Genomic DNA, 57,671 nt, shown 5'->3' with positions numbered 1-57,671 from the left:
GGCAAGTGGGGCAGGCGGTACGACATCGCCTGCCCCACTTGCCTGTGTAGTGCTACTTCGCCATGTCCTGGGCTGCTCGGTAGGAGAAGACCATGGCCGTACCCAGCGGGACGCCGGGGCCGGGGTAGAAGCGGCCGCTGAGCGACGCGCTCGTGTTGCCTGCTGCGTAGAGGCCGTCGATCACGGTACCGTCGGCGCGCAGAACGTGTCCGTCGATGTCGGTGACCAAGCCGCCCTTGGTGCCGAGGTCACTGAGAACGATGCGTGCCGCGTAGAACGGGCCGGTCTCGATTGCGGTGAGTGCTGCGTTGGCGCCGCCGTTGGGCGGGCAGAAGAACGCATCGTAGGGATCTTCGCCGCGGTGGAACTGCTCGTCGACACCCAATTTTGCTGCGTCGTTGAACTTTTCGACGGTGCTACGCAGCGCGTCAGCCGGGATGCCGGTCTTTTCTGCGAGCTCTTCGAGAGTGTCTGCAGCAACCCAGGTTCCAGCCTCGAGGTGCTTGGCGGGAGGGGTGTTGGGGATGCTGATCGCGGGCAATCCGCCGCGTTCACGGGAATCGAAGATCATGAACGACGGTACGGCAGAACCATTGTCGTTGTGCGCGTCCATCGCGCGGCCGAACTGGTCGTACGGCAGCGACTCGTTGAGGTAGCGCTCGCCGGCCTTGTCGACGACCAGGCCGCCGCGGACACCGACCATGAATGCGGCGCTGCCGTCGGGCTGCTCGACGCCGGGGCAGAACCAGGCCTGATCCAGCAGCGCTGTTGCGCCGCCGACAGCAACGCCGGCACTGATCGCGTCGCCGGTATTCGCGCCGAACGGGCCCATGCTCCAGATGGCCTTGCCCGGGGTGCCTGACTGCTCGCGCAACGTGTCGTTGCCTTCGATTCCACCGGCTGCCATGAGCACGCCACGGTTTGCCTTGATGCGCTGGGTTTCGCCACCGGATTCGACCTCGGCGCCGACAACGCGGCCGTCTTCGACGATCAAGGAGGTGAGAGTGGTTTCGGTGCGCAGATCGGCCTTGCCGGTGCTCTGAACGGCTGCGAGTAGACGGCCGATCAGTGCACGTCCGCCGATCATCTTGCCGGGCGCATGGCCCTGGCCGGTTCGGTCCTGATCGAGCTCGGGACGAACCAGTTCTGCGAGGTCGCCGATGTCAGCCGGGTCGAGATCGAGCGGGTTGATGGAGCGTCCCGTGTCCATCCGGCCTTCAGCCTTGTAGTAGTCGGGGAAAGCCCGGAACTCGAATTCGATGTTCGGGTTCTTCTCCAGTAGCGCGACGACAGCGGGGGCTGTGTCGACGTACGCGTCCTGGCGATCGGACTCGGAATCACCGAGCAGCGAGCGCAGGTAGGTGCGCGCGTTCTCGGTGGAATCGGGCAGGCCGGCACGTTCCTGGACCTGAGTTCCCGGCAGCCAGATGGAAGCTCCGGAGTACGACGACGTTCCGCCGAAGCGGTTGGTCTTTTCGATCACGATGGTGCTCAATCCGGCAGCTGCGGCGGTATAAGCACCGGTCAGCGCGCCGCCGCCGGAACCGACGACCAATACGTCGCACTCCGTGGTCCAGTCCTGCATCATTGCGTCCTAACTCGAAGAGGGTGGGGCCTATACGCAATACCCAGTGGCCCGCGTTGGCTATGTCAGGTCTCACTCAGCGGGCAATATGCCGACATGCGGGGATTGGGTGCGAGAATTGACTCGGTCGTCCGCGGCCGCTACACACTCACAGGATGATTAGGGGCGACGGTGCCGAGAATTGCCGAGGTCAGAGACGCGGCCGAGCCCAGTTCGGACGAGCAGCGGGCACGCCATGTCCGGATGTTGCAAGCTGCAGAAGAGCTGGCGACGGAGAAGGAACTTGCTCGCGTCCAGATGCACGAGGTCGCGAAGCGTGCCGGAGTCGCTATCGGGACGCTGTACCGCTACTTCCCGTCGAAAACTCACTTGTTCGTTGCCGTGATGGTCGAGCAGATCGATCAGATCGGCGACACCTTCACCAAGCATCAGGTGCAGTCGGCAAATCCGCAGGATGCCGTCTACGAAGTGTTGGTGCGCGCCACCCGTGGATTACTGCGTCGGCCGGCCCTCTCGACAGCGATGCTGCAATCAACCAGCACCGCCAACGTCGCAACAGTTCCCGATGCAGGCAAGATCGATCGGGGTTTTCGTCAGATCGTGTTGGATGCGGCGGGAATCGACAATCCCACCGAAGACGACAACACCGCATTGCGACTGCTGATGCAGCTGTGGTTCGGCGTGATTCAGTCCTGCCTCAACGGCAGGATCTCGATTCCCGACGCGGAGTACGACATCCGCAAGGGCTGCGATTTGCTTCTGGTCAATCTTTCGCGGCACTGACAGCGATTCGCCTCCGGGCGTTGAGCTTGTCTTATTCTCAAAATTGAAATGAATTCTAATTCAAGAAGCGTACTGAACGTGGACCGCCGCGTTGCTCTACTTAAATAAATAGAATACATTGCAGAAAAGTGATAGGTGAGCCAGCTCACCAACCGATATCTCTACGAAGGAGCGCTCATCATGGGCCATGCAGTCATCGTCGAAGCCGCCCGCACACCGATCGGCCGTCGTCGCGGCGCGCTGGCGGGACTGCACCCCGCCGAGATTCTGGGAGCAGCGCAGCTCGGAGTTCTCGAACGGGCAGGCGTCGCCCCGGAAGACATCGGACAGATCATCGGCGGCTGTGTCACTCAGGCGGGCGAGCAGTCCAACAACGTCACGCGTCAGGCATGGCTGCACGCCGGACTGCCGTACAGCACCGCGGCAACCACCATCGACTGCGCCTGTGGATCTGCCCAGCAGGCAGTGCATTTGATTTCCGGCCTCATTTCCTCGGGTCAGATCTCAGCCGGTATCGGCTGTGGCGTCGAGGCTATGAGTCGTGTGTTCCTGGGCCAGGCAAATGCGCCCGGAACGGGAAACCCGTACCCGGACGACTGGACGATCGACATGGGCGACCAGTTCACCTCTGCGCAGCGAATTGCCGAGAAGCGTGGCATCACGCGCGCCGACGTCGACGCATTCGGTCTCGAGTCGCAGCGCCGCGCAGCCCAGGCGTGGGCCGAAGGTCGCTTCGACCGTGAAATCGTGCCCGTCAAGGCTCCGGTCGTCACCAAGGAAGGTACGCCGACCGGCGAGATCGCTACGGTGACCCGTGACGGCGGCCTTCGCGAGACCACTGCGGAAGCGCTCGCCGGACTCAAGCCGGTCATCGAGGGTCATATCCACACCGCCGGCAACTCGTCGCAGATCAGCGACGGAGCCGCAGCAGTGCTGCTGATGAGTGAAGAGCGCGCACAGGAACTGGGCCTCAAGCCCCGCGCGCGGATCATCGCATCCGGCATGGTCGGATCCGATCCCTTCTACCACCTGGACGGCCCGATCGAGTCCACCCAGATGGTGCTCGACAAGGCCGGAATGACCCTGAACGACATCGATCTCGTCGAAATCAACGAGGCTTTTGCTTCCGTCGTCCTCTCCTGGGCACAGGTCCACGGGGCAGACCTGTCCAAGGTCAACGTCAACGGCGGCGCAATCGCTCTGGGACACCCCGTCGGTTCCACCGGTGCTCGCCTGATCACGACGGCGCTGCACGAACTCGAGCGTTCCGACAAGTCCACGGCTCTGATCACGATGTGCGCCGGTGGAGCTCTCTCGACCGCCACCATCATCGAACGCATCTGACCCGTACTCACACTTTCGAATTGACGAGGTAGACATGACTATTGGATTGAGTGAAGAAGATCGCGACCTCCGCGATTCCGTACGGGGCTGGGCCGCGCGCCACGCAACGCCGGCCGTCATCCGCGAAGCTGTCGAGGCCAAGGTCGAGACCCGCCCGCAACTCTGGGACGGGCTTGCCGAGCAGGGCCTTCTGGGTCTGCACGTAGCCGAGGAATTCGGTGGCGCCGGATACGGACTCGTCGAACTCGCGATCGTCGTCGAGGAACTGGGACGCTCCATGGTTCCCGGCCCGTTCCTGCCGACCGTGCTGGTCAGCGCAGTCCTCAGCGACGCCGGAGTCACCGCGCCGCTTGCCGGCCTGGTCGACGGCAGCTCACTCGGAGCTGTTGCCGTGCAGCCCGGTTCGCTGAAGATCACCCGTGACGGTGACACCGCTACCCTCAGCGGAACGTCGAGCCACATCCTCGGCGGACACGTCGGCGACCAGTTCCTACTCGCCACGGACAGCGGTTTCGTTCTGCTCGGACGCGACCGGCTCGAGGTCACCGACTTGGCCAGCTACGACGTCGTGCGTCGTAATTCCGAGGTCACCGTCGACGGACTGGTGCTCACCGCCGCCGAGATCCTCGACATCGACAGCCAGCGTGTACTCGACATCGCCGCAACCCTGTTCGCGGCCGAGGCGTCGGGTCTGGCCGACTGGGCGGTGACCACTTCTGCCGACTATGCGAAGGTGCGTCAGCAGTTCGGGCGCCCGATCGGTCAGTTTCAGGGTGTCAAGCACAAGGCTGCCCGGATGCTTGCTCTTGCCGAGCAGGCCCGTGTCTGTGCTTGGGACGCAGCGCGTGCGCTGACGCCCGCAAACGGAGTCGGTGCCGAAGAGGCTTCTCTCGCAGCAGCAGTCGCCGGAGCCACGGCCCTCGAAGCCGGTTTCTCCGTCACCCGTGACTGCATCCAGGTGCTCGGCGGAATCGGCTACACGTGGGAGCACGACGCGCACCTGTACCTGCGCCGCGCGCAGTCCCTGCGGATTCTGTTGGGCTCCACCGCTTCTTGGCGCCGCCGCGTCGCCGCGCTGACCATTGCCGGCACCCGCCGCGTGCTCAGTATCGAATTGCCGCCGGAGGCCGAGGCGATCCGCGCCGATGTTCGCGCTGAACTCGCTCCGGCTCTCGAACTCGAAGGCGCCGCGCAGAAGACGTACCTCGCGGAAAAGGGCTACACCGCACCGCACTTCACGGCTCCGTGGGGCAAGTCCGCCGACGCCGTCAGCCAGCTCGTGATCGCCGAGGAACTGCGCGCGGCGAAGATCAAGCCGCACGACATGATCATCGGCAACTGGGTCATCCCGACGCTCATCGCGCACGGCAACCAAGAGCAGCTTGCCAAGTTCGTGCCACCGTCACTGCGCGGTGACATCGTATGGTGCCAGCTCTTCTCCGAGCCGGGCGCAGGTTCCGACCTCGCAGCTCTGAGCACGAAGGCCACCAAGGTCGACGGTGGCTGGAAGTTGCAGGGCCAGAAGGTATGGACGTCGATGGCACGCGACGCGCACTGGGGCATCTGCCTCGCCCGCACCGACGCCGACGCCCCCAAGCACAAGGGCCTGTCCTACTTCCTCATCGACATCAAGAACAGCGGCCTCGACATTCGCCCGCTGCGCGAGATCACCGGTGAAGCACTGTTCAACGAAGTCTTCTTCGACGACGTCTTCGTTCCCGACGAGTGCCTCGTCGGCGGGCCGGGCGACGGCTGGAAGCTCGCTCGAACCACGCTGGCCAACGAGCGTGTCTCGCTGTCGAACGACTCCTCCCTGGGATCGGGCGGCGAGGCACTGCTGAGCCTGGTCGACGGACTGCCAGGCGGTATCGACGACGAGCAGCTGACGGTACTCGGAAAGGTGCTGTGTGACGCGCAGTCCGGCGGTTTGCTGGGTCTGCGGACCACGCTGCGCTCGCTGTCCGGTGCGCAGCCTGGTGCGGAGTCCTCCGTTGCGAAGCTCATCGGTGTCGAGCACATCCAGCAGGTGTGGGACGTGGCCATGGAGTGGGCCGGACCGAGTTCGCTACTGGGCGACCAGCATCGGATGTCTGCAACTCAGATGTTCCTGAACTCGCAGTGCATGTCCATCGCGGGTGGTACAACGAATGTTCAGCTCAACATCATCGGTGAGCGAATCCTGGGTCTACCTCGTGACCCCGAACCGGGAAAGTGATCTGCACATGAGCAATCGCACATTCGTCATCGGCGTGGGTATGACCAAGTTCGAGAAGATCGAGACCCGTGACTGGGAATACCCGGACATGGTGACCGAAGCTGTCACGAACGCACTCACCGATGCAGGGATCAGCTACGACCAGATCCAGCGCGCTGCAGTCGGTTACGTGTTCAACGCGTCGACAGCGGGCCAGCGTGCCCTGTACGAAACAGGTCTGTCCGGTATCCCGATTTTCAACGTCAACAACAACTGCGCCACCGGTTCGACGGCGCTGATGATGGCTCGCGAATGGGTCCAGGCCGGACAAGCCGACTGTGCACTGGCCGTCGGGTTCGAGAAGATGACCAAGACGGCACTGACCGGCAACGGTGAGATGCCCAAGGTCACCACCTTGGACTCGCAGTTGAAGATCATGGTCGAGGATTACGGGTTCGCCCGCTCGCCGATGACAGCTCAGCTGTTCGGTAACGCTGCCGTCGAGCACATGCAGAAGTACGGCACCACGGTCGAACAGATCGCTGCCGTCGCGGTCAAGAATCACAAGCATTCGGTCAACAACCCGTATGCGCAGTTCCGTGACGAGTACACCCTCGAACAGGTGCTCGAGGACAAGATGATCCATGCGCCGCTGACACGTTCGCAGTGCTCGCCGACCTCGGACGGCGCCGGTGCTGCCGTCGTCGTGAGTGAGAAGTTCGTCCGTGAACACGGACTCGAGGACCGTGCGATCGAGATCGTCGCTCAGGCCATGACTACCGACACCGAGGCAGCGTTTGCCGAGAAGTCGATGATCGACGTGGTCGGCGCTCCGATGACGGCTGCGGCCGCCGAGCAGGTCTTTGCCGAAGCCGGCATCAGCATCGACGACGTCGATGTCATCGAACTGCACGACTGCTTTGCAATCAACGAGATCATCACCTACGAAGGTCTCGGAATGTGCGGCGCCGGTGAAGGCGGCAAGCTCGTCGAATCCGGTGCCACGACGTACGGCGGCCAGTGGGTCGTCAATCCGTCTGGCGGCCTGATCTCGAAGGGCCACCCGCTAGGTGCCACCGGGTTGGCGCAGTGCGCCGAACTGACGTGGCAGCTCCGCGGTACCGCAGACGCCCGTCAGGTCGAGGGCGCTCGAATCGGATTGCAGCACAACCTCGGACTGGGCGGCGCGTGCGTCGTGACGGTCTACCGAGCCGGAACTTTGGAGAACTGATGGCTATCGATCTCGAGGTGGCATTGGCCGCCGAACCGACTGTGCGCGAAGCGTCATGGACTGACCGCGACGTCATGCTCTACCAGCTGGGCCTCGGAGCGGGAGTAAATGCTCTGGATCCTGCCGAGCTCACCTGGGTGTACGAAAAGGGTCTGAAGGTTCTTCCGACCTTCGCGATGGTTGCGGGTCAGGGCATTTCGGCAGGCGTACTGCCGCCCGCGGCGATGAACATGCCCGGCATCGACATCGATCTGCGCAAGATCCTGCACGGCGGACAGTCGCTGACCCTGCACGCGCCGATCCCGTCGACGGGTACTGCGCGCATCTCCACTCGCATTGCCGATGTGTGGGACAAGGGCAAGGCTGCCGTCATCGTGCTCGAGACTGCGGCCGCGGACTCCGACGGTAATCCGTTGTGGACCACCGGAATGCAAATCTGGGCCCGCGGTGAAGGTGGATTCGGTGGAGGCGCCGGTCCCGAAGTTGTTGCCGGAGTTCCCGATCGTGCGCCCGACGCCGTGCTCACCTCCACAACCAGCTCGTCGCAGGCGTTGCTCTACCGGCTCAGTGCAGACATGAACCCGCTGCACGCTGATCCGGCATTCGCGAAGATGGCCGGCTTCGACGCACCGATCCTGCACGGCCTCGCGTCGTACGGCATCGTCTGCAAGGCCGTCGTGGACGGTGTGCTCGGCGGCGACCCCTCTCGGGTGAAGAACTACTCGGTGCGCTTTGCCGGTTCGTTGTTCCCGGGCGAATCCATCACCACGTCGGTGTGGCAGGACGGCAACACCTTGACGCTGGCTGCAACCTGCCCTGAGCGCGAGAACTCCCCGGTTCTCACGCACGCCACAATGGAGATCAACTGATGACCGTCGGAACCCACCCCACTGCCGCAACACATCCGGGCGGAACGGTTCTGACGTCGCCGCCGCAGGATGCACCCATCGATCGGGCGACCGAGGCAGCGCGCAGGCTCATCGACGCGTTACAGCGCACTGACCGCGACAACGCAAACCTCGATCGAGTTGCCGAGGAACTCAACAGCATCGTCGCTCACCTCGAGCAGCATGCGCCCGAGGTCGAAGAGCGATTGATCGACATGTGGAACGGTGAAGGCGTCACTCGTCACGACCCGGTGACCGGTCGAGAAAACGCCATCGCACCGCCGGTGGTTCTCGAAGGACTCGAAGACGGTTCTGTGCAGGGCGTTGTCACGTTGACATTGCCGTACCAGGGCCCTCCCGGCCACGTGCATGGTGGCGTGTCGGCGATGCTGCTCGATCACGTCCTCGGTGTCGCCAACGCTTGGGGTGGAACAGCCGGTATGACAGCACAATTGAGCACGCGCTACCACCGTCCGACCCCGTTGTTCGTGCCCTTGACCATCAGCGGCAAGTTCATCTCCAAAGAAGGCCGCAAGGTTCACACGGTGGGCGAGATCAGGACGCCCGACGGTGAAGTGTGCGTTTCGGTCGAGGGTCTGTTCATCGACAAGACAATTCCGCGCCCCAGGTAGGGGTTCTGACGAAGGAGGAACCCCAGTGGGGAAGCTCGACGGACGCGTAGCTGTTGTGACCGGCGCCGGCATGGGCATCGGACGTGGTGTGGCAGGTGCCTTCGCGCGTGAAGGCGCGTCGGTGCTGGTTGCCGAGATCGACGAGGCGGCCGGCCTCGAAACCGCCCAGTGGTTGCGCGACGAGTGGGGCGCGGAAGCAGAATTCATCCGCACCGACGTCACCGACAAAGCTCAGGTTCTTGCCATGGTCGACAAGGCCGTCGAGCGGTTCGGACGCCTCGACATCCTGGTCAACAATGCTTGGCGGACTTTCGGTTTCGCTCGGCTGGAGAAGATGACGGACGAGCAGTTGCGCGGCGGTTTCGACATGGCAGTGATGGCCGCTTTCTGGGCCATGCAAGCCGCGTTGCCTGAACTCGAGCGTCACGGCACCGGCCGCGTGATCAACATGTGCAGCCTCAACGGCGTGAATGCTCACATGTACTCGGTGCAGTACAACGCGGCCAAGGAAGCGCTGCGGACACTGACTCGCACTGCTGCCCGCGAGTGGGCTCCCAAGCACGTGAACTGCAACGTCATCTGCCCCGGTGCGCAGAGCGCGGCGTATAAGCGTGTTGCCGAAGCTAATCCGGAGAACGTGGCCGTCATGGCCGCGCAGAATCCGATGGGGCGGATCGGCGATCCCCTCGACGATATCGGCCCCGTTGCAGCCTTCCTGGCAAGTGACGACAGTCGTTATGTCACCGGCAATACCCTCTTCGTCGACGGTGGTGGGCACATCAACGGTGTGCAGTGGGCGCCTACCGTGGACTGACTTTCGCCTGCATAGACACATGTGGCTCGACGCTGATTCAGCGTCGAGCCACTGTGCGTTTGTAGGCCTTGTCCCGTTCCTGCCTCGAGTACCCGAAACAAACCACGTCCTTGACAGCGCCTCGTGGCTCACCGATAGTAGTCAAACGAACGATCGCTAACCTGTCGATTGCAGGTTGAGGCTTCACGGCGTTGCAGTGGCGTCTGCGATCGATCGCTCAGGCTATTCTTCCGAGCTGAAAGTACCGAGGCAGACATGGAAATCGAGCATTCGACTCTGTTCATCGACGGTGAGTGGGCAAAGCCGGCAACTGGTGGTGCGATTCAGGTATTCTCGCCAACTACCGAACAGTTGTTTGGCATTTTTCCGGAATCCTCGACGGCAGATGTCGACTCGGCCGTCGCTGCCGCAGGCCGAGCACTGCGCTCCTCGGAGTGGGCAAACCTGGACGGATCCGATCGCGCCGCGATTCTCGACAGGTTCGCGGATGCCGTCGAACGGCGATCGGAGGAGCGGGCTTCGCTGGTCAGCCGGCAGAACGGTATGCCGATCACTCTCGCCCGGTTTGCTGAGGGGGACGCCCCGGTGCAGCTGCTGCGCTACTACTCCGATCTGATTCGTTCGTCGTCGGTCGAAGAAGTGCGTCAGAGTCTCTCCAGTGCCGGTACGACGATCGTTCGCAAGGAACCGGTCGGCGTCGTGGCTGCGATCGCACCGTGGAATTACCCGGCGATCCTGTCGATGTTCAAGATCGCTCCTGCACTGGCCGCCGGTTGCACGGTGGTGCTCAAGCCTTCTCCCGAAACGACACTCGACTCCTACCTCCTGGCGGAAGCAGCCGTCGAAGCCGGCTTGCCTGCCGGCGTTCTCAACATCGTGACAGGCGGCCCCGATGTCGGTCAGTATTTGGTGGCCCATCCAGGCGTCGACAAGGTTGCGTTCACCGGTTCGACGCCTGCCGGTAGGCACATCGGTCGAGTCTGTGGTGAACTTCTGCGTCCCGTCACCCTCGAACTCGGCGGAAAGTCAGCCGCGTTGATCCTCGACGATGCCGACATCGAAACTACCGTGGCAGGACTGGCCACGGCGTCGCTGCTGAACAGTGGTCAGACGTGCTACATGTCGACGCGAATTCTTGCACCGGCCAATCGGTATTCCGAATTCCTCGATGCGGTGACTGCAATGGCGGCGTCGCTGCCGATCGGTGACCCCGCTGATGCCGGTACCTTTGTCGGCCCCTTGGTCAGCGAGCGTCAGTACAAGCGAGTTCTGTCGATGATCGACGCGGGAAGTGCCGAGGGCGCAACGGTCACGACAGGTGGCAAGCGTCCTGCACACCTCGATCGTGGATGGTTCGTCGAGCCGACAGTATTCGGCAATCTCGGCAACGACGCGAACATCGCGAAGGAAGAAGTGTTCGGGCCGGTTCTGACCGTGATCCCCTACAGCGACGAAGCCGACGCCATCGCGTTGGCGAATGATTCCGAGTACGGCCTCGGCGGCACGGTGTGGACTGCCGACCGCGATCGAGGGATCGACGTGGCCCGGAAGGTGGAAACAGGTTCCTTCGGTGTGAATACCTATGGCCTGGACTGGGGTTCGCCCTTCGGCGGGGTCAAGGCGAGTGGGGTAGGCCGTGAATTGGGGCCGGAAGGGCTCGCGTCGTACTACAGCCTCAAATCGATCTTCCTGCCGGAGTAGCACTGCTCGAATGCCCCGGAGTGCGGAACTCCGGGGCTGCGGTTGTCTATCGGCCGGCCGCCGAGATACCGGCTCTGCGGCCGAAGAAGGTGCCGTCTCCCAACGAGGTTCCGCTGATGTATCCCCAAGAATGCAGGCCTGATGTTGCTCGGCCGGCCGCGAACAGTCCAGGGATAGCTTCCCCGTCCAGATTGAGGACCCTGCCGTCGACAGTGGTCCACAGACCGCCGGTGGTAAACACCTCGGCACCGCCCCCATTCGATGCGCCAAGCTCGGGAGGCGCCATCCCGCGTCGAACATCAATTGCCGCGTAAGGAGATTGGAGCGGACGCAACCATCGCGCAGATTTGTGGAAGTACGGGTCGACTCCATCTGCTGCATGCTTGTTGTACTCACCGATCGTGGTGACCAACGCGCCTGCGGGCATCCCGATTTCTTCCTCGAGTTCTTCGAGGGTTTCGGCCACATAGTGAGGCTGCACCCCCCAACGTTCTACTTCGGGGACTTCTTCGTACGCCTGCTCATCGAGGATTACCCATACATCGAGACCGTGTCGGTACAACGCGGCCTGACCGACCAAGCCGGGATATACATCCTCGTTGATGAAGCGTTGCCCCACGTTGTTGACGATCATGCCGCGCACCATCATTGCGGGAACCAGCGTGATTCCCACCTGGCCGGCAGACATGTGTTTGACGGCAGCTCCGACTGCCTGGGCGATAACGATGCCCCGACCGTCGTCGCCACCATCACTATTCACGCCCAATCCCACAAGCTGTGGTGCGTGTTGAGCCACCATCTCGGCATTGTCGGCGAAGCCACCTGTGGTGAGAACAACCCCGCGTCGCGCGCGGTATGTGACCGTCTTGCCGAAACTACGTGCACTGACCCCAACGACGCGAATGCCGTCCATGATGAGGCGTGTGGCGTATGTATCGGTGTGTACGCCGATATTGTGTGCAGTCACCTCTTCGGAGAGCTTTGCCATCAATACCTTGCCGCCGAAGCCGTCAGCGGTGACGCGGTGACCACGCGGAGCTGGTTTGGCGAGTTCGTCGTAAGGCCAGCTGTTTTCGCCCAGCCACATCAAACCGTCATCAGTAGGTGGCACCCACGTAGGAGAATCCCACAACGACGGTTTGAACGGCACACCGTGATCGACCAGCCACTGGTAGTGCTCCAAACTGCCATGGGCGTAGGCATCGATTTTCTCTTTGTCTGCGTCCGGCCCGAGCGCAGCCATGAGGTACGCCGCCATATCTTCGGGAGTATCGGAGAATCCGCATGCACGCTGAGTTTCGGTGCCGCCGCCGAGATAGATTTCGCCACCGGACAGTGCGGACGACCCGCCTCCACCGCTTGCCCGTTCGAGCAGAATCACGTCACTGCCACGAGCGCAGGCCTCCAACGCTGCCGCTGCACCCGCGCAGCCGTATCCGACGACGAGGACTTCGGTTTCGTGGTCGAAATTCTCTACATCGTGGATATTCAGTGGGGCTACGGGATGGCGCGCACTCATAGAAGATCTCCAGTTCAGTTGTGTTTTCCGCACGCTACGGTCGCTCGTAGTGCTGGTGAAGTGCTTGTGCCATCCAGCGGGAGATGTCGGGTCTGAGTAGATAGCTCGGCAGCCAGTCGGCTGACTCGCAGAGGCCCGGCGACGTATCCTGAATCCAGAAATCGAGAACTCCGTATTGAAGAGACGAGGCTCGGGATGTCCGATTGGGTGAAGAAGATCGAGGCCGAGGCCAAAGGTCTGCTAGCCGAGGCAGAAGAAGAGCTGACGGTGTTGGAGGGCGTCGACACCATCGATCCTCTTGCCGAGCAAGGTGAAGACACGCCCACATCGGATTGAGCCTCGAGTACGCCAGGGTCCGTCAGAACGGTGGCGGGTCGTTGCCCTGGTTGGTGCGCTTTTTGGGGGGAGATCGGAAAGGCTGCCCAGAAAGTCCAGAACTGTTACATCCGGCTTACTCGCGCCCACGCAGCCCGCCAGTCCACTGAGAGCGATCACTCGTGCAGTGTCGACGACACTGAATCTGACTGACGTCGAGTGGGGCTCTGTGAATTGCGTGTTCGCTCCAGCCCAACGCTGCGCAATGTCTTCGTCGGTTGTCTCAATATCGTTATCTCATGCGCCGGAGTTGGCGCAGAGGTTGCCGTCTTGGCCGACGCCCGTCCACACCCTGCGTACTCGTGCGGGACCCATCGCCTCGACGAAGAAGACTTGAGCTTGCGATTGTCGTGTCTCGATCTCGATCGGGTTCCGTCGGGACAGTTCCTTCACTTGTATTAATTAGTTATAGTGTTTTTGTCATTGGGGTACGTCATATCCGCGCTTTGTTGGCTAGCGGCTGGAACGAGTAGGGGTGAAGACAATGGGCGATGGCACGACAGCATTGGTGGGAAGGCTGGTTATCGACTTACCCACGTCCACGGTGACTGTCTGTAGCGCTGCGGCGAGCATTCTCGGGGAAACGTTCGTCGAATCGGTGGAACGTCAGGTCAACCAACCCCGGCGTGGTCTGCGTGATGTGCGTCCAGAGGTCGCCGCCGCGCTCAGTGCGAAGCACTGCAATCACGTAGTCCTGCGGCGGCGCGATGGAATACTGCGAGAGCCGGTAGTGATGGCTGTTGAACCAGCCAACGGCCAATCTGCCCTGATCGTCGCTCACATAGTGGATCACAGCAGGGACGAAGACTTGGCCGCCGCGGACCAGGCGGTCCTCGTGGATCTTTTGGCGGATGGTGGTGCAGATGGAGCCGCCAGACTCGTCGGTGCGGTCGCCGAGCGGTATGGCGTAGACGATTACACTGCGTCGGCGATCCTGCGATACAACGCAGAGCGGTCTCTGGAGAAGTCGAATATGACGGTTTGATCTTGCGCGACTGGGCTTGGTTTGCCGCCTAGTTGGGCATTCCCCTTGCTTTTGATCGCGAAGGTCTCCTCGAGAGCTTCGTCATTGGCTCGATACGCCACCTACCCGCTGTCGATTGCTCCTAATTCTCAGTTGCGGCTTCGCCGGACGTGGTGAACCTTGACTCGCCTCGGGTCTGAGCGAGGATGTTCGAAAGACTCCGGACTTCCTCTTCCAGTATCCCAACAGCGGAAACAAGCGACGACAGTACGGATACAACCGCTCCGTCGGCCAAACCTTCGTAGACGTAATTGTCCACAGCTCGGTCGAACTCGCGAGCGATGGCAACACTCATGCTGGAGCCCGACGTGAGCTCGTCACGTAGATCAGCTGCAATCACGAGGAATTCCTTTCGTTGAAAATTAATCCTTGTATTTTAAGTTTAGCGTTTCGAGTGTCGGGATGTTGGCATTCCACGACAGTGAAGGCAGAGCGATGGCCAGGGCTCGTTCGTTAGGTTGTATCTAGCCTTGGCCTTTCGCGTGATTCGGCGGTCGGGTGGAATGTCGTACCGGCCACCGGAATCCGTGAAGGAACCGGGTGAGAGATTTGGGTAGGCTAAGACGAGTTTCTCACTTTACATCTAGCGGGAAGAGTGCTCACCGTGGTTTCAACCGAATCGAACGTCATCGCCGAGTTGGCGGCCAGACAGCAGATCGCCGAATCGCTGTACTCGTACTGCCGTGGGCTCGATCGAATGGATCGACCGCTGGCCGACAGTGTCTGGCACCCAGACGGTACGGCTGACTACGGTCCAGGATATCGAGGCAGTGCAGCGGGGTTTCTCGATTTCGTGTGGGCTTACCACCTCAGGTTAGAGTCGCATTCCCATATGGTGAGCAACACCATCATCTCGGTCGATCTGAATTCGGGCACGGCGAAGAGCGAATCGTATGTCGCCGTGTGGTTGCGGTCGGCACCGTCGGGAGGAACGGTCACCGATGTGTTTCACCGCGGCCGATACGTCGATCGATGGTCTCTGCGCGAAGACTTGTGGGCAATCGATCATCGGATCTACGTTGCAGACCTCATGCATGAGACGTCGAATCAAGCGGGACCTGAAACCTGGGGGCGAAGGGACACCACAGACCCGAGCTACCAGGTTCTGGGCTGACGCAGCTATATCTCCGACGGTGACTAGGAGGATCAGATCTGTGCGACAGCAACGTCGGTCCGACATGACGGGCTACCTTGGTGACGACTCGGTTCACAATTGGTGTGTCCCGCCAGCGGACAGCGCTCTGCGGACAGTGCTGCGGGAAACTTCACTTCACGCGAGCGACTGCTCGAGCTCACTTCGATGCAGGCGCCGGCCTCGTGCCCAATCCTTGACGAAAAGGCTTCCTTAATCCCTCCCGGCTCGCCTGGAGCTAGGAGGGACAAGGGGGAGTTGCGTGAACTGTCGTAACTTGATCAGTTTTTCATCACATCGAGCCGGATCACTACTCACATCCCCAGCCCAGTCCATTGGTGTAATGCGGCAGGGAGATACTCGGAACAAGACTCCCTACCGCAACACCGCACGTTCTCAGTCGCCGACCTTCGCCGCTTCTCTCCGTGACACCACAGGTTCTGCCAAGCTCTGCTCGATGACTATCTTCTGCACTCGATCGATGGTCTCGGCGAAGCCGGGACCGAGCCGTTTGCCGGGTGTGAACGTTGCGGGCATGTTCACCAGTCCGTTGATCTGCCCTACGGACTCGTAATGCACAACTTTCTCCGAGTCGACGACGAAGTCGGGCATGCGTTCGAGCACCGCGGTCAACATCCGCTTGAAGAGGACGCGAGCGACGTTCGAGCCGATGCAGCGGTGGATACCGAGTCCGAACGCAGCATGACGGTTCGCACCGCGGTCGAAGTCCACTTCATCCGGGTTCGGGAACACATTAGGCGATCGGTTTGCCATCGCCCATGAGATCCAAAGGCGCTCGCCCTCTTTGAACTCGACGCCGTTGATCTCGATATCCTGGCTGAAGGTCCGCGCGTCGCCCTGTGCAGGGGTGAAATAGCGGAGGAATTCTTCAGTCGCCGGGTCGAGAAGAGTGTCGATCTCGTCGATGAGACGAGTTCGCTCTGCCGGATGCTGAGACAACCACAGGATGGACTGACCGGTCAGTGCGGTTGTGGTGTCGAACCCGCCGCCCACCAGCAGCATCGCTGTGCCCGTGACCTCCTGGTCGGTGAGGGGCTTGCCTACGACGGTTGTCTTCACGAGAGCGTCCATCAGGCCTGGTCGGGGATTCGCGCGCACCTCGGGCACCGCCGCGGTCAGGGCGGCACGGCTGTCCATGGCCATCTGCGTCACCCGTTCGTGGTCGGGCGAACCTGGCGGGGTGTACATCAGCGCGTGAGCGGGTTCGTTGTGAATTTCCCAGTCGGTGAGCGGCAGGCCCAACATGCCCATGGTCACGACCGCCGGAACGACGTTCGCGAGGTCGTGGACGAAATCGATACTGCCGCTTTCTATCTTGTCGTCGATGCACGCACGAACGAGGTCGTCGATGACCGGAATCCACCGTACGACGGCGGCTGGTGACAAGTAGGGGTTGAGCGTCTTCCGGAAGTCGGTCTGTTCCGGCGGATCCAGCTCGAGGAATGACGGAGTGTCGTACGGGCCATAGTCATACGCCGGGATGGAGATGCCCTTGTACCCGTTCTTGCTGCCGTCGGCGTCCCGGAAGTTGGTTACCGCGTCGGATCGGCGAGCGAGTGCGAAAACCTCGTCCATTCCGCTGGCAACCCAGTGGTCTTCGTATGAATCAGTCCACGCGATCGGACACTTCGCATGAAGCTCGTGTGTCTTCTCCGCGAACTCGATACGAAAGTTCGGCCCGTGGCGTTGATAGTCGATCGGGCACTTCTTCAGGTTTTCGACATTGCGAACATCGTCTGCTGTCATGATTGCTCCGGGTGCGATCGAGGCGCTCTTACGCAGCGCCAGAGGATATTACGGTTCAGGCTTCCTGAATTGCATGCTCGGAGATCTCGACGATCGCGCGCTCCGGGCACGAGAGCATGGCCTCGCGCGCGACGCCCTCGAGTTCGGCGGGGACGTCACCGTCGATCGCGTAGGCGTGCCCGTCCTCGTCCCTGAGTTGGAAGAGGTCGGGTGCGACCATCGAGCAGATTGTGTGTCCCTGACAGATGTCCTGGTCGACATGAATTCTCATGGTGCATCTCCTTCGGAGCTGTCGGTGGGTGTTTACGGGTGGAAGGAATGCATCTTCAGGTAACCGCCCGCATCGACCCGCATCTGAGTGCCGGTGACGTAGCGTGCTTCATCGGAGGCAAGGTAGAGGACGGCGTTGCTGATGTCGACAGGCTCGACCCACGGAATCGGCATCGCCTGCTGAACATGGAAAGGGCCGACAGCATCGTCGAGAGTCGGGCTCTCGAGATCCGGACGGAAAATCTTGTACATCGCCTCGCTCTGCAGCATGCCGGTGTTGCAGTTCGTCGGATGGACGATGTTCGCACGAATCATCTGAGGTGCGAGAGCGCGCGCGATTTCGTGAATGTACTGCGAGAGCATCATTTTCGCGACTGTGTAACCGGATCCGCCCGGATCCGCTCCCGGATTTTCCACCACATCGTTGGGCATGAACGCCGCCGTCGATCCGGTCGCGATGATCGACGCACCCGCCTTCAGGTGCGGCAGGGCCTCGTGGATCGCATTCTGCGCACCCATCAGGTTGACGCCGATGACATCGAGCCAGCCTTGCATGTTCGGGCCCCCCAACATCGGGGCGATACCGGCGTTGGCGACGACGATGTCGAGCTTGCCGAATTCCGAGATCCCCTGATCGAGTGCCGAACGCAACTGCGAAGCCTCACGCACGTCGGCTTCCACGGCGACGATACGACGGCCCTGCGCCTCGACCAGACGGACGGTCTCCTTCAGGTCCTCGGGTGTCCCGAGTGGATAGGAGTTGGTCTCGATGTTGCGGCACAGGTCGACCGCGATGATGTCCGCGCCCTCCTCCGCAAGCCGCACCGCGTGACTGCGTCCCTGTCCACGGGCTGCGCCCGTGATGAATGCGACCTTACCTTCAACTCTGCCCATCGAAGTTTCCTCTCGAGTGAATCTGAATGTTGTTCAAAGCCTGGCTATCTGAAATATCGAGCACGAATCAGGCCGGGCGGGCGATGGTCTTGACCTCGAGGAGATCCTCGAGACCTTCGACGCCCCACCCGGCCACATCCAGTCCGTCAGCGCCGACACCTGAATGCATTCCTGGCACCTACCGACTCCCGACGGTTACATCTTTTACTTCGTTTACTCAGTGATCTCGACCACATGAACTCTAGGTCGTGTTGCGGGGTGGCGCAAGTCCCACTTCGTCCATCCACGTTTTTGCTCGCAGGCGGCTTTGGATTCTCTGCACACAAGAGATTTGGACACGCATCATTCCTCTTTGTGCTGCTGGTGGTCCCGCTATTAGTAGATCGACTCCTCGCATCGGGGTCGAGATCTGGCGCGTCGGACCAACGTCGCGACACCACGTCGTACGCGCTGGTGGTCAACGACGACGGGGCCGCTGATTTGGTGCGGGAAATAGCAGCGTGATGACGTCACCGGGGCCGAAGTCCTAGTCGCAATGTTGCGGTTGCGCTATGGGACGTGGCGTTACGTCTACAACTGGGTACCGAGCACGGTAACCAACCTCGACGGACGGACTGCCGGAATGGGGCTACACGTTTCTCGGGTAGAAGATCCCGATGAGATTGCAGCGCGTGAATTGAAAGTTATGGCCCCGTTGCCGGAGCGCTAGGTATGCAGCTGAACAAACCTCGGCAAGGGATTCGCTCTGTATCGGTGATATTCGTTCGACGATGGCAGCGAGTTTTACGTCGAGGGCCGAAACGACCATGATCGTCACGGGTGACGATACTCTCGCCGCCCCTGACGATCGACAAGGATCTGGAAGGAACACCCAAGTGTCGGTTCACGTCTCGGTGAATGGTCCGAATGGGGTGTCGGAATCGAATTCGCTGCGCTCGCACAGTGTGATGTTGGCAAGACATCCGCAGGAGCGATTCTCCAGGGCGCCAGCGCCCACAGACTCAGTGGAGTATGTCTCGAACCTGGGCGCTCAGGTGATCCGCCGGCATTATCGAACGTGCGACACCCATGTGTTTCTTCCAATGGGCTATCGCACCGGCTTCGTCACGTGCACGTAGAAGCTTGATCAGTCGCCGTTGTGACCGTACGAACAACTTGTAGTTTGCCTGATATGTCTCGACGTCATTGCGACTGCGCTCGAGCGCGACGGAAACAGTGTGGCGTTCTACGATCTCGTGAAGCATGCCAGCGGTCAGGGCAAGGGTGGCATTTCCCGATAGTTGAACCATGAGGAGGTGGAAACGTGCAGCAGCACTGCCGAAGTCGTCGGCCGCATATCCAGCGGGGATATCCTCGTCGACGAATCGCTCGAGTTCGTCGAACGCAGCCTCTGTCCCGCTCACCGCAAGAAGGCCGGCTGCGGCGGGTTCGATAGCTTCGCGGGCGACGAGCACGTCGGAAACCGTTGCCCCCGAGAGTTCGAGGAGTAATGATGCAGGGCGGGCCACTATCTCCGGTCCGGGCACGCAGACCCGGGCGCCGGTACGTGATCCGCGACGGACCTCGACGAGACGTTCTGCTTCGAGGACTCGGACGGCTTCGCGGAGAGTCGGTCGACTGACCGAGAAGTGTTCCATCAGTTCTGCTTCGTGGGGCAGGTGATCGCCGTCGACCAGTTTTCCTTCGACGATCATGCGACGGAGCTTGCCGGCAACGAGTTCGGCTGTCTTCGGCGTACGGACCGGTCGCCCTGTTGTGCTGAGCAGGTTGAACGCCGGAGCCTCGGTCATGTCAGTCACTGGTCTACCTCGCCTTTGGTCTGGAGCAACTTCATATACCTAGTAAAGCACCCCGAAGTGCTTGATCGGGTTCACAACGGATGATGATGAGATCAATTGCCGCCCTGGTATCGCGACGAACGGATCGGCCTCAGCTCCTCTGAGTTGTAGAAATGTAACTATGTAGTGAGCTAGTGGGATGTAGATGTTCCTCGCAAACGCGGGCGCCGTTCCCGATGCTGTCCGGGGTGAGTTGACCATTGTCGAGGCGGATCTCGGGGGAGAAGCGGTCGGTGACCTACCGGCAGTGGTGGGCAGGATTCCCGTTCGCATGAGTGATGCGCGTATTGGTGCAAATGGGCGCTTGTTGCGAACTTCCATCGAAATCTATTTTATTGCAGTACTATTCGGTTCAGTTAGGTCGTCTTGGTGCCACGTTCTCCAAACGAGACCTAACTTCGCTGCACTACGCCGTGAGTGCATCGTCACCGAAATATGTCGCGCCAACCAGGTCGAGTATGTCCAGGCAACCACCTACATTGATGTTCTCGTGAGTGGTGGACCTGTGGCAGAGAATGGAGATTGTATGTTCACCCCATTTCAGGTGATCGAATGAAGGCTGCAGATCAGTACCACATCGCTATCGTCACTGATGAACCAGAAGCGAAGATGCTCGAGCTCTCGGAACTCTTCGGCTACGAATGGGGCGAAATGATGGGAGGCCCGACTACGGTTACCGTGCCCAGCGGCGATACGACCGTCGATACAACTGTCGAGCTCAAAGCCTGGTATTCACTGTCCGAACCGCGAATGGAGATCGTTCAGAGTGTTCCAGGCTCAGTGTGGACTCCCACTGAGGGTTCTGGCATTCACCATCTGGGCTATTGGGTGGACGATGTCAGTGCGGAGTCCGCCGAACTGACGCGGCGAGGCTACGCAGTCGAGGCGGTAGGCAACTGGCCGGACGGCACTGCGTATTGGGCCTATCACTGCAGTCCGTCCGGTCCACGCATCGAGATTGTCAGCCGGAATCTCAAGCCTGTGTTGGACCGCTACTTCGAGACTGGAAAGTTGTCGTCCTAGTTCAGAAAGACACCGACGTGTGTGGGGTTCACAACTTCGCACACGTCGGTTGTTTTTTGCCCGGCTTCTACGTCGGAATTGGTTGCGGCCATTGCTAAGTGGACGTGATCGCAACTCTCGCCCGCGGTGCTCCACGATCCGGATAGTCAGTCCTGTAAATTTTCGCCGCACTGATCGCTGATCGCCGGATGGGTAAACGCAGCTGCTATCTCTGCCACACAGAGCAGAGATAGCAGCTTCCTTCGATCTACCGGAAATTCGGTGTGGCGACTCCGGCGTTACTTGATGATTACCGTAGCCGGGTCGGTTTGCACACCGTCTTTCATGGTCAAGACGATAAGACCGTTGCCGCATACGGCTTTGAATCCGGCGATTGCTTGTCCGTCGCACGTGAAGGTCAGCCCTGCGCCGGCGGGCAGCGGGATGTCCTTGGCGGAACGGATTGCCGCGTCTAGTGCTGCCGGCGACGTATCGGTACCGGTGACAGACTTGGTGGCACGAATCAGGCCGAGCATTCCCTGATAGCCGGTCACGGCGTAACCCTCGACGGGAGTGTTGGGTGAGTACTTTTTCATAACTTCCCGATACAGAACGCTTTCGGGGGAGTTGGAGACTGTGTCCGCGGATCCGATGATCTTAGTGCCCTCCATGGCGGCGCCGACGGCGTCGACAACGTCCGCGTTGGCGCAGGATTGAACTGCCATGGTCTCGGTGGTCGAGCCCAATGTGTTCAGTGCTTTCAGGATGGAAGTGCAGATCGTTGACTCGCCGTAGACGACGATACCGTCCGGGTTACTGTCGAGCCCCGCATTGACCTGTGGAGTGGCGTCGGGGGTTCCGAAGGGGATGGGGATGATCTTCAGATTTGCGCCGTTGGCGGCGAATGCGGGTACGCCGATCTGTTCGAGAGATCCGGTTGCCGCGGGAAGATCAATCGTATATGCGACAACATTTTTCATCCCTTTCTCTCCGGCGTATTGAGCCATGGCCTGGGAAGTGTTGGAACCTGCGGTCCACATGTACGCGCCGTCGCCAGTGGTCTCGACGGCGCTGCCACCGAGTGCGGCGACGTAGGGGATCCCTGCTGAAGTGATGATGGGTGCGATGATCTGGCCGAGGCCACTGCTGGGGAGTACCACCGCGGATACCTTTGCTTCGACCATCTGGTTTGCGCAATCGCGTGCAGAGACAGGTTCTTCTTGTTGTTTGCAGATGACCAATTCGACAGGGCGGCCACCGATGCCACCGAGCTGCTCGTTTGCATATTTTGCGGCAGCTTCGGCGGCTTCCCGGTTTTCGGGCTGTGAAACAGCCTGCCCATTTTCGTTATTGATGAACCCGATCTTTACAGGTGTGCCTGTGGCGGCGATACCGGGGAATGCGCCGGCGGGTAGATCTGCCGAAGAGGAGGACGATGAGGAGTCGGAGGTATCGCCTGCGCTCTCGCTGCTACAAGCAGTCATTGCTGTCATCGCAACGACGGCAATGGACGCCGCCACTATCTTTGAAACATGCAGGCCGTTCGAGGGTTTCATCGGTGGTCCTTCTGTTGGGGTGGATAACATCGGCCGCCGTTGAAGCCATGGCGGACCGGGTGAAGTGGATGGAGACGGCAGAAGCGCACCGGGTTTCGATATGCCTGCTCGTAGCGGCGTATTCGTCAGCCCTGTGTCAGATGATCGTGCTCTGTTCAACGGCGTCCACGGTCTCTACTGCTTCCGTGCGCGGACGTTCGTTTGCGCCCAGATATGCGTCTTCGATCAGGTGAGGGTGTGCCGCAAGTTCGGCGGCATCCCCTTGCAAGACGTTGTCACCGTGGCGCAGGACGAGTGCTGTGTCGGCCACCGTCAGTGCGAGCTGCACGTGCTGCTCGACGAGTATGACGGCAGTTCCGGTGGCATCGGCGACTGTCCGCAATACCGGGAGAAGCCGTTCGACGATAACAGGTGCCAAACCCATGCTCAGCTCGTCGATGAGAAGAACTTTCGGGTGTTGAATCAGCGCGCGCCCGATGGCAAGCATTTGCTGTTCGCCACCAGAGAGTGCGCCGGCGTGCACTTTCAGTCGCTTGTCCAGCTCTGGAAAGTAGCCGAGAATCTTCTCTCGCGATGCGGCCCAGTCGCGTCGTGATTTCACTGCCAGTCGAAGGTTCTCTTCCACGGTCAGGGTGGTGAACAGTGCGCGGTCGTCGGGGACGAACACCAGCCCGGCGTCGGATGCGCTGCGTGCGTGCCCGGACTTGACGTGATGGCCGGTGATCTCCACCGTGCCACCGAGACTGGGCAACAAACCTGCCAGCGTGAGCAGCATAGTTGTCTTGCCTGCGCCGTTCGGTCCGAGGAGCGCGAGGATTTCGCCTTCACGTAATTCTAGATCGAAATCGCGAACGCAGGGTCGGCCCTGCGAATAGCCGGCATCCATATCGGTGCACTTCAAGACCGCGGTCATGCGTTCAGCTCCTGTCCGGTGTGCGTCGCGCCGAGGTAGGCCCGGGTAACTGCGGGGTCCTTGCGTATTTCTTCCGGAGTGCCGATTGCGATGACTTTACCCAGATCGAGAACGACAATCCGGTCGCAGACTTCCAAGACCAGCTCCATATCGTGATCGACTATGACGACCGTCAGGCCTGAATCACGTACGGCCCGTAGTCGATTCCCCAGCCACATGCTTTCGGTGCTGCCCAGTCCGGCAGCAGGTTCGTCCAGCAGTACGACGCGCGGCCGGCCGGCGAGAGCGCGGGCAACCGAGACCAACTGGCGTTGTCCTTGAGAGAGTTCCTTGACCGGTCGGTCCGCGACCGAGCTCAGGTGTAGTAGTTCGAATAGTTCGTCGAGGCCAGCGGAATCGAGTGGCGGATTGTCCGGTCCTCGATGGTGTGACGCAGTTGTGCCGACGGAGACGTTTTCGCGGACCGAGAGATCGTCGTACAACTCGATGCCTTGGAAGGTGCGCCCGAGTCCGGAGCGACTGCGTTGAAAAGCCCTCTTGCCGTTGAGATTCAGGTCGCCGATTGTGACACTGCCGGTGGCGTCGGCGAAGCCGCTGATCGCATCGATAAAGGTGGTCTTGCCGGCTCCGTTGGGGCCGATCAGGCCGATGATCTCGCCGTCACGGACATCGAATGAGACGTCGTCGAGTGCGGTGATGCCGCCATATCGGACACCGATTTCGTGGCTGGAGAGGACGACGTCACCGATCGGACGGGCAGTGCCGAGGTACGGGGTTGTGCTGTCCAACTCGAACTCGATGTGCTCGGATTCTGGGTCGGTAGTTGCGGGGGTGATCTTGCGGCGCAGGTAGTCGACCGTCTTGTGCACTTCGGAGATGATTCCTTCTGGATTCATGATGACGGTGATAACCAGGAGAACCCCGGTGATCACTGCGTAGTAGCTACCGACGTTGGCGACGCGGTCGAGGAAGATGAACATTATTCCGCCGGCTCCCATGACTCCGGCGAGTATTCCGCCGGAGACGCAGGTGACACCTGCCAGGTAGGCGACTGCGAACATCGCGATTCCGCCCATGGCAGAGAAGGATTCAGGAACGGCCATGGTTTGTTGGTACGCCATCAAGGACCCGCCGAGACCGGCGATGAACGCGCCGATCGCGAAGGCAATCAGTTTCGTGCGGGAAACGTTGATGCCGGAGGCGGCAGCAGATCGCTCGTTTGCACGTACCGCGAGCATTGATGCACCGAGTCGACTGGTTCGTAGTTTTGCCGTACCGACGGCGATGATCACCAGTACTGCGAGGCAGAGAATGCCGAAGGAGATTTTTGGATAGGAGTCGCCGGATCCGATCCCGAGATCGATGCCGAACAGCGACGGGTCGTCGACGCGTGCTCCGTTGACTCCACCGTTCAACTTGTTGTTGCGGAACCAGAACATCTCGAGAAACACTGCGAGGCTCAACGTCACCACCGCGACGGGTAGTCCTCGGATGCGTAGTGCCGGCAGGCCGACGACTACCCCGATCACCATCGCCACCAGTGCTGCGAGGACGGGGGCAATGGGGAAGGGGATTCCCCACTCCGTGGTGAAGCGGCTGAGCATGAATGCGGCCACTCCGGCAAGCGCTAACTGCGCCAACGATATTTGTCCTGCGAATCCGGTGACCACCACCTGTGAGATGGCGATGACCGCGAGGGTGAACGTCAAGATCACCGCACCGCGGTAGCTGCCGTGAGTGAAGACGAGAAATCCTAGCGCGATCACGGTGAAGGTGACTGTGGGGATCACCAAGTTCTTGGGCCGTGGCGCGGCGCCAAGGGTGTTCTGGATGATCGCACCACGTGTGGGGAGCGGTCGTCCGCGGAAGACGAGAAAAATGAGGATCAGGATCAGCGGAATCAACTCGGCCATTCCCGCTTGTGGTAGCCAGCTCACCGTTGCCTGCAGGTGGGTCATCTCCGACTGGAGCACACCGATTCCGAGTCCGGCAGCCACGGCTGGTCCGATGGAATTGAAGTTTCCGACTAACGCCGCGGCGAGGGCCGGGACGATGAACATTGTGTAAGAGATCGGGATGAGCGGCACGATCGGGGCGATGAGGATGCCGCTGAGCCCGGCGATCATGGTGCTCAATGCCCAGTTGGCGTAGGCGATTCGTTCGGGGGAGAGCCCGGTGACGATCGCGCCTTTCTCCGATTCGGCAGCCGCTCGGGTTGCCAGTCCGAATCGGGTCAATCGGAAAGCGAGCACGAGCAGGATGGTCAGAACGATGATGATGGCGGCGAACCAGATTCGGTCTGCCGGTATACGAATGCCGCCGAATTTCATGACATTTGTAGGCAGGATGGCTTTCACCGAGACCGGAGTTGTGCCGACCCTCGCCGCCAAGAGAGCCTGAACGGCAAGCATCAGAGCGATCGAGGCTACGGCCTTGGCGGTGGCCGGCGCGGTCCTGAGCAGCCTGAATACTGCGAAGTACATCAGCACGCCTAGGGCTGCGGCGATGGCCATTGCTATGCCCATCGCTGGGATCAGTCCTATCGGGCCACCCAGATCCAGGGTTTTGGGCAGGCCAGGTATCGGGATCAGGAGTTCGCCGCTGCGTAGGTAGGCGTACGTATAGGCGACGTAAAGCGCGATAGCGCCGGTCGCGAAGTTCACTACGCCCGAGCTTCGGTAGGTCATGACCAATGCCAGGGCGAGCGCTGCGTAGACAGCGCCGTTACCCAGCCCGAGGAGCAGGAACTGGAGATCTTGGGTCATCACTTGGGTCTTTCGCTAGAAAGGGAAGAGTGGCTGCTGCTGTCGGATCAGTTGAGGATGACCTCAGGGTCAGTTAGCTAGTCGCCGCGACGGCCTCTGACCTCCGCGTTGACATCTCCCGAGAGACTTAGGTCACTAAGTCAGGTTTCTACTATGACACAACATGATGATGTACGTCACTAAGTGGGTGAAGTTTCGGTTCGGCCGGGTTGGTCGCAAGTGCGTCGTCGGTCGTCTTGTGGTGGGAGTCGTGCCCGAACCGCCCGTGCGGCCTGTTGTAGTGATGTCGAATAAGTACTTGCAGCGCAACGGATTTGTACTACTTACCGATGTCAGTTGAACTGCCGGAGCTGCTACTGTTCGAGGAGCGCTGAGTGGAAAATCTCCAGCTCAATTACTGGACAGCGATGAGTAAAGATATAGATAACTTAGATATCGAACTATTTGCTGCCTTCTGACACGTCGAATTCAACACCGCCCTAATCGAATGAAGGTGGCAAGGGTCTTTGCTGCCTTGTTGGTTGTAGCGAAGTCGGCTTCGGTGCGGTAGATGCTCTCTGTGACGTGGCGTGGCATCGCGATCTCGTGCGGGCGGATTGGCACACTCGGGCGACGCGCGCTAGGGATGAAAGTTTTCGCCTGAGTGCAAATGTCCTCGGAGGTCGCCCCAATGAGGTGTGGGAGATGTCGGAGGTGTCAGGTTTTGCGACAGATTCAGGCCGGCGTGTCTAGTGGACCGTTCTGGTGGCTGTGACGATGGGTCCGAGGCGCTTTCGGGGTCAGGCTGATGCGGCGCATTACGTGGGCGATTTGTCCGCAGGTGAAACCGAAAATTGTTGTACACCAGAATCATTCGAACATCTAATGTAGAACTGAAAGGCAGTGATTTAGGTCCAGTTTCTTACCCTCGTATGCACGATTGCCGATGCTTCGTTGACGTTGACGTTGACGTTGACGTTTCGCTGCGCACGCCCAGGGATGTGGCGTCACTGGCTCTTCCGGCCGATTGGTGTCCCGATGGAGATCGGCCGAGTCCCAGGCTGGGCGGATGCTCTCCAACTTGGTTGGAACAGCTTTGACAGAGCGGCATCGACGACTCGATCGTTGAGCGAGTTCACCTCTGGTGTTGTTGCCGAATACAGCCGATATTACTGCATGGAAATTGACTCTCCGCCTTGATATCCCGGTTGTCTACTGTCTGTTCCGTCAGGCGGAACCATAGGTGATGGCTCAGCTCTGAAACTGGTTGACTTGGTCAGTCGGTTCGGTGGAGGCGCTTACAGTGCTTCATCAAGCGACAGGTCGATCTAGGCTTCGGAGGCGTGAGAGTATGGGACTATGTATAGGTGATCAGTTCGAGTGAAGAGTCGACGAGCATGATGAATGCGCTTGCTGTCGTGGCAGATTGGAAGCCGCGACAGTCCGCGAATCAAAATAGTCGAGCGGTACAGCCTCGCCTGGACCGGGGATTTGTGGAACACAGACTGATCACGATGCGCAGAGCGGTCGGACAGCTCGTCGGCGTCGGTTCGTTGGACCGCGAGCGACTGGAAATCGATCCGGCGATAGGGCTTGTCCTTGAACGGATCCTGGCGCTACTGGTCGAATTGGCGGTTGCGATCAACAATCATGTATTGGAAAGCGTGCTGGGTGAAGTGCCGCAGAAATCGGCAGATTCGTTCGGTGCGGCCGAGAAGGCCGGGATGATCGACGCGGAGTTAGCAACCGCTCTAGTGCCTCCGGAAGGCCCGCACAACGTTCTTCTCCAGCTGTACATGGACACCGAACCCGAGGAAGTCGCCGCGGTCGTGTCCGCGGCGACTTCCGGATATGAGGAGTACGTGCAGCAGGTCACTCGCTGGATCGAGGCCAACGCTTCTGCGTGAATGTGTTGTCGAGGCCTGGCGAGCCAATTCTCGATTGGATCTTGGTGACTTCAGCATGCTGATAGGTAGCGTAGGTAGGGAACACTCTATCGGGTCACGGATCTCAGTATCGTAATGAACATTCAAAGATCTCGGTGTTCGAGATCCGTGTTTCTTGGGGATTGGGAGCGACCGGCTTGATGACGAGTGCGGAAGATACAGAGACATGGTCGGTGGGTCCGGAGAAGCTCGCGTCACAGGTTGCCCGGCAGCTCGAGGATGAGATCATCGTCCGGAAATGGCCGGTCGGTGAGGTCTTGGGTTCGGAGCCCGAGTTGCTGGAGCGCTTTGGAGTGTCTCGGTCGGTTCTGAGAGAAGCGATTCGGCTGCTCGAGCACCATTCGGTCGCGCGGATGCGTAGCGGTCCAGGCGGAGGGCTGGTGGTGTGCGCCCCGAACGCATCGGCGTCCATGCGTGCGTTGGTGATCTACCTGGAGTACATAGGCGTGAGCGTCGAAGATCTGCTCCACGCCCGATTGCTACTCGAGCCGCTCGCAGCTCGGTTGGCAGCGGGGGCGATCACCGAGGACGGTATTGATCGATTGCGGTCGATCGTTGGGAAAGAGCAGGAGCAGATCGGTGATCCGAACTGGTCCTTCGACGACGAGTTTCACATTTTGCTCGGAAGCCTGTCCGGCAACGCGGTGCTGCAGCTGTTCATCGAGGTTGTGATGCTGCTGACGTCCCGCTACATTCGCGCCTGGGGGCCAACGTCGAGGGAGGCGGGGGCCGCGGCTAAGGCTGTTGCCATCGCGCGGCACGTCCAAATCGTAGACGCGGTAATCGCAGGTGACGCCGCAGCCTCGGAGAGCCAACTAAGCGCCCATCTCGAAGAGATCGAGGAGTGGATGCTGGCCAACCGGATCCGACGTCCATCGCATCGCATGCGGACTCGACCCAGCGACCCTAACCCGAACGCCACAAAAGGCACCAAACTTGCCGAGGTTATTGCCGGCCGTATCCATGACGACATCACCAGCGACGGCTGGCAGATCGGTGAGGTCTTCGGATCGGAGCCAGATCTTTTGGCGCGCTACGAGGTTAGCCGTGCGGTCCTGCGTGAAGCGATTCGGATCCTCGAACACCACAGCGTTGCTCGGATGCGCCGCGGACCTGGCGGCGGACTGGTCGTCCTGGCTCCCGACCCAACGGCCAGTATTCGTGCGATCGCTCTCTATCTCGATTTCGAGGGTATGAGCCCCGACCACCTCCACCTGGTTCGTGAAGTGATCGAGTTGGGGTGCATCCAGACCGTCACCGCCGTCGCAACTGCTCCCGATGTAGCTTCGCGGTTACGTGCTGCACTTGACCACACCACTGTGCACGGTGACGCCGGCGACATGTTCCATACCGAGGTTGCAGACCTTGCCGACAACCCGGTTCTGACACTGTTTTTGCGCGTCATCACCGACCTCTGGACCCGCCAGAGTCGCTCCGAAGAGTCCATGACTCCGGCCGTCGAGGTGCAGGTCCGGTGCACCCACGACAAGATCCTCGAGGCAATCCTCCTTGGGGACGATGGGCTCGCTCAGCATCGCATGCGGCGCCACCTACAGGAGCTCACCACGTGGTGGCACTAGGTTTGGGAACGTCTACCTGATCGAGGACGAATTTACGGGGCGAGTTCCAATACTCGCCGCGGTGATGATCGACGAGTCGCAACGAACTTGGGCAGATCAGTCGAGGTGTCTCAGCCGAGGGACTCTTCGACCGGCGCACCTGGGTATTCTCACGGCCGGGTTGCCTTTCGAAATGTCGTGAATTCCGACATTCCGTCGAAATTCGAGCTGACGACCACCCGACTCCGAGAGTCGGTCAGGTAGTCGTCGGCGCGGGATCTGATGCCTCGAAGTGCTCAGAGTCCGGGTTTTACATAGAGATTCGGAAGCACTTCGGGGCCGGTACGGCGGTTATGCTCGTGTGGACACATCGAAAAGTTACTACAATCGGGTGCTTGCTCCGCCGAGTCTGTGGGTTGCATTCCAGATCGCGGCGGCGGTGCTCCGAACTGCTTCGGTCGCTATGCCCCATCTCATTCGGCCCGCCGGCGCGGTAACGGAAACGGCTCCGATCACGTTTCCGGAGCTACGGATCGGCGCGGAAACACACACGAAATCTTGGTAGATCTCGCCACGATCGAACGCTATTCCGACCCTGCGCACTTGGCTGAGCTCGGTCCGTAGCGCTGCGGGGTCCGTGATCGTATTCGCCGTCCGCCTAAGCATGGGCGAGGAGGTTACTGTGCGGACGGCGTCGTCGTCGAAGGCGGTCATGGCCTTGCCTAATGCGGTGCAGTACGCGGGATTTCGTCCGCCGCGTCGGGTCGGCAAACGGACTGCGCCTACCGCGATACGTTCGAGATATACGACCTCGGACTGATCGAGAATGCCGAGTTGTGTGGACATTCCGGTCTTGGCTGCGAGGGCTTGCAGATGTGGAATCGCGGCTTCGTAGAGTTGGTTTCCTTCGACAGCAAGACTTCCCAGCTCGAACATGCGAATGCCGATGCGGTAGCCGTCAGGATCCCGTTCGATCCATCCCACTTGGCACAGTTGATCAGCAAGTCGATGCAACGTCGATTTCGGCAGCCCAGTGCTCTCACTGAGATCGCCGAGACCGAGCACCTGCTGTTTGCCGTTGAACGCCCCCATGATGGCAGCGACCCTTCCCATCACGGTGCGTTCGGGTCGGAGTCGGACGTCAGTTCCGACATGATCGACCTCCATAGACGATATGTACTCGTCCATGGAATCGACCACTGATTCCATCGGCAAAATCGACGTGCACTGCGTCAAACTCGATGTCACGGCTGCCACCTCCCAATTCAGGCTACTAATAGACACTTAATTCGGTCCAAATCTAGGATTGCATGCGCACATCCCGGAATGTTTTCTAAATTAGTGTCCTTTATTCCTGTAATCAGGGTCACATCAACGAGCGCGCATGTCAACCCCCGCGTGTCGAATCAGCTAAATCGCCCGCGTAGGCGCAGTAATTGCCTGGTGGGAGTCACGCACGCAACGGGTGGTCAACCTCGGCCGTGCACTGATCGGGAGGTGTTGTGAGCCGGCCGAGAACGGAAATTGGCGGTGAATCAACCCCGTAGATCGGTAGTAATAGCAAAAAAGTTCGCTCCGGTGGCGCTGTCCGCTGCCTTCGATTCTGCAAATTGCTGACAAGCCGAACTAAGCTCCTCGTGACACAAGTGTCACGAGGTCGACACGAACTTCGGCGAACGGCAGCGGCCTGGGAAGCCGGAACGGCCGTGGCCTGGGAAGCCGGCGAAATGCCGCAACAGTGAGCGTACAACGGTCCGGATCTTGGGTGGTCGGGATCGTTTCGCTGCATTGGAAACAGGTGGACGATGCTGACCGCTGCGGAGTGCGCGGCCTTCGGAATTTACCAAGGTGGCGCGGCCGCGCCTGGCCTCGAAATCGACTGAGCATCAAAAAGTAAGTGGCGCAGCGATACTCGTTGAACGATACAGAGTCACAGCTGACCTCGGATGGGTCGACCTCGACTTCTATGAACGCGAACGGTGCCTTGCATCATCGGCGAGCTGGACGATCGTGGCGAGTTCGGCGTCGAGAAGGCTGTGAAGATCGCGCATGAGTGCGGCGTCGTCGGAATTCGTCGACGTAACCATTGCATTCAGGGAGGGCATTCAGGAGGCAGACAGTGGTTGCCGCTCGATCGGTGGCCGGGGGCGGAGGTCGAGGGATGGACACTCACCACGCTCGCCCCAGATACTCCATGACTGGAAGGCTCAGTCCGTTGACCGTGAAAAGTTCGTGGCCGCGACAGGCCCGGGCGCGCGACTCCAGTTCACTTTCAGGATCATTCGCGATCGGTGAAGAGAGTGGCATTGCCGGGATGGAAACCTTGCCTGCATGCCCACGTCTTTCTCGACAGCGAGCAACAAGCGACCGGACTCACAGAAAGTTCGATCATGCGGACGCCCGACCACGTGGCACGGATTCGACATTCACGCAGGAAAATTCGCGGCCTTGGAAAAGTCGGGCGGTGAACAGCGGTGCGCGCGTATCTGTGAGGTCGTGACCCCAGCAACACGCGCCAATCGGTAACTCCAGAAAGATAATTGGAATGCATCCGCTACCGCTCCGGCTCGCCCGTTGATCGGAAGAGGCAGTGCATGGAGACGGAGGCGCTAGCGCCGCGCGGTTGCTCCGATGATTTCGTGGATGCAAAACTGCCGCCCTGTTTCTCTGTTGTGAACAAGTTCAGGGCGGCAACCTCACAAGTGATCGAGGAGCGGTCGGCTGCTACTCAGCGATGTACCCAGCCTGCGTCGTGCCAGTACGTCTCGAGCTTCTCCATCGGTTCGGGCCAGGTCTCGATGTAAGTGACGCCTTCAGGCCCCGCAGTCATGATGTAGGGGGTGCCGGCCTCACTGATCCAGAATTCGCCTGGACCGATGGTCTGGCTACCTTCCTCGCCGTCTTGGCCCCAGGCGACATGGAACTCACCCTCGAATACGATGATCAACTCGTCAAGATTGTGGTGGTGACGAGGCACCGAGAAGTTCGGGGCGCACCGAAGGCCGTTGAGATTGAACGACCTGTCTACCTTGTTCGAGACCCACATATTGCCCTTGAAGGTCTGTTCCATGTCGATCGGCGCATCGGCGAGGAGTCCGCCTTCATTCCAGAGGTAAGAGGGAAGGTCCTGATCGACCGACAGGTCGATCCAACCCTCTTCTTCGGACAGCAGATTGAAGTATTCGATTGCCATACTCCGGAGTCTGTCGAACATGACAGGGTGTGTCATCAACAGGTTCCGTTGGACGGAATGGGGGCAGGTGACCGTGCTCGTCAGACCCGTTCCATCAAACGGAATTCTCCGGCGACAGGATGTACAGCCGCACATACTATTTCGGAATGGCACTTACTTTTGGTGATCTGGTGGACGATGCGGATTGGATTCCTCTGGGCCTTGATGTGGCGCCGAGTTACTTCTGGAAGGACGGTGGTTTGCTGATCGACGCGCCAGTGGATTTCGCGGCGACGTTCGGCGGGTCGATGTGGGTGACCACAAAGCCAATTCAGGTGAAGCGCTTCAATCGCAACCCTTTGCGGGTGCGACCGAACTTTACGGTACCTCGCCACCATCACAACATGGACGAGTTGCTCTTTGTCTTCGCAGGCGAGTACAGCATTGAGTACGAGGAAGACGGCGAGTGGCAGACCGTGCGAGTGCGTCCGGGGGAGTTCTTTCTCAGCCGCGCAGGCACTGCGTACACGATGACGGCCGGGTCCGAAGGCGTCACCTACATCGAGACCTGGCCGAAGCCGGTAGCCGAACTCGAGACGTACTGGCATGACTTTGGTTGGCTGGAAGCACCGTCGAGCTAAGAGGAGGAGACACGACTGATGGCTGAATTTACGTTTGAAGGCACGAGCAGGACTCTGCAGACGCCCAGAGGGCCGCTGCACTATCACGAGGCTGGCGACGGTCCTCCATTGCTCTTGCTGCACGGCTCGGGTCCAGGGGTCAGTGGCTGGGCGAACTTCCAGGGAAATCTACCGGTCTTCGCCGAGCATTTCAGGACGCTCGTTCTCGACTTCCCTGGATTCGGCAAGAGTTATTCGTGCGAGGACAATCCGATGATTGCCGGACTGCCGGCGGTGTTGGACTTCCTCGACGGTATGTCGCTCGATTCTGTTCCGGTCGTTGGTAATTCGATGGGCGGAAACATTGCGGCACAGCTGGCATCCAGACATCCTGAGCGAGTGACTCGACTCGTTACGATTGGCGGCATCGGGCTGCCTGTGTTCAGTCCGTCGCCCCCGGAAGGCATCAAGCTTCTCGTGCAGTTCGTCGAGGACCCGACACGTGAGCGGTTGATGACGTGGATGGAGGCCATGGTGTACGACACCTCCATTCTGACGGAGGAGTTCGTCGAGATGCGGTGGAGAGCCGCATCGGACCCGGCCGCGCTTGCTGACATCAAGAAATTGTTCAATTTCCGTTCGCTGGCGGCGATGCGTAATCGGGGTACGAACGCAGCCGAACAGGTTGGAGCACTGACGAAGATCCAGGCGCCGACGCTGATCACTTTCGGCCGCGACGACCGTGTAACGCCCATGGACAGCTCGCTTGTCCCGATGCGACTGATCCCGAAGTGTGAACTGCACGTCTTCTACGATTGTGGGCATTGGGCGATGATCGAACGCAAAGACGAGTTTGAAAGCGTGGTGCTCTCGTACCTGCTCCGCGACCGGAAGCTTGCACCAGTGCTCTGAAGCCCTTCTGGGACAATCTTTCTGCCCCGGTGATCCAACGGACCGCCGGGGCAGAATTGTCTCAGAGCGCAATAGATGAAGCGGGCTGCCCGGCGCTCGACGATCGCTTTCACCTTCAGTGCTTCTATGTCGTCTTCACGGTTGGCGCACATGTACCCGAAAAGCGCTGCGGCGGTGCGCCGGAGTGATCGAGCGGGTGACAGTTCAACGTAAGCGTCCAGACAACAGCCTGGCTTCCGCTGCCGGCGACGAGGACATTCGGAGTCAGACGCAATGCGCACGATGTCGAATCGTGCAAGCACACTCATAGATTGCGGCAGGATGGCCGCACAGATTCAGTTCTAGGGCATACGGCGTCGCGGTAGACGTAGCGCGTAGTGGTGTCGGGCGCATCGCACCGATTCGAAATGTGTGGTGGGACTACTGGACCAGCCGTGGAAATTCCTTGTAGACAGAGATTTTGGTGTGGCGAGGAGAGGGAAGCCGGAGTTCAACTGAAGTACTTGTGCTTATCGAGCGGAAGTTCTACAGTTTGCGTGATGGAGCTCACTACATATACAAAGTATTACATGTAATACAGGTGAATTTTGGTGAGTGTCTCCAGCAGCCTCTGACGAACCAGGGGAGAGGCCAGCCCTGCCGTAACGATCCGATCTTCAAAGGAAAGTGACAAATGAGTAATTCCGAGTACCGCATGTTGATCGACGGTGCGCTGGTCGCCGCGACGGGGGGCCGCACCTACGAGAATGTCAACCCGGCGAACGAAGAAGTCATCGGTGTTTCGCCGAATGCCGGTGTGGCCGATGTCGAGCGGGCGATCCTGGCTGCGCGGCGGGCTTTCGACACCACGACGTGGTCGACGGACACCGAGTTCCGTCAGCGGTGCCTGGTGCAGTTGCAGTCCGCTCTGCGCAAGAACGCCGAAGAGATGCGGCCGGTGATGGTTGCAGAGGGTGGCCTGCCGCTCGCGTTGACCTACGACGTGGCGCTCGATGGCTCGATCGAAATGATCAGCCATTACATCGATCTCCTCGACACGTTCGAGTTCGAGCGGGTCATCACCCCGGTTGCCGGTGACGAGAAGGCGCACCGCATCGTGCGGCGTGAGGGTGCCGGTGTCGTCGCGGCGATCACCGCATGGAACTACCCCATCTTCTTGGCGATCGCGAAGTTGATTCCCGCGTTGGCTGCGGGGTGCACCGTGGTCCTCAAGCCGGCGCCGGATACTCCGTGGAACACGTTGGAGATCGGTCGTATCCTGCTCGAGCACACCGATATTCCGGCTGGTGTGGTCAATATCGTCAGTACTGACGACAATGAGGTGGCGTCTGTGCTCACGACCCATCCGGAGGTGGATGCGGTTACGTTCACCGGATCGACTGTCACGGGTCGGCGGATCATGGCGGCGGCTGCGCCGACGGTCAAACGTCTCACTCTCGAGCTCGGTGGTAAGTCGTCTGCAATCCTGCTCGACGACGCGGACTTCACCTCTGCGATTCCGTTTGTGGCTGCTACCACTCTCAGCCATGCCGGTCAGGGCTGCGGTATTTACTCGCGACTACTGGTGCCCCGCGCGAGACTCGACGAGGCAGTCGAAATTGCGGTCGCGTCGATGCAACAGATTCCGTGGGGCGATCCCACCGACATCGCCAACTACATGGGACCGCTCGCCAACAAGCGTCAGTACGAATCGGTGCTCCGCTACTACGAGATCGCGAAGCAGACCGGGCGGATTGCGTTGGGTGGTAAAGCCAGTGACCGTTTCGAGAAGGGATTCTGGGTCGAGCCGACTGTGCTCACCGACGTCGATTCCCTCTCGACGGTGCCGCAGGAGGAGATCTTCGGTCCGCTGCTGTGTGTGCTGCCCTACGAGGACGATGCCGACGCGGTCGCGATCTCGAACAACACGATCTACGGTCTCGCCGGCGGTGTGTGGAGTGCGGATGTCGAGCGGGCTCAGCGGGTTGCCGAGGGTATGCGGGCGAGCTCCATTCAGGTCAACGATCAGATGTGGAATCACCGGTCGGCACCGTTCGGTGGGTACAAGCAGAGCGGAATCGGCCGGGAGTGGGGCGTCGAAGGTCTCGAGGATCTCCTCGAGGTCAAGACCATCGCCCGCCCGGCCTGATTCGTGCTCGATATTTCAGATAGCCAGGCTTTGAACAACATTCAGATTCACTCGAGAGGAAACTTCGATGGGCAGAGTTGAAGGTAAGGTCGCATTCATCACGGGCGCAGCCCGTGGACAGGGACGCAGTCACGCGGTGCGGCTTGCGGAGGAGGGCGCGGACATCATCGCGGTCGACCTGTGCCGCAACATCGAGACCAACTCCTATCCACTCGGGACACCCGAGGACCTGAAGGAGACCGTCCGTCTGGTCGAGGCGCAGGGCCGTCGTATCGTCGCCGTGGAAGCCGACGTGCGTGAGGCTTCGCAGTTGCGTTCGGCACTCGATCAGGGGATCTCGGAATTCGGCAAGCTCGACATCGTCGTCGCCAACGCCGGTATCGCCCCGATGTTGGGGGGCCCGAACATGCAAGGCTGGCTCGATGTCATCGGCGTCAACCTGATGGGTGCGCAGAATGCGATCCACGAGGCCCTGCCGCACCTGAAGGCGGGTGCGTCGATCATCGCGACCGGATCGACGGCGGCGTTCATGCCCAACGATGTGGTGGAAAATCCGGGAGCGGATCCGGGCGGATCCGGTTACACGGTCGCGAAAATGATGCTCTCGCAGTACATTCACGAAATCGCGCGCGCTCTCGCACCTCAGATGATTCGTGCGAACATCGTCCATCCGACGAACTGCAACACCGGCATGCTGCAGAGCGAGGCGATGTACAAGATTTTCCGTCCGGATCTCGAGAGCCCGACTCTCGACGATGCTGTCGGCCCTTTCCATGTTCAGCAGGCGATGCCGATTCCGTGGGTCGAGCCTGTCGACATCAGCAACGCCGTCCTCTACCTTGCCTCCGATGAAGCACGCTACGTCACCGGCACTCAGATGCGGGTCGATGCGGGCGGTTACCTGAAGATGCATTCCTTCCACCCGTAAACACCCACCGACAGCTCCGAAGGTCCTCGCCTCGGTGTGATGTGAAGGGAACCTCCGGTTGGGGTGTGGCTTATCGAAGCCCCGCCTCCGACCGGAGGTTTTGCTGTTCGTCGGTATACCCGGAAGAACGATATCGACGGTGCGCGTTCGCTCATTGGTTTCGGATACCGCGCCGAGATTCTGCGCACTGACACCAGCGAGGTCGGCCGACCAATATCGACCTAGTCGGGAAGCGCTCTGTGTGCGACGTAATCGTCTGTACAGCAGTCCCTTTCCGCTTCATTGCAAGGTTTCGTGCATCGCCGGAACGTGGCAGTTCATGCTGCTGTAGGCACTCAGAGGTGGAATGAATCGTGAATCTGACGCAACTCGCCGGGCTATACGAGAGCAAGCTTGCCGTTGTCATGGGACGAACGGGAAAATCGCTGACGTATCGGCAACTCGAAGAACAGTCGAATGCGATTGCGCATCTATTTCGACTGCGAGGACTGATCGCAGGTGATCACATCGCGATCCTCATGGAGAACGAGATTGAAGTTTTCCCTGTCGTATGGGCGGCGCAACGCTCCGGGTTGTTGTACACGCCGGTGAATTGGCACCTCAGCGCCGATGAAGCGGCCTATATCGTCGAGGACTGTGGCGCTCGGCTACTTGTACATTCTGAATCGCTGAGTGAATTGGCGCTGAAGGCGGAAGCGTCAGCACCTCAGCTGAAGTCACGGTTGGTGGTGGGCTCGGGTGCCGGAGATTCGCTGGAAGCAGAGTTAGAAGGGGTGCCCGTCACGCCTATTCCGGACGAGTCCGAGGGCTATTACATGTTCTACTCGTCTGGCACCACGGGTCGGCCCAAGGGAATTGTGCCGGAACGGACAGACCAGCCCTTCGGGTCGGGGCTCCCGATTGATTCCAGGATGGCCTCAGCCTTCGGATTCGGACCTGAAGCGGTGTACCTCAGTACGGGTCCGCTTTACCATGCCGCACCCCTCGGTTGGTGCCTGGGAACAATGCGCAACGGAGGGACTGCCATTGTCATGGAGCGGTTCGACGCCGAGTCTGCGTTGGCCCTCATCGAGAGGTTCTCGATTACCCACGGCCAGTTCGTTCCCACGATGTTCGTGCGCTTGCTCAAACTCGACGACGTCACCCGCTTGCGATACAACGTCTCGAGCATGGAACTGGTTGTTCATGCAGCAGCTCCATGCTCCATCGAAATCAAAGAGCGAATGATCGACTGGTTCGGGCCGAAGTTGACCGAGTTCTACGGCGGTAGCGAGGGCACTGGATTCTTCATGATTGACTCCCCGAACTGGTTGGCGCATAAGGGTTCTGTCGGACGAGCTGTTATCGGTGTGGTTCATGTTTGTGACGACGAGGGGATGGAACTACCAGCTGGGAGTATCGGAACGGTGTGGTTCAGCGACATCCGCCGATTCGAGTATCACCGTGATCCTGTGAAGACCGCAGAGTCCTTCAACGACAAAGGGTGGAACACGCTCGGCGATCTTGGGCATGTCGACGAAGACGGATACCTCTATTTGTCTGCACGGCGCACCGATCTGATTCTCTCGGGCGGAGTCAACATCTATCCTCGGGAAATCGAAGACGAACTCGCCCTCCATCCTGCAGTCGACGATGTTGTCGTAGTCGGACTTCCCGATGACGAGATGGGGCAGAAGGTGCACGCAGTAGTCGCGGTGACGCCGGGTGTCGTAGCCGACGAAGCACTGGTTGAAGAGCTCATCGAATACTGTCGAGCGCGTCTTGCCCGATACAAAGCTCCGCGGTCGGTGAGTTTCGACGAGGTGCCCCGGCTACCCAGCGGAAAAATACTGCGCCGCGAGCTGATGGCACGTTTCGGCGAAGCATGAACGAAGCAACCGGTCAGCTCAGTTCTGGCGAGGTTCGGTCAAGATGTAATGCGTAGAAGCACTTTTCGCACGATCGCCGTCATGGTCTGACTGTGCGGTGGTAGTGCGCGCATGGCCAGGGGTGACGACGCTCGGTGTCGGTCAAAGATGTCAACTGAACTCGGGAGTTCTTTCCGCACAACGGAATACTCGGTATCGAGCACGTCGAAAATCTTGATAGCGTCCCATCGGGACCAACTTGTGTTTCTGACGGCTTGGCTCAGGGATGGAACTCCACCTTTCCGGACCGTACAAACCGCCCGAACGATACAGGATCGAAAATACGGATTGGCGGGGCTGATGGGGCATGTGAGCGAAGGCGTCGACGATTGGTTCGAGGGCAAGGTGGCAATTGTCACCGGGGCATCGCGCGGCATCGGACGCGCTGTGGTCGGGAAATTGGCAGTACGAGGTGCGTCGGTTGTCCTCAACGGGCGGGATCAGGTGGTTCTCGATCTCGCAGTGAAGGAAATCGAAGATGCCGGTGGCTCGGCGATCGGGGTTCAAGGCGACTTCGCTGACCCCGAATTTCCCGAAAAGCTGATCGGTGCTTGCCAATCCGAGTTCGGACGAATCGACTTCGTGGTCAACAATGCCGCGACCAGCGCTCATTCGGGACGGGTTCTGGATTGTGGAAGGGAAGCCTTCATCAAGACAATCCTGTCCAATACTTGGCCGGCCGTGGCGATTATCCAAGCAGCCGTGGCAGGTGGCCTCCCCGAGGGTTCGTCGATCGTCAACATCTCTTCGGCTGGGGCGCAACGCGTTCACGAGACGGCGGGTGTCTACACTGCGGGAAAGTCCGCACTCGAGAGCTTGACCTTCACGCTGTCACGCGAACTCGGACCTCGTGGCGTGACAGTCAACGCCATCGAACCCGGCATCATCAAGACAGATCTCGCCGGTGCGATCTGGAAAGGCGAGCGCGAAGCAGCGGAGAGCCGGCTCATCCCGATGCAGCGCCTCGGAGACCCTTCCGATATTGCGAACGCCGTGCTCTATCTCCTCGGGCCCGATGCGCGTTGGGTCAACGGCTCAGTACTTCGCATCGATGGCGGACGCTTCCATGTGGGTGGGGAGTCCGCCCACAAGATCGGCGTTTTTCAATGACTTCTCCCTTCGAGATCCCCTAGATCGCAAGTGTGACTGCCAAGAACCGGAAGCTTCTTCGAACAGATGGGTAGAGAGACGATGACAGTAAGAGTTGGTGTGGTTGGTTTGAGCGCCACGGGAAGCTGGGCGTCATACGCGCATCTGCCCGCGCTGCGGGCCGTCGAGGGCTTCGAAGTGCGCGCGTTGGCAACGAGTTCCCCCGAATCAGCGCAAGCTGCAGCCGAGGCCTACGGGGTGCCGCTGGCGTTTTCGAGCGTCGAGGACCTCGCACGATGCGACGAGGTTGATCTCGTGGTGGTGGCAGTCAAGGTGCCTCACCATCGTGAGCTCGTCCTCGAGGCATTGTCCGCCGAGAAGCCGGTGCTGTGCGAGTGGCCCCTTGCCAACGGTGTTGCTGAGGCCGCCGAACTGGCCAGTGCCGCCGAAGGCAAGCATGCCTATGTCGGCTTTCAGGGAACAGCTGCGCCGGCTGTGCGCTACCTACAGGATCTGATCGCCGACGGATTTGTCGGTGAACTGGTCTCCACCAGCCTGATCGCAACTGCGGGCCCCTGGGGTGGGCCTGTCGGGAATCGCACCGAGTACCTGCTCGACAAGTCCAACGGTGCGACTCTGCTGTCTATCGTCTTTGGCCATCTTGTGGACTCGTTCAGCTACATCGTCGGCGACTTAGCCGACCTGAACGCCACTACGGGTATACGGCGCCCCACGGTGCTCAACACCGATTCCGGTGAGTTCGTCACTGCCACGGCAGAGGATGAGATTGTCGTGACGGGAACTCTCACCAATGGCGCGATCGCTTCGCTCCATCTCAGAGGGATGAATGATCACTCCAGTAAATTGATCTGGGAGATCAACGGCACCGAGGGGCACCTGAGGATCGACGGGACCGGGGGCACTCTGGCCAACCCGGTGACCATCCGGGGAGCGCGCGGTGACGATGTTTTGAGTGAACTACCGGTTCCCGACGGCTACGATCACCACGCTGATTTGGTCGGCTCACCCGCCCACGCTGTCGCCCACGCCTACGACCGCCTTCGACTGGACCTCAATGGGGGCAGCAAGCAGGCACCGGACTTCGCGCACGGACTTCTGCGTCACCGGTTGCTCGACGCCATTGAGCGAGCAGCGGAAACCGGTTCGCGCCAGTGCATTCAGGGCCAGTGACCGAGTACCGCATGAACACAGACGACCTACTGCAGAAGTTGTGGACCGTCGAGTCCATCAAGCAGATGCGTGCCCGCGTCGCGCGATTCCTGGACACCAAGCGGTGGGACGAGTTCGGGAACTGCTTCACAGACGATGCAACGCTCGAAGCGCCCGAAGCGGATCTACGGTGGGAAGGGCGGGCGCGAATCGTGCAGGGAATCAGTGTCGGTATGGACGGTGTACGTACTGTTCACCACCTACACGCTCCGGAGATCGAGATCACCGGTCCGGACACTGCGACGGGCGTCTGGGCCATGTCGGACGTTCTCGAGCGCGTTTCTCCTCAGGGGTCCACGATCACGAATGGCTACGGGCATTACGTTGAGCACTACGAACGTCAGGATGGACAGTGGCGCATCCGATCTCTGCGCCTGGAACGACTCCGCATCGACATCTGATATATGGATAGTCGTCAAGAGTCATGGTGAGGCGCCGCCGGGAATCTACCCCGGCGGCGCCTCGTTGTTTCCTTGCCGAATCCAGTTCAGCGACTTCTCTCCCCGTGGTGAATTGATGCACAAGACTTGTCGCCGCTCGCCCCGTCGCAGTCGTTGAATCGGCCAGGTGCGTCCCTCGGAAGGCTCAGCGGTTGGTACGTCCGAGGTCGACGGGTAGCTGAATGCCGGTGACGTGACGGGCTTCGTTGGAGGCGATCCATGCTACGGCAGCGGCTATATCTTCAGACTCGCTAACCGGGTCGGGGAGACTTCCCATGAACAGCAATCCTAGGTCTTGACGCGCCTCCATCTTCTGATGCAGTTCGGGGACGGTGAGCCCGGTGGCGACACCGTGCGGATGAACGCTGTTGACCCGGATTCGGTACTTGGCAAGTTCGTTTGCCATCGTCTTCGCGAGGCCTGTTACACCGTGCTTTGCCGCTACGTAGTCTGCGAGGAACGGAAGACCCTTCAGGCCGGCGACTGAGCTGGTAAAGACGATCGAGCCGCCGGTTGCCTGCTCGATCAAGATCGGCACAGTGGCTTTGGCCGTGTAGAAGGCACCGTGCAAGTTATTGTCAATGGTGGAGTGCCAGTGATCGAGATCAATTTCCCAGGACAGCGAAGCGGTGGTCATGCCTGCATTGGCGACTACAACGTCAAGTCTGCCGAGCTGATCAACCCCGTTTTCGACCGCGGCTTTGAGAGCGCTGAAGTCTTTGACGTCTGTGACGCTGGTGACGACGCGTCGGCCGTGCTTTTCCACCAGTCGTGCGGTTTCGTCGAGATCTTCGGTTGTCGGGCCGGGGTATTCAGCAGTCGGGAGGTCTTCGCAGATGTCGAGAGCGATGATATCTGCGCCTTCGGCTGCGAAGCGGACTGCTTCAGCGCGTCCTTGTCCTCGGGCCGCTCCGGTGATGAACACAACCTTCCCTTCGTATCTATGGCCGTTGGGGGCGTCGGGGATCGGCGCTTCGGGAATCTCGATGGTCATTTCGCTCCTCGGTCGTGAAATGTGGCAGAGTGCCATCACGCACAGTATGTCTCCAAAGTGGCCTGCGCAACTTCAATTCGACTCTCTTGCAAAAGATTTCGTTCTGTCGGTCGATCGATATCGAGGTAGCCGGGGCAGGGATCGCAAGGTTGCTGTCGCACTCACTCCACACGAGTGAACTCACATGTTTCACCGGTATCGGTTGTGCAGCAGCGATTTCGCCGAGGGGCAAGCCGAATTGTTGGTACGGGGCGATATCGGACTGGCACAGAACATTTCCGGGAGCGCGAGGATGGCAACAGGTCACGGTGTGGGTCGCTATCCGTTGATGTTCAGGAGTTACTGCTGATCAGTCGATCTCGGCATGATTGAACTTCAAATGCTCGGCTGATCGGTGTCATTCTCTTGGCTCCCGTGCAACATCGAATGACCGTGATTCGGGGTCAACCTGCCTTAAGTAACCAGATTCATTTCTGGGACCATCGGTCGTAGCCGCTGGACGCTACGGCCTGGCGCAGTGCCTGCGAGTTATAGGTAAAGAACTGGACCGGGTCGAACTCGACCACTACGCGGTTCGGCGTGTCGAGCAGCGACAACTGCTGGTTCATTGCTTCTTCGTCGGCGCCCATTCCGACTCGCTTCAGGAACAACGGCAGAAGCCAACGCACCAGATCGCGATCTCCGTCGTGAACTGTCGCGATCGTCTTGGAGGTGACCATGGCGCCGGTCATTCCGGTGCCCAGGCTCGAGACCACGACACAACTCTCGGGACGTGCGCGCAATGCCTGCACTCGCTTGCGGTTAGTCGTGGTGTGGACCCAGAACTTACCCTCCGATCGCACAAATGAATGTGGCATGGACACCGGCCATCCGTCCTTGTTCGTCCAGCTGACGGTGCACTCGTGCTGCAAGTCGAACAACTTCTCGCGGTCGTCCTCGGAGAGTTTGAAGGCCGACAGATCCTCGAGATTATCGATTCTTTTTGCCATGCTGATGGATGCTATGTGGGTCGCGCGCAAATAGGTCTTGACGATTCCGCTCAACGGTACAGCCTTTGACGAAACTTCCTGTGCGACATCGGTGGTCGCAAAGATCCCGTGCGGATTCTTCCTTCGGCCAGGGAGATCGTCGTCCGGGAGCATGCCCCGAGGGTGCTCCGGTCCGCCCTGGCAAAACCTCGAACGTGATGCCGGCTATCTGCTGTAGACGGAGTATGGAGGTCTATCTCGACTGTTCGCCCTTGTTTAGTTCAGTGCCGGCCTGCATGCAGGGCTGGGTCCAGCAACGATATCGATTCCGTCATCGCATTTTTTCCAGCGGTCAGGCAGAGATCGACTGAGCACAAGTAGATCTGGCTGCGGACCTGGCGTGACGACGCCGTAGATCTCGGGGCGACGACGCTGGAGTTTCGTCGAAGGAAGGGGATGCCCCGTGGATCATTGACAAACTGAGCTCTAGTGATTAATTTAACACATACCAGCTGGTCGTACGGCTTGTGAAAGGTTCTCCACGTAAGCGTGTGTGGAGGAAATGCTCTACTTCCCATGTTGCGAGTCATCCGAATGGTTTACGGAGAGGTGTCCGATGAGGACTGAAGACTTGATTCTTGTAAGCACGGACGATCATGTGATCGAGCCGACCCACCTATTTGAAGGTCGGCTTCCGAAGAAGTACGCCGATGCGGCACCCCGCTTCATCACTCGCGAAGACGGGACAATGGCGTGGGTGTACGGGGACGCCGTCGTGTTGAACCCCGCTGTACAGGCGGTTGTGGGCCGACCGAAGTCCGAGTGGGGCATGGACCCCGTGTGTCGGGAGGAAATGCGACCGGGCGTCTACGACATCCACGCGCGTGTCAAGGACATGGATGTCAACGGCATGCTGGGTTCGATGTGCTTCCCCTCGTTCGTCCGTTTTTCCGGTGCACTCTTCTTGGAAAACGGCGATCGTGATCAGTCCGCCGCCATGGTCCGCGCCTACAACGACTGGCATATCGACGAGTGGGCTGGTACCTACCCAGGCCGGTTCATTCCGCTGGCCATTCCGATTCTCTGGGATCCGGTATTGGCAGCCGAAGAGATTCGCCGAGTAGCGAAGAAGGGCTGCCACGCAGTTACTTTCACTTCCAATCCTTACGACTTGGGTCTGCCGAGCATTTACCAGGATCACTGGGATCCGTTCTGGCGTGCGTGTGAGGAAGAAGGAACCGTTGTGTGCATGCACATCGGCTCCAACTCGAAGGCGCCGACGACGTCCCCGGACGCACCTGTAGAGCTGATCTACTCGCTGTCGCCCATCGGCTCGTTCGAAGCTGCCGCGGATCTTGTATGGAGCAAACTGTTCATCAAGTTCCCCCGACTGCGCGTCGCACTATCGGAAGGTGGAATCGGTTGGGTTCCATACTTCCTGGAGCGTTTGGACTACCTGTACAACCACACTCAGCACTGGTCGGGTATGGATCTCGGTGGCCGTCTGCCTTCGGAACTGTTCAACTCGAACGTCATCACCTGTTTCATCGACGACGAGGTCGGCGTCGACAACCTGCATCGACTCAACATCGACAATGTCACCTGGGAATGCGACTACCCGCACTCCGACACGATGTGGCCCAACTCCCCAGAGGGAGCAATGCGCTACATGAACAGAATCTCCGATGAGACGATCAACAAGATCACCCACCTCAACGCGATGAAGCACTTCCAGTACGATCCGTTCGCTCATATTTCGCGAGAGCAGGCCACAGTCGGGGCGCTGCGCAGTCGCGTTCCGGATTGGGACACCAGTGTCGTACCCACCGCGCACATGCGTCCGGATGCCACTGTAGGAGCGTAATTTTCATGACCGGCATGTCCCGATGACCGGTCGCGGGAGTTGGGCGACGGCTCGAGGTTCGTCAACGTGATGAGGGCGGAATCTCTCCCTGAGTCGAAGCCCTGATGCCTGCGGTGCCTCCAGCAAGAGACCTGACTGAGTCCATAGAGGTCCGGTGGCGCCGCAGGCACCTTGCAATACGCGCTGTTCGGATCCAGCGCACCGGCAACACCGGGATCAATTGTCAGACGGAGTTCGTCGGTTAGGTGGAGTCGACACCGGATATGCCGATAATTCGCAACATGATTCGACTTTTCTCGTCGCGCTGGACAATCAGTGAAGTGCAACCGAAACTGATCCCTCCCCCCGCCGGTACGAGTCGTGGGTCGATAGCGATATGTGTTTGTTGCCCTCGGGGGCGTCGAATATCGAATAGATGAAACAGAGCTTCTGTCGCACTGCGATTAATCGCCGGACTCGAATTCGGTTAGCGGATGTAGAGAACGCCGACAACGGGTGTGGACTGAGAGAAAGTGACAAATGAGTAATTCCGAGTACCGCATGTTGATCGACGGTGCGCTGGTCGCCGCGACGGGGGGCCGCACCTACGAGAATGTCAACCCGGCGAACGAAGAAGTCATCGGTGTTTCGCCGAATGCCGGTGTGGCCGATGTCGAACGGGCGATCCTGGCTGCGCGGCGGGCTTTCGACACCACGACGTGGTCGACAGACACCGAGTTCCGTCAGCGGTGCCTGGTGCAGTTGCAGTCCGCTCTGCGCAAGAACGCCGAAGAGTTGCGACCGGTCATCGTCGCCGAAGCCGGCCTACCGGTTGCCTTGACCTACGACGTCGGGTTGGACCGCTCGATCGATTTGATGAGCCATTACATCGGTCTCCTCGATACGTTCGAGTTCGAGCGGGTCATTACCCCGGTTGCCGGTGACGAGAAGGCGCACCGCATCGTGCGGCGTGAGGGTGCCGGTGTCGTCGCGGCGATTACGCCGTGGAACTACCCGTTCCACCTGGCGCTCGGCAAGCTGGTTCCCGCGTTGGCTGCGGGGTGCACCGTGGTCCTCAAGCCGGCGCCGGATACTCCGTGGAACACGTTGGAGATCGGTCGTATCCTGCTCGAGCACACCGATATTCCGGCTGGTGTGGTCAATATCGTCAGTACTGACGACAATGACGTGGCGTCTGTGCTCACGACCCATCCGGAGGTGGATGCGGTTACGTTCACCGGATCGACTGTCACGGGTCGGCGGATCATGGCGGCGGCTGCGCCGACGGTCAAACGTCTCACCCTCGAGCTCGGTGGTAAGTCGTCATCGATCCTGCTCGACGACGCGGACTTCACCGCACTGATCCCCAGGGTGGTTGCCGGTACCTGCAGTCACGCGGGTCAAGGCTGTGGTGTCCCATCGCGGCTGCTGGTGCCGCGTTCGCGCCTCGGCGACGCAGTGGACTTGGCTGTGGCGGCTATGCAGAAGTTCCCGTGGGGTGACGTCAATGATCCTGCCAACTACATGGGGCCTGTAGCCAACAAGCGTCAGTACGAATCGGTGCTCCGCTACTACGAGATCGCGAAGCAGACCGGGCGGATTGCGTTGGGTGGTAAGGCCAGCGACCGTTTCGAGAAGGGATTCTGGGTCGAGCCGACTGTGCTCACCGACGTCGATTCCCTCTCGACCGTGCCGCAGGAGGAGATCTTCGGTCCGTTGCTGAGCGTGCTGCCCTACGAGGACGATGCCGACGCGGTCGCGATCTCGAACAACACGATCTACGGTCTCGCCGGCAGCGTGTGGAGTGCGGATGTGGAGCGGGCGATGCGGGTGGCAAAGGGTATGCGGACCGGAGCGATCAGCGTCAACGGCGCCACGTGGAATCACCCGACGGCACCGTTCGGTGGCTACAAGCAGAGCGGAATCGGCCGTGAGTGGGGCGTCGAAGGTCTAGAGGATCTCCTCGAGGTCAAGACCATCGCCCGTCCTGCCTAGTCAATGAACAACATTGAATGCCGACTGATTTTTTCGAAGGAGAATGCACCATGAACATTTATGTCGACCAGGACATCTGTCAGGGGCACACAATCTGCTCGATGGTCGCACCCGACCTCTTTGCGCTCAGGGACGAGGACGGTCATGCCTACGCGATCGACGGTGACGTCCCCGCCGAGCTCGAGGGCGCCGCGCGCGAGGCAATGCTCTCGTGCCCGGAGCGCGCGATCGTCGAGGTTTCCGAGCACGCAATTCAGGAAGCCTGAACCGTAATATCCTCTGGCGCTGCGTAAGAGCGCCTTGATCGCATCCCGGAGTAATCATGACAGCAGACGATGTTCGCAATGTCGAAAACCTGAAGAAGTGCCCGATCGACTATGAACGTCACGGGCCGAACTTTCGCGACGAGTTCGTGGAGAAGACACACGAGCTTCATGCGAAGTGCCCGATCGCGTGGAGCGATTCATACGATGGACACTGGGTTGCCAGCGGAATTGACGAACTGTTCGCAATTGCTCGCCGATCGGACGCGGTAACCAGTTTCCGGGACGTCGACGGAAGCAAGAACGGGTACAAGGGCATCTCGATCCCGGCGTACGCGCAGAGCGGTCCGTACACCGCGCCGTCGTTCCTCGAGCTGGATCCGCCGGAACAGACCGACTTCCGGACAATTCTCAATCCCTACCTGTCGCCGGCCGCCGTCGCGCGGTGGGTTCCGGTGATCGACGACCTCGTTCGTGCGTGCATTGACGACAACATCGAAAGCGGCAGTATCGATTTCGTCTTCGATCTGGCGAATGTCGTCCCGGCTGTCGTCACCATGGGACTGTTGGGCCTGCCGCTCACCGACTGGGTGATCCACAACGAGCCGGCTCACGCGCTGATGTACACACCTCCTCATTCTCCTGATTTCGGTCGGGTCAGGCAGATTTTCGAGGAGAGCAAGCTTGCGCTCATGGAGTCGGTGAAGGACGTTCGAGCGAATCCGCGACCTGGTTTGCTGGATGCACTAGTCAGGTCGACGGTAGCCGGTAAGCCTCTCTCCGATGAGCAGATCCGAGCTACGGCGGCGTTGTTGGTCGGTGGGGGGTTCGACACCACCACTGCACTGACCGGTCAGTCCATCCTGTGGCTGTCCCAACATCAGGCAGAGCGGGCTCGTCTCATCGACGAGATCGATACTCTTCTCGACCCTGCAACGGAGGAGTTCCTCCGCTACGTCACACCGGCGCAGGGTGATGGGCGGACCTTCAGCCAGGATGTCGAGATCAACGGCGTCGAGTTCAAGGAAGGTGAGCGTCTCTGGCTTTCGTGGGCCATGGCAAACCGCTCACCTGATGTGTTCCCGAACCCGGATGAGGTCGACTTCGACCGTCGCGGTAATCGGCACACAGCCTTCGGTCTCGGGATCCACCGCTGCATCGGCTCGAACGTCGCTCGCGTCCTCTTCAAACGGATGTTGACCGCGGTGCTCGAACGCATGCCCGACTTCGTCGTCGATCCTGAGAAGGTTGTGCACTACGAGTCAGTGGCGATGATCAACGGACTGGTGAACCTGCCGGCGACTTTCGCTCCGGGCAAACGCATCGGGCCGGGGTTGGAAGAAACTATCGAGCGAGTCCAGCAGATCGTCATCGAGCAGGGGCTGGCCGAGCCCGTGGCGTCAAGGAGAGGTGCTGCGTCGGTCGGCGGGTGATCTTGAACAAGGCTGGGAGGGCGGAGATTGAATTCCGCTCTCCCAGTGTAGTTTTCGTGTCATTATGCCATGACGGGTAATGCAGTTCTGTTGAGAATCTTCGATGCGGGATGTGGGGGAATAGATGAACAAAGTTGTTTGCGGTTCGGTCGGGGCCGAGACGTCGTCTCGCGCGTTCCGTCTGAGTCAGGCTGAATGCAACCGAATGGTTGAGTTCGGCGCGAGGTGGGTCCATTACGGCGCGGTGCCGGATGAGGAAGTTTTCGTAGAGTTCGGAATCAGCAGTCGGCAGTTCTACGAAAGACTGTCGGTTGTTGCGCTGAGTAAGCGAATGGAGTTGAGGTTCTCGCTGAGACGCGATCTGTTGGAATTGTGCCGCGCCAGACTGAGGACGTCGTCACTATTGGGTACGTAGTGCAGCGCGTTCGTTTCACTCATACCTTCATCGCCGAATTCTTCTCGGCACGGGGACTGTGACCCCGGGGGACACGGGCGCCGGGCGCGATCGAGTCGGCATCGAAGTCCTGACTTCGAGTACGTGACGTGCCCGTACGAACGCCGGCGGTCACCGGATCAAGGCCTTCATTAACGGGAATCGAATCTAGCGCGGATACCGATATCGTCAATGATGTCGGTATCCGCGTCGCGCGTGGGTCAGTGGCTCCGGTGAACTACGCGCAATGATCGGAAGGTTTCGAAAAACACCGCACGGGCCATCAAGTTCCTCGTCGGAACTTACTTGGCGGAGATAGTGTTCCGCTTCAGTTGGCTAGGAGCCCGCCCTCGATCCGGAGCGGCATTGGCCGTTGCAGTGGCCGGCCCTAGCGATGCTTCAAGCCCTGAGGTGAAGAACTGGACCAGATCCTCGAGTAGGACGTCCATCGGCAGGGGGAGTTTCTCGCCAGACGCCAGAACCGCCTGATAGCGAGCCAGTGTATGAACGGTACCCGTGAGCATGTGCATGCAGCGCTCTTCGAGGACTTCTTCGGAAAGGTTGGACAGGAGTCGGCCCAATAGCCCCAGTACGGTACTGGCAGTGGCGGACGGAATTACAGTGTTGCTACTTACACTGAGCCGTGAATAGCCGCCATTCTCCAGAATGTAACGGGACATAAATGCAAGGTAATGATTGTCCTCGTCCAGATGGCTGGCCAGAGGGAAGACGAATAGTCGCACGAGGTCGGAAACTCGAGGCTGGCCGCGTACCATCAAATCTGCGAACATTTCCACACGACGTTCTTCGCTGGTGTGGGCCCTGTACGCGATAATTTCGCTCACCAGAGTTTCCCTGTCGCCGAAGTGGTACTGCACCACGGCATGGTTCTTCTGGCCGGCAGCGATGCCGATGTCCCTGAGGGGAACTGCTGCGATTCCGCGCTCGGCAAATAGCTGTTCGGCTGTGATGAGAAGTAGCAGTCGGGTCGCGTCGCCCCGTGAGTTTACTCGTTCCTTACCAGCGGAAGGCCGCATGTTCCCGCCGTCGCTCGAAGGTATCTTGTCCGCTGGTGCTATCGGCATATTTGCCCAGGGAAGTGCCTATGGTCCGGCGCTGTCCCCGCCCCCTCTCGTCTGCTCATCTCTATCCGCGGAGAGCGTATGCCTTGTGTCAATTTCCAGATCGGTTGATGTACCCGGCCCCGCTCCTGCGAATTTGGATTCTAACTTACGGTACCTCGAATCGGGCAGCCTTGGAATTAAGTATTATAGCTTATTTTGTTTCAGGGATGACGCCGCCAGATGATTCAGTGAAGGAACTGACACCTGTCGCCTGGGTCACACCTCTGGGCCCTGCGGTGCTGCAAATAATGTGCAGCGCAAATTACTATGAGTATGAATTAAGTTTGTCTGGTTAATCTTCGTGCCGTCTGGCTGTGCAGGCATCCGGTGTCCAGCAAGGGCCGGCTGGGGACGATTCTGCTGGGTGTTTGTCCGGCTTCCGGAACAGGCCTGTCGCCGTAGCCGGTGCGGCTACGGCGAGATTCAGGCGAGGCAGGAGCCGCCGTTGACACTGGCGGTCTGTCCGCACAGGTTGGCCGGCTGATCAGCCGGCCAACCTGTATTTCGATCAGTTCAGCCAGACCTTTTCCCAGTCCCATGCTGCACCTGAACCCGTCGGAACAACCGTGATGCCCTGGACCTTCTTGTCCGAGGCAATGTAGGCACCGATGTACTGCCAGATACGCATCGGAGCGTCCCGAGAGACCTCGGTGTTGACAATCTCGTACGCCTTGGCGACTTCAGCGGCGTCCTTCGACGAGCGGGTGAGCTCGAGTGCAGCGTCCACTGTGGGATTCGAATAGCCGGTCGCGTTCTGCGGTGCATTGGTGTAGAACAGGTCGAACAGCAGATCCTTGGACGCAGACTGATAAGTCGTGGTCATGAGTTGGAAGTCGCCCTTCCTCTGATTTGCCAAGAGAACTGGGGGATCGAGGGGCACGATCTTGACGGTCAGGCCGTTGATCTTCTGCAGTTGGGCCTGGAGCATCTGAGATGTCTGTTCCATCACCGGGAAACCCGCATAAGTCGTGAGCGAAATGGTCTCGCTCGTCTTCGAGGTCCTGCTCAGGTAGTCATCGAACAGTTTTTGTGCCTCGCTCAAGGCAAGTTCGGGGAACGCTGCGCCACTGTCCGAAGGCATGAACGCGTCAGCAGTCACGGTCTGGGTGCCGAGCGCCGCAACCATCTGGTCGGCATCGATTGCGTGCAGCATTGCGTTCCGTAGACCAGCGTCTTGGATGGTCGGATCCTTGTAATTGAAGATAACGCCGCTGCCGCCGATGAGCTGACCGCCATCGGTGTTGAAGCCGCTGTCCTCCATTTTCTCGGCATCGATAGTGCTGGAAAGGGGGGTCATCAAAGCTTCTCCACTGATAACCGCATTCATTTTCTGAGGATCGGAGCCAGCTTGTTTGATGGTCATCGCATCGAGGTAGGGCAAGCCTTGCTCGAAGTAGGTCGGATTACGGACGAGCTTCATTTCGGAGTTGCGGACCCATTCCTGCATGAGGAACGGGCCGGCTCCGACGGGCTTGTTGCCGACTTCCGCGCCTGCTGCCTTGATCCCGGTGGGCGAACCGATAGCACCGAGGCCCCTGACCAACTGCCAGGGCAGCTGGAAGTTCGCTTCGTCGAGCGTCACCTTGACGGTAAGCGGATCAACGATCTCCCACGCCATACCATTGGTGGCAGACGCTGCGGCCGAAAGCGTCGCGGGATCCTTGATGCGGTCCCAGTTGAACACGACCGCTTCAGCGTCAAACGGGGTGCCGTCGCTGAAGGTGACGCCCTCACGGAGTTTGAGCGTCCAGTTCGCCCCGTCCGAACTCTCGAATGATTCTGCGAGATACGGCACGAACGTGTCAGTCGCGGCGTCATAACGCACCAATGTGCCGAACACAGGTGAACAGCGGTGGTACGCAACCAAACCGCAGTTCGCCGGGTCCATGGACTGGGTTTCGCCTCCCATTGCATATGCCAACGTGCCGCCGGTCTTCGGCTCGCCTACGGAATCGCCCTCGCTTCCCGAAGAAGAAGAACAACTGGTCAGGGCGATACCCGTGACGACAATAGTCGCGAGGGCGCCAATGACCCGCCGAGACTTCATACCTTTTTGCGTGCGCAAAGTGAACTCCATTCTCATTTGCTTACCCGTCCCTGCTCGTGAGGGTTCGGAAGATGTCTGTGCTTGTGGGACTTCGTGTATCAGGCGGGATTTTTTGACAGCACCGAACTCTGACCAGTTGCCTGCAGGAGCGCCGAGTCGTCGAGAGGGAAGTGGCAGGCGACGAAGCGACCTGGACGAACCTCTCGAATTTCCGGCTCATCAGAGGCGCACTGTTCTTGCGCCAACGGGCAACGTGTCCTGAACCGGCACCCACTCGGCGGATTCAGCGGCGAAGGCAAGTCGCCAGAGAGTGCGGCCTCCCGAATCGGAGCATCGGGATCAGGTTCTGGAATCGACTGTGCGAGTGCACGAGTGTAGGGATGGGCCGGGGACGAGAAGAGTTCCTCCGAAGTTCCGATCTCACAGATCTTTCCGAGGTACATCACCACGATGCGGTCACTGAGGTTCTTGACCACGGCCAGATCATGGGCGATGAAGACCATCGTGAGCTGGTACCGCTCCTTCATTTCATGAAGCAGGTTCATGATCTGAGCCTGAACCGAAACATCCAGTGCCGATACCGGCTCGTCGCAGACAATCACCTCGGGATCGAGCACCATGGCGCGCGCGATGGAAATGCGCTGGCATTGACCACCCGAGAATTCGTGGGGACGGCGGTCTGCGGCAGTATCAGGGTCAAGTCCGACCCGCTCGATCATCGCCTGCGTCTTGGCCAGAACCTCCGACTTGCTCAGGTCGTCGTGTATGCGCAGACCCTCGGCGATGATGTCCTTGACCTTGCGCAACGGGTTCAGCGAGGAAATCGGATCCTGAAAGATCATCTGAATCTTGCGGCGTTGGCGGCGCAACGCAGCGCCTTTGAGACCGACAACGTTGACGCCATCGAACTCGACCGATCCGGAGGTAGGACCCGGAAGTTGCATGATTGCCTTCGCCACACTGGACTTGCCGCAACCGGACTCACCGACCAGGCCGATTGTCTCACCGCGGATAGCGTCAAAACTGACGTCCGACACTGCATAGACTCGCTGTCCGCCACGGCCGGCGTACTCCACCACCAGATTTCGAACGCTGAGAACGACGTCATCCTGGTCGCGTAGATGTGCTGTTCCACTACCAGCCATCAGATCATCACCTCATTACCAACCGGGGTACCCGCAGCAGTGAAGCCTGCTTCGGAATTTCGTAAACGAGCGGCATCTCCGTCAGCGGTGCCCAGCGGGAAGAAGCAGGCTGCCGAGTGTTCTGGCTGGAATGGATCTATCTGCAGGGTCGGGGTTTCCTCGAGACAACGAGATTGCGCTGAAGCACACCGCAAAGCGAAACTGCATCCCGCAGGTGGGTCGATCACAATCGGGGGACGCCCGGGAATGGACGGAAGCCGAGTATGGCTCGGATGAGAAACCTTGGGGATCGCATCAATAAGTGCCTTGGTATAGGGATGGCGCATGTTTGCGAACAATTGGCGTGTAGGCGCCTTCTCGACTACACGTCCGGCGTACATCACCGCAATGTTGTCAGCACGGCCGGCGACCACACCCAAATCGTGGGTAATGAGGATCATGGCCATTCCCGACGATTCCTGCAGATCCTGCAGAAGGTTCAGGATTTGATGCTGAACTGTCACATCCAGCGCGGTGGTCGGCTCGTCCGCGATAAGTAGTTTGGGTGAGCACGCGATGGCAAGTGCGATAGTAACGCGTTGACGCATACCTCCCGACAGATTATGCGGGTACTGGCTGAAGCGCTTCTCCGGTTCGGGGATGCCTACCATTCGGAGCAGTCGTGTCGCCTCTGCCGTGGCTTGCTTCTTGTCGAGACCGAGGTGGAAACTGAGCGTCTCGGTCAGTTGCTTTCCGATGGTGATCACCGGCGTCAGCGACGTCATCGGGTCTTGGAAAACCATCGATAGGTCCACGCCCCACAAATGCGGGTTGTCCTTGCGGGTAACTGTTGCCAGATCCACTCCGTTGAGGATGATTTTGCTACCCGGAAGGACATGCGCGTTGGGAGCGAGGATCTTCATGATCGCCCGGGACAGAACGGATTTGCCCGATCCGGATTCACCGACGATGCCCAATGTCTCACCGCGACGCAAATCGAGATCGACACCTTCAACGGCCCGGACCAGCCCTTTCGGCGTCTGAAACCACACCCGGAGATCCCTGACCCGAAGTACTTCGGTCGAGTCGACATCCGCCGAAGAATGTTCGTGCTCGGGAGACTTGATTGCCTGACTCATATCGCCGAATCCTTTCCAACACGTCCACGAACCCAGTCGCCAATCCTGTTGAAGGAGAAGACGGTTACGAAGAAGAACAGCGCTGGTATCAGTACAAGCTGAGGGTGCCGGCTCATCTGTTCGCGACCAGCTGCGAGCATGCCACCCCAGCTGGGAGTCGGCGGGGGAACACCCACGCCGAGGAAACTCAAAGATCCCTCGGCGATCACGAGAGTCGCCATCACGACCAACGCCAGCGACAGAATGGGTAGCATGACATTCGCCAGCAGTTCACGGAGCAGGATGCGTAGCGGTGATGCACCCAAAGATTTTGCAGCAGTAACGAACTCGCGTTCAGCAAAAGCCAACGTGTTGGCCCGAGCGACACGTGCGAAGTTCGGGATGCCCATGATGGCCAGCGCAATCACCAGTGTGCTCAGGCTCGGCTCGAGAACTGCCACCATGGCGATCAGGAAGATCAGCGGAGGAAAAGAAAGCGTGAAGTTGATGAACAACGAGATGAACTTGTCAACTGTTCCTCCGAAGTAGCCCGCGAGCATCCCTAGGGTTACGCCGAGGACAAGCGAGATGCTGGTGGCACCGATGGCAACTGCCAGCGACACACGGGCGCCGAATATTAGGCGAGACAAGACATCTCGACCTAGCGAATCGGTTCCGAGAATATGCCCGTCAGTTCCGGGAATCGCATTGAAAACGCTGGAAACGTCGTTCGGATCCGGCAGAGGCAGTACGTTCGCGAAAATCGCGCCCAGGCACACAACGGTAATCCAGATAACACCGATCAGGGCGCCGATATCACGCCGGCGCCGAATGGGCTTGATAACCACTTCTGGCAGTGGGGACTGCGCGTTCCGTTCCGCCACGGCGACGGATCCGGGCGAATCCTGGATAACTTCGCTCATGACGTCCTTTCCTTCCTGACTCTCGGGTCGAGTAGCGGATAGGTGAGGTCAACCAATGCGTTGATGAGTATGTATCCGACAGCGCAGACCAGCACCACAGCTTGCACCACGACGTAGTCGCGGGAGTGAATTCCATTGATGGCTAGTGTTCCCAAGCCGGGGAGAGAAAAGATCGCCTCAACCAAAATGGTGCCTCCGATGAGCCGGCCGATCACCATTCCGGACACAGTTACCAACGAGAAGGAAGACTGCTTCAATGCGTGCCCCGACAGGATGCGCCATGTCGGAAGCCCACGCGCGCGGGCCGACAGAACGTGGTCCTGCTGGAGAGTAGTCATCATATCGCCCTTGAGAATTCGTATGAAGAGCACGATTTCGGACGCGGCAAGAGTTACCACCGGAAGTATCAGTTTCTCAATATGTGCAATCGGGTCTTCCGAGAACGGCACCCACCCCATCGGCGGAAAGATATTCAGTGTCATTGCAAAAACAAAGATAAGCACGATTCCCAGAACAAAAGACGGTGTTGCCAACATGGCCGACGAAATGATCGTGGTCACCCGATCGACTATTCCGCCCGGACGGTATGCCGACCAGACTGCCGTCGGAATCGCTATGACCAGAGCCAAAATTATGGAAACCAGAGCAAGTTCAAGGGAGACGGGAAGCCGCTCCATGATCGACTCTCCGACGGAAACGCCCGTCTGATAGGACCTGCCGAAGTCACCATGGAGAACCCCTCCCATCCAACTGAAATACCGTTGCAGCAGTGGATCATTGAGTCCGTACGCATCCCTGGCGGCGGTTATCTGCTCAGGGGAGGCATCTGGTGGAAGAAGCGCATCCACTGGGTCGCCTGGAATCAGCTCGAGGAGCAAGAACACCGCCACCGATACCATGAACAGCAGCATCAGGAACTGGAACAGCGAACCAGCTCGCTGCGTGAAATTCCATGTTTTCACTTTTCTACCATCTCTTTACATCCCAATCTCTTTAACCCCACGGGACATCCTTCTTCCGGAATTTGCTCGAGAAGCGCAGTCAAGCGAGTGGGGAACAGCGGTGCGATGACAGTTACGAAGTGCGTCCGGATCGAAAGTGGACCGACGTGCCGGCCGAGAAGTCAGCTGAGGCGATATGCCTTCGGCCAGTTCACTTCCCATGCAGTTCTGGTGAGGAAGGTCTGCAGTTGAGCCGGCTCGGATACTGGCATCGTCGTCCTCACGCGGTCTCGGGATCTAACCAGTTCGTTGAGCACTCCTACGAAACA

Annotated in this window: 47 protein-coding genes; 26 read left to right on the top strand and 21 right to left on the bottom strand. The window is 59.7% G+C overall.

The genetic code is table 11. The features are described 5' to 3' along the window. Positions 1–52: 52 nt before the first annotated feature. The gene (locus tag CJ178_RS16690; protein ID WP_179300764.1) at positions 53–1,585 is read right to left on the bottom strand and encodes an FAD-dependent oxidoreductase; all 1,533 of its coding nucleotides are present in this window, start codon (positions 1,583–1,585) and stop codon (positions 53–55) included. Between the two features lie 171 nt (positions 1,586–1,756). Between CJ178_RS16690 and CJ178_RS16685 the strand changes: the two genes are divergently transcribed. From CJ178_RS16685 to CJ178_RS16650, 8 genes are all read left to right on the top strand, one after another. Continuing rightward, positions 1,757–2,368 (top strand): TetR family transcriptional regulator, encoded by a 612-nt coding sequence (locus tag CJ178_RS16685; RefSeq protein WP_033233213.1) that lies wholly within the window; start codon positions 1,757–1,759, stop codon positions 2,366–2,368. Positions 2,369–2,548: 180 nt separating this feature from the next. Then, positions 2,549–3,712: a steroid 3-ketoacyl-CoA thiolase gene (locus tag CJ178_RS16680; protein WP_033233804.1), complete on the top strand. Its 1,164-nt coding sequence runs from the start codon at positions 2,549–2,551 to the stop codon at positions 3,710–3,712. Between the two features lie 34 nt (positions 3,713–3,746). Continuing rightward, positions 3,747–5,927: an acyl-CoA dehydrogenase gene (locus tag CJ178_RS16675; protein WP_095887153.1), complete on the top strand. Its 2,181-nt coding sequence runs from the start codon at positions 3,747–3,749 to the stop codon at positions 5,925–5,927. Between the two features lie 7 nt (positions 5,928–5,934). Continuing rightward, entirely contained in the window at positions 5,935–7,137 is a 1,203-nt protein-coding gene (locus CJ178_RS16670) for a lipid-transfer protein (protein ID WP_095888010.1), read from the top strand. Next, positions 7,137–8,006, top strand: a complete 870-nt coding sequence (locus tag CJ178_RS16665; RefSeq protein WP_095887152.1) for a MaoC/PaaZ C-terminal domain-containing protein — start codon at positions 7,137–7,139, stop codon at positions 8,004–8,006. The genes CJ178_RS16670 and CJ178_RS16665 overlap by 1 nt, the downstream gene beginning before the upstream one ends. Beyond that, positions 8,006–8,656, top strand: coding sequence for a PaaI family thioesterase (locus CJ178_RS16660; RefSeq protein ID WP_033233208.1), 651 nt, complete (start codon positions 8,006–8,008; stop codon positions 8,654–8,656). The genes CJ178_RS16665 and CJ178_RS16660 overlap by 1 nt, the downstream gene beginning before the upstream one ends. Positions 8,657–8,681: 25 nt before the next feature. Next, complete coding sequence (locus CJ178_RS16655; RefSeq protein ID WP_033233207.1) at positions 8,682–9,470, top strand: SDR family NAD(P)-dependent oxidoreductase; 789 nt, start codon at positions 8,682–8,684, stop codon at positions 9,468–9,470. 255 nt (positions 9,471–9,725) lie between these two features. Then, the gene (locus CJ178_RS16650) at positions 9,726–11,171 is read left to right on the top strand and encodes an aldehyde dehydrogenase (protein ID WP_095887151.1); all 1,446 of its coding nucleotides are present in this window, start codon (positions 9,726–9,728) and stop codon (positions 11,169–11,171) included. Between the two features lie 46 nt (positions 11,172–11,217). Here CJ178_RS16650 and CJ178_RS16645 read toward each other — a convergent pair whose 3' ends face one another. Next, on the bottom strand, positions 11,218–12,690 hold the full coding sequence (locus CJ178_RS16645) for an FAD-dependent oxidoreductase (protein ID WP_095887150.1): 1,473 nt from the start codon (positions 12,688–12,690) through the stop codon (positions 11,218–11,220). 195 nt (positions 12,691–12,885) lie between these two features. On the opposite strand from CJ178_RS16645, the gene CJ178_RS32805 reads away from it, so the two are divergent. Next, positions 12,886–13,026 (top strand): hypothetical protein, encoded by a 141-nt coding sequence (locus CJ178_RS32805; RefSeq protein WP_165826230.1) that lies wholly within the window; start codon positions 12,886–12,888, stop codon positions 13,024–13,026. A 523-nt stretch (positions 13,027–13,549) separates the two neighbouring features. Then, a complete protein-coding gene (locus CJ178_RS16635; RefSeq protein ID WP_033233204.1) occupies positions 13,550–14,050 on the top strand; it encodes a hypothetical protein in 501 nt (166 codons plus the stop codon). Between the two features lie 121 nt (positions 14,051–14,171). On the opposite strand, the gene CJ178_RS16630 is transcribed toward CJ178_RS16635, so the two are convergent. Continuing rightward, positions 14,172–14,429, bottom strand: coding sequence for a hypothetical protein (locus CJ178_RS16630; RefSeq protein WP_033233203.1), 258 nt, complete (start codon positions 14,427–14,429; stop codon positions 14,172–14,174). A gap of 264 nt (positions 14,430–14,693) precedes the next feature. Here CJ178_RS16630 and CJ178_RS16625 point away from each other — a divergent pair, with 264 nt between their 5' ends. Beyond that, positions 14,694–15,203, top strand: a complete 510-nt coding sequence (locus CJ178_RS16625; protein ID WP_033233802.1) for a nuclear transport factor 2 family protein — start codon at positions 14,694–14,696, stop codon at positions 15,201–15,203. Between the two features lie 414 nt (positions 15,204–15,617). Here the strand turns inward: CJ178_RS16625 and CJ178_RS16620 are convergent, their stop codons facing one another. The 4 genes from CJ178_RS16620 to CJ178_RS16600 all read right to left on the bottom strand — a co-directional run bounded on the left by CJ178_RS16620 (position 15,618) and on the right by CJ178_RS16600 (position 19,942). Continuing rightward, positions 15,618–16,988, bottom strand: a complete 1,371-nt coding sequence (locus CJ178_RS16620) for a cytochrome P450 (RefSeq protein ID WP_033233202.1) — start codon at positions 16,986–16,988, stop codon at positions 15,618–15,620. 55 nt (positions 16,989–17,043) lie between these two features. Next, positions 17,044–17,259 (bottom strand): ferredoxin, encoded by a 216-nt coding sequence (locus tag CJ178_RS16615; protein WP_033233201.1) that lies wholly within the window; start codon positions 17,257–17,259, stop codon positions 17,044–17,046. Between the two features lie 32 nt (positions 17,260–17,291). Next, complete coding sequence (locus tag CJ178_RS16610) at positions 17,292–18,152, bottom strand: mycofactocin-coupled SDR family oxidoreductase (protein ID WP_033237425.1); 861 nt, start codon at positions 18,150–18,152, stop codon at positions 17,292–17,294. Between the two features lie 1,001 nt (positions 18,153–19,153). Then, on the bottom strand, positions 19,154–19,942 hold the full coding sequence (locus CJ178_RS16600; protein WP_051730847.1) for a FadR/GntR family transcriptional regulator: 789 nt from the start codon (positions 19,940–19,942) through the stop codon (positions 19,154–19,156). A 600-nt stretch (positions 19,943–20,542) separates the two neighbouring features. Between CJ178_RS16600 and CJ178_RS16590 the strand changes: the two genes are divergently transcribed. Beyond that, positions 20,543–21,013, top strand: coding sequence for a VOC family protein (locus CJ178_RS16590; protein WP_095887146.1), 471 nt, complete (start codon positions 20,543–20,545; stop codon positions 21,011–21,013). A 278-nt stretch (positions 21,014–21,291) separates the two neighbouring features. Here CJ178_RS16590 and CJ178_RS16585 read toward each other — a convergent pair whose 3' ends face one another. The 3 genes from CJ178_RS16585 to CJ178_RS16575 form a co-directional block, all read right to left on the bottom strand. Beyond that, entirely contained in the window at positions 21,292–22,548 is a 1,257-nt protein-coding gene (locus tag CJ178_RS16585; protein WP_095887145.1) for an ABC transporter substrate-binding protein, read from the bottom strand. A gap of 136 nt (positions 22,549–22,684) precedes the next feature. After that, positions 22,685–23,461 carry an ABC transporter ATP-binding protein gene (locus tag CJ178_RS16580; RefSeq protein WP_033237323.1) on the bottom strand — a complete coding sequence of 259 codons (777 nt, stop codon included), beginning with the start codon at positions 23,459–23,461 and terminating at the stop codon, positions 22,685–22,687. Continuing rightward, complete coding sequence (locus tag CJ178_RS16575; RefSeq protein WP_095887144.1) at positions 23,458–26,226, bottom strand: branched-chain amino acid ABC transporter permease/ATP-binding protein; 2,769 nt, start codon at positions 26,224–26,226, stop codon at positions 23,458–23,460. Before CJ178_RS16575 ends, CJ178_RS16580 begins: the two co-directional genes overlap by 4 nt. Positions 26,227–27,719: 1,493 nt before the next feature. On the opposite strand from CJ178_RS16575, the gene CJ178_RS16570 reads away from it, so the two are divergent. Together CJ178_RS16570 and CJ178_RS16565 are read left to right on the top strand one after the other, a co-directional pair. Continuing rightward, complete coding sequence (locus CJ178_RS16570) at positions 27,720–28,112, top strand: HepT-like ribonuclease domain-containing protein (RefSeq protein WP_202026744.1); 393 nt, start codon at positions 27,720–27,722, stop codon at positions 28,110–28,112. A 179-nt stretch (positions 28,113–28,291) separates the two neighbouring features. Continuing rightward, positions 28,292–29,731 carry a FadR/GntR family transcriptional regulator gene (locus tag CJ178_RS16565; protein ID WP_033237331.1) on the top strand — a complete coding sequence of 480 codons (1,440 nt, stop codon included), beginning with the start codon at positions 28,292–28,294 and terminating at the stop codon, positions 29,729–29,731. A 360-nt stretch (positions 29,732–30,091) separates the two neighbouring features. Here CJ178_RS16565 and CJ178_RS16560 read toward each other — a convergent pair whose 3' ends face one another. The 3 genes from CJ178_RS16560 to CJ178_RS16555 all read right to left on the bottom strand — a co-directional run bounded on the left by CJ178_RS16560 (position 30,092) and on the right by CJ178_RS16555 (position 32,903). Continuing rightward, positions 30,092–30,958 carry an IclR family transcriptional regulator gene (locus CJ178_RS16560; protein WP_133637933.1) on the bottom strand — a complete coding sequence of 289 codons (867 nt, stop codon included), beginning with the start codon at positions 30,956–30,958 and terminating at the stop codon, positions 30,092–30,094. A 716-nt stretch (positions 30,959–31,674) separates the two neighbouring features. Then, the gene (locus CJ178_RS33305; protein WP_255285247.1) at positions 31,675–31,797 is read right to left on the bottom strand and encodes a hypothetical protein; all 123 of its coding nucleotides are present in this window, start codon (positions 31,795–31,797) and stop codon (positions 31,675–31,677) included. 641 nt (positions 31,798–32,438) lie between these two features. Next, positions 32,439–32,903, bottom strand: a complete 465-nt coding sequence (locus CJ178_RS16555) for a hypothetical protein (protein WP_033237321.1) — start codon at positions 32,901–32,903, stop codon at positions 32,439–32,441. 146 nt (positions 32,904–33,049) lie between these two features. On the opposite strand from CJ178_RS16555, the gene CJ178_RS16550 reads away from it, so the two are divergent. The 8 genes from CJ178_RS16550 to CJ178_RS16515 all read left to right on the top strand — a co-directional run bounded on the left by CJ178_RS16550 (position 33,050) and on the right by CJ178_RS16515 (position 42,097). Continuing rightward, positions 33,050–33,523, top strand: coding sequence for a cupin domain-containing protein (locus CJ178_RS16550; RefSeq protein WP_051730848.1), 474 nt, complete (start codon positions 33,050–33,052; stop codon positions 33,521–33,523). Between the two features lie 15 nt (positions 33,524–33,538). Then, on the top strand, positions 33,539–34,414 hold the full coding sequence (locus CJ178_RS16545) for an alpha/beta fold hydrolase (protein ID WP_165826344.1): 876 nt from the start codon (positions 33,539–33,541) through the stop codon (positions 34,412–34,414). 673 nt (positions 34,415–35,087) lie between these two features. Next, positions 35,088–36,542: an aldehyde dehydrogenase family protein gene (locus tag CJ178_RS16540; protein WP_092804001.1), complete on the top strand. Its 1,455-nt coding sequence runs from the start codon at positions 35,088–35,090 to the stop codon at positions 36,540–36,542. Positions 36,543–36,609: 67 nt separating this feature from the next. Further along, positions 36,610–37,470 carry a mycofactocin-coupled SDR family oxidoreductase gene (locus CJ178_RS16535; protein WP_033237425.1) on the top strand — a complete coding sequence of 287 codons (861 nt, stop codon included), beginning with the start codon at positions 36,610–36,612 and terminating at the stop codon, positions 37,468–37,470. A gap of 353 nt (positions 37,471–37,823) precedes the next feature. Then, positions 37,824–39,338 (top strand): AMP-binding protein, encoded by a 1,515-nt coding sequence (locus CJ178_RS16530; protein ID WP_033237381.1) that lies wholly within the window; start codon positions 37,824–37,826, stop codon positions 39,336–39,338. Positions 39,339–39,677: 339 nt separating this feature from the next. Continuing rightward, positions 39,678–40,487: an SDR family NAD(P)-dependent oxidoreductase gene (locus CJ178_RS16525; RefSeq protein WP_179300763.1), complete on the top strand. Its 810-nt coding sequence runs from the start codon at positions 39,678–39,680 to the stop codon at positions 40,485–40,487. Between the two features lie 81 nt (positions 40,488–40,568). Next, positions 40,569–41,657, top strand: a complete 1,089-nt coding sequence (locus CJ178_RS16520; RefSeq protein WP_202026741.1) for a Gfo/Idh/MocA family protein — start codon at positions 40,569–40,571, stop codon at positions 41,655–41,657. Positions 41,658–41,668: 11 nt separating this feature from the next. Beyond that, the gene (locus CJ178_RS16515; protein WP_033237383.1) at positions 41,669–42,097 is read left to right on the top strand and encodes a nuclear transport factor 2 family protein; all 429 of its coding nucleotides are present in this window, start codon (positions 41,669–41,671) and stop codon (positions 42,095–42,097) included. A gap of 184 nt (positions 42,098–42,281) precedes the next feature. Here CJ178_RS16515 and CJ178_RS16510 read toward each other — a convergent pair whose 3' ends face one another. Both CJ178_RS16510 and CJ178_RS16505 read right to left on the bottom strand, forming a co-directional pair. Then, complete coding sequence (locus tag CJ178_RS16510) at positions 42,282–43,130, bottom strand: mycofactocin-coupled SDR family oxidoreductase (RefSeq protein ID WP_095887140.1); 849 nt, start codon at positions 43,128–43,130, stop codon at positions 42,282–42,284. A 467-nt stretch (positions 43,131–43,597) separates the two neighbouring features. Next, a complete protein-coding gene (locus tag CJ178_RS16505; RefSeq protein WP_033237378.1) occupies positions 43,598–44,272 on the bottom strand; it encodes a pyridoxamine 5'-phosphate oxidase family protein in 675 nt (224 codons plus the stop codon). Between the two features lie 442 nt (positions 44,273–44,714). On the opposite strand from CJ178_RS16505, the gene CJ178_RS16500 reads away from it, so the two are divergent. The 4 genes from CJ178_RS16500 (at position 44,715) to CJ178_RS16485 (ending at position 49,632) form a co-directional block, all read left to right on the top strand. After that, positions 44,715–45,962: an amidohydrolase family protein gene (locus CJ178_RS16500; protein WP_033237377.1), complete on the top strand. Its 1,248-nt coding sequence runs from the start codon at positions 44,715–44,717 to the stop codon at positions 45,960–45,962. A 519-nt stretch (positions 45,963–46,481) separates the two neighbouring features. Then, complete coding sequence (locus CJ178_RS16495) at positions 46,482–47,936, top strand: aldehyde dehydrogenase family protein (protein WP_072782853.1); 1,455 nt, start codon at positions 46,482–46,484, stop codon at positions 47,934–47,936. A 50-nt stretch (positions 47,937–47,986) separates the two neighbouring features. After that, positions 47,987–48,202 (top strand): ferredoxin, encoded by a 216-nt coding sequence (locus CJ178_RS16490; RefSeq protein ID WP_033236756.1) that lies wholly within the window; start codon positions 47,987–47,989, stop codon positions 48,200–48,202. Positions 48,203–48,258: 56 nt separating this feature from the next. Next, complete coding sequence (locus CJ178_RS16485; RefSeq protein ID WP_033236757.1) at positions 48,259–49,632, top strand: cytochrome P450; 1,374 nt, start codon at positions 48,259–48,261, stop codon at positions 49,630–49,632. Positions 49,633–50,367: 735 nt separating this feature from the next. Here the strand turns inward: CJ178_RS16485 and CJ178_RS16475 are convergent. From CJ178_RS16475 to CJ178_RS16450, 6 genes are all read right to left on the bottom strand, one after another. Then, the gene (locus CJ178_RS16475; protein ID WP_092803983.1) at positions 50,368–51,102 is read right to left on the bottom strand and encodes a TetR/AcrR family transcriptional regulator; all 735 of its coding nucleotides are present in this window, start codon (positions 51,100–51,102) and stop codon (positions 50,368–50,370) included. A 595-nt stretch (positions 51,103–51,697) separates the two neighbouring features. After that, positions 51,698–53,236 carry an ABC transporter substrate-binding protein gene (locus CJ178_RS16470; RefSeq protein WP_051730734.1) on the bottom strand — a complete coding sequence of 513 codons (1,539 nt, stop codon included), beginning with the start codon at positions 53,234–53,236 and terminating at the stop codon, positions 51,698–51,700. A 98-nt stretch (positions 53,237–53,334) separates the two neighbouring features. After that, positions 53,335–54,381: an ABC transporter ATP-binding protein gene (locus CJ178_RS16465; protein ID WP_033236759.1), complete on the bottom strand. Its 1,047-nt coding sequence runs from the start codon at positions 54,379–54,381 to the stop codon at positions 53,335–53,337. Further along, positions 54,381–55,499 (bottom strand): ABC transporter ATP-binding protein, encoded by a 1,119-nt coding sequence (locus CJ178_RS16460; protein WP_051730735.1) that lies wholly within the window; start codon positions 55,497–55,499, stop codon positions 54,381–54,383. Before CJ178_RS16460 ends, CJ178_RS16465 begins: the two co-directional genes overlap by 1 nt. Beyond that, positions 55,496–56,401 carry an ABC transporter permease gene (locus CJ178_RS16455; protein ID WP_080711851.1) on the bottom strand — a complete coding sequence of 302 codons (906 nt, stop codon included), beginning with the start codon at positions 56,399–56,401 and terminating at the stop codon, positions 55,496–55,498. The genes CJ178_RS16460 and CJ178_RS16455 overlap by 4 nt, the downstream gene beginning before the upstream one ends. Then, complete coding sequence (locus tag CJ178_RS16450; RefSeq protein ID WP_233364783.1) at positions 56,398–57,363, bottom strand: ABC transporter permease; 966 nt, start codon at positions 57,361–57,363, stop codon at positions 56,398–56,400. The genes CJ178_RS16455 and CJ178_RS16450 overlap by 4 nt, the downstream gene beginning before the upstream one ends. Positions 57,364–57,671 lie beyond the last annotated feature (308 nt).

Origin of the sequence: Rhodococcus sp. ACPA4, from assembly GCF_002300185.1 — a bacterium.
Taxonomy (GTDB): domain Bacteria; phylum Actinomycetota; class Actinomycetes; order Mycobacteriales; family Mycobacteriaceae; genus Rhodococcus_F; species Rhodococcus_F globerula.
Note: the sequence above shows the minus strand (reverse complement) of the source record. Positions and strands in the feature narration are given on the sequence as shown.

Coding starts and splice junctions, on each gene's coding strand:
- CJ178_RS16690 (WP_179300764.1), bottom strand. CDS start 1,585: ATGCAGGACTGGACCACGGAGTGCGACGTATTGGTCGTCGGTTCCGGC.
- CJ178_RS16680 (WP_033233804.1), top strand. CDS start 2,549: ATGGGCCATGCAGTCATCGTCGAAGCCGCCCGCACACCGATCGGCCGT.
- CJ178_RS16675 (WP_095887153.1), top strand. CDS start 3,747: ATGACTATTGGATTGAGTGAAGAAGATCGCGACCTCCGCGATTCCGTA.
- CJ178_RS16670 (WP_095888010.1), top strand. CDS start 5,935: ATGAGCAATCGCACATTCGTCATCGGCGTGGGTATGACCAAGTTCGAG.
- CJ178_RS16665 (WP_095887152.1), top strand. CDS start 7,137: ATGGCTATCGATCTCGAGGTGGCATTGGCCGCCGAACCGACTGTGCGC.
- CJ178_RS16660 (WP_033233208.1), top strand. CDS start 8,006: ATGACCGTCGGAACCCACCCCACTGCCGCAACACATCCGGGCGGAACG.
- CJ178_RS16650 (WP_095887151.1), top strand. CDS start 9,726: ATGGAAATCGAGCATTCGACTCTGTTCATCGACGGTGAGTGGGCAAAG.
- CJ178_RS16645 (WP_095887150.1), bottom strand. CDS start 12,690: ATGAGTGCGCGCCATCCCGTAGCCCCACTGAATATCCACGATGTAGAG.
- CJ178_RS32805 (WP_165826230.1), top strand. CDS start 12,886: ATGTCCGATTGGGTGAAGAAGATCGAGGCCGAGGCCAAAGGTCTGCTA.
- CJ178_RS16635 (WP_033233204.1), top strand. CDS start 13,550: ATGGGCGATGGCACGACAGCATTGGTGGGAAGGCTGGTTATCGACTTA.
- CJ178_RS16620 (WP_033233202.1), bottom strand. CDS start 16,988: ATGACAGCAGACGATGTTCGCAATGTCGAAAACCTGAAGAAGTGCCCG.
- CJ178_RS16615 (WP_033233201.1), bottom strand. CDS start 17,259: ATGAGAATTCATGTCGACCAGGACATCTGTCAGGGACACACAATCTGC.
- CJ178_RS16610 (WP_033237425.1), bottom strand. CDS start 18,152: ATGGGCAGAGTTGAAGGTAAGGTCGCATTCATCACGGGCGCAGCCCGT.
- CJ178_RS16600 (WP_051730847.1), bottom strand. CDS start 19,942: ATGACCGAGGCTCCGGCGTTCAACCTGCTCAGCACAACAGGGCGACCG.
- CJ178_RS16590 (WP_095887146.1), top strand. CDS start 20,543: ATGAAGGCTGCAGATCAGTACCACATCGCTATCGTCACTGATGAACCA.
- CJ178_RS16585 (WP_095887145.1), bottom strand. CDS start 22,548: ATGAAACCCTCGAACGGCCTGCATGTTTCAAAGATAGTGGCGGCGTCC.
- CJ178_RS16580 (WP_033237323.1), bottom strand. CDS start 23,461: ATGACCGCGGTCTTGAAGTGCACCGATATGGATGCCGGCTATTCGCAG.
- CJ178_RS16575 (WP_095887144.1), bottom strand. CDS start 26,226: ATGACCCAAGATCTCCAGTTCCTGCTCCTCGGGCTGGGTAACGGCGCT.
- CJ178_RS16570 (WP_202026744.1), top strand. CDS start 27,720: ATGCGCAGAGCGGTCGGACAGCTCGTCGGCGTCGGTTCGTTGGACCGC.
- CJ178_RS16565 (WP_033237331.1), top strand. CDS start 28,292: ATGACGAGTGCGGAAGATACAGAGACATGGTCGGTGGGTCCGGAGAAG.
- CJ178_RS33305 (WP_255285247.1), bottom strand. CDS start 31,797: ATGGTTACGTCGACGAATTCCGACGACGCCGCACTCATGCGCGATCTT.
- CJ178_RS16555 (WP_033237321.1), bottom strand. CDS start 32,903: ATGGCAATCGAATACTTCAATCTGCTGTCCGAAGAAGAGGGTTGGATC.
- CJ178_RS16550 (WP_051730848.1), top strand. CDS start 33,050: ATGGCACTTACTTTTGGTGATCTGGTGGACGATGCGGATTGGATTCCT.
- CJ178_RS16540 (WP_092804001.1), top strand. CDS start 35,088: ATGAGTAATTCCGAGTACCGCATGTTGATCGACGGTGCGCTGGTCGCC.
- CJ178_RS16535 (WP_033237425.1), top strand. CDS start 36,610: ATGGGCAGAGTTGAAGGTAAGGTCGCATTCATCACGGGCGCAGCCCGT.
- CJ178_RS16525 (WP_179300763.1), top strand. CDS start 39,678: ATGGGGCATGTGAGCGAAGGCGTCGACGATTGGTTCGAGGGCAAGGTG.
- CJ178_RS16520 (WP_202026741.1), top strand. CDS start 40,569: ATGACAGTAAGAGTTGGTGTGGTTGGTTTGAGCGCCACGGGAAGCTGG.
- CJ178_RS16515 (WP_033237383.1), top strand. CDS start 41,669: ATGAACACAGACGACCTACTGCAGAAGTTGTGGACCGTCGAGTCCATC.
- CJ178_RS16510 (WP_095887140.1), bottom strand. CDS start 43,130: ATGACCATCGAGATTCCCGAAGCGCCGATCCCCGACGCCCCCAACGGC.
- CJ178_RS16505 (WP_033237378.1), bottom strand. CDS start 44,272: ATGCTCCCGGACGACGATCTCCCTGGCCGAAGGAAGAATCCGCACGGG.
- CJ178_RS16500 (WP_033237377.1), top strand. CDS start 44,715: ATGAGGACTGAAGACTTGATTCTTGTAAGCACGGACGATCATGTGATC.
- CJ178_RS16495 (WP_072782853.1), top strand. CDS start 46,482: ATGAGTAATTCCGAGTACCGCATGTTGATCGACGGTGCGCTGGTCGCC.
- CJ178_RS16490 (WP_033236756.1), top strand. CDS start 47,987: ATGAACATTTATGTCGACCAGGACATCTGTCAGGGGCACACAATCTGC.
- CJ178_RS16485 (WP_033236757.1), top strand. CDS start 48,259: ATGACAGCAGACGATGTTCGCAATGTCGAAAACCTGAAGAAGTGCCCG.
- CJ178_RS16475 (WP_092803983.1), bottom strand. CDS start 51,102: ATGCGGCCTTCCGCTGGTAAGGAACGAGTAAACTCACGGGGCGACGCG.
- CJ178_RS16470 (WP_051730734.1), bottom strand. CDS start 53,236: ATGAAGTCTCGGCGGGTCATTGGCGCCCTCGCGACTATTGTCGTCACG.
- CJ178_RS16465 (WP_033236759.1), bottom strand. CDS start 54,381: ATGGCTGGTAGTGGAACAGCACATCTACGCGACCAGGATGACGTCGTT.
- CJ178_RS16460 (WP_051730735.1), bottom strand. CDS start 55,499: ATGAGTCAGGCAATCAAGTCTCCCGAGCACGAACATTCTTCGGCGGAT.
- CJ178_RS16455 (WP_080711851.1), bottom strand. CDS start 56,401: ATGAGCGAAGTTATCCAGGATTCGCCCGGATCCGTCGCCGTGGCGGAA.